46 protein-coding genes, 1 tRNA gene and 2 rRNA genes (1 of these 49 running past the window's edge) are annotated in these 57,671 nt (G+C 72.7%); 34 read left to right on the plus strand and 15 right to left on the minus strand.

The genetic code is table 11. The features are described 5' to 3' along the window. The 4 genes from IEY78_RS04300 to IEY78_RS04315 form a co-directional block, all read left to right on the plus strand. Positions 1–147, plus strand: a 23S ribosomal RNA gene (locus IEY78_RS04300); the annotation flags it as partial. Between the two features lie 74 nt (positions 148–221). Beyond that, positions 222–338 (plus strand): 5S ribosomal RNA (rrf, locus tag IEY78_RS04305). A gap of 115 nt (positions 339–453) precedes the next feature. Next, positions 454–1,131 carry a DegT/DnrJ/EryC1/StrS family aminotransferase gene (locus IEY78_RS04310; RefSeq protein WP_189096213.1) on the plus strand — a complete coding sequence of 226 codons (678 nt, stop codon included), beginning with the start codon at positions 454–456 and terminating at the stop codon, positions 1,129–1,131. 63 nt (positions 1,132–1,194) lie between these two features. Next, positions 1,195–1,267 (plus strand) — tRNA-Thr (locus IEY78_RS04315). A 174-nt stretch (positions 1,268–1,441) separates the two neighbouring features. Here IEY78_RS04315 and IEY78_RS04320 read toward each other — a convergent pair. Then, positions 1,442–4,114: a SpoIIE family protein phosphatase gene (locus IEY78_RS04320; RefSeq protein WP_373294058.1), complete on the minus strand. Its 2,673-nt coding sequence runs from the start codon at positions 4,112–4,114 to the stop codon at positions 1,442–1,444. Between the two features lie 260 nt (positions 4,115–4,374). Here IEY78_RS04320 and IEY78_RS04325 point away from each other — a divergent pair, with 260 nt between their 5' ends. The 10 genes from IEY78_RS04325 (at position 4,375) to IEY78_RS34170 (ending at position 19,192) form a co-directional block, all read left to right on the plus strand. Further along, complete coding sequence (locus tag IEY78_RS04325) at positions 4,375–9,897, plus strand: HAMP domain-containing protein (RefSeq protein WP_189096214.1); 5,523 nt, start codon at positions 4,375–4,377, stop codon at positions 9,895–9,897. Between the two features lie 255 nt (positions 9,898–10,152). Beyond that, on the plus strand, positions 10,153–10,812 hold the full coding sequence (locus IEY78_RS04330; RefSeq protein WP_189096215.1) for a response regulator: 660 nt from the start codon (positions 10,153–10,155) through the stop codon (positions 10,810–10,812). Positions 10,813–10,904: 92 nt separating this feature from the next. Continuing rightward, positions 10,905–13,682, plus strand: coding sequence for a DNA translocase FtsK (locus IEY78_RS04335; RefSeq protein ID WP_189096216.1), 2,778 nt, complete (start codon positions 10,905–10,907; stop codon positions 13,680–13,682). A gap of 224 nt (positions 13,683–13,906) precedes the next feature. Further along, positions 13,907–14,710 carry a helix-turn-helix domain-containing protein gene (locus tag IEY78_RS04340; RefSeq protein ID WP_189096217.1) on the plus strand — a complete coding sequence of 268 codons (804 nt, stop codon included), beginning with the start codon at positions 13,907–13,909 and terminating at the stop codon, positions 14,708–14,710. A gap of 103 nt (positions 14,711–14,813) precedes the next feature. Further along, positions 14,814–16,316 carry a 30S ribosomal protein S12 methylthiotransferase RimO gene (rimO, locus tag IEY78_RS04345; protein ID WP_189096218.1) on the plus strand — a complete coding sequence of 501 codons (1,503 nt, stop codon included), beginning with the start codon at positions 14,814–14,816 and terminating at the stop codon, positions 16,314–16,316. Continuing rightward, positions 16,313–16,963 (plus strand): CDP-diacylglycerol--glycerol-3-phosphate 3-phosphatidyltransferase, encoded by a 651-nt coding sequence (gene pgsA, locus IEY78_RS04350; protein WP_189096219.1) that lies wholly within the window; start codon positions 16,313–16,315, stop codon positions 16,961–16,963. Before rimO ends, pgsA begins: the two co-directional genes overlap by 4 nt. Next, positions 16,960–17,496, plus strand: a complete 537-nt coding sequence (locus tag IEY78_RS04355) for a CinA family protein (protein WP_189096220.1) — start codon at positions 16,960–16,962, stop codon at positions 17,494–17,496. The genes pgsA and IEY78_RS04355 overlap by 4 nt, the downstream gene beginning before the upstream one ends. A 94-nt stretch (positions 17,497–17,590) precedes the next feature. Further along, a complete protein-coding gene (locus IEY78_RS04360; protein WP_189096221.1) occupies positions 17,591–17,974 on the plus strand; it encodes a helix-turn-helix domain-containing protein in 384 nt (127 codons plus the stop codon). A gap of 184 nt (positions 17,975–18,158) precedes the next feature. Continuing rightward, on the plus strand, positions 18,159–18,629 hold the full coding sequence (locus IEY78_RS04365; RefSeq protein WP_189096222.1) for a Dps family protein: 471 nt from the start codon (positions 18,159–18,161) through the stop codon (positions 18,627–18,629). A gap of 158 nt (positions 18,630–18,787) precedes the next feature. Then, positions 18,788–19,192, plus strand: coding sequence for a hypothetical protein (locus tag IEY78_RS34170; protein ID WP_229699705.1), 405 nt, complete (start codon positions 18,788–18,790; stop codon positions 19,190–19,192). Positions 19,193–19,368: 176 nt separating this feature from the next. Here IEY78_RS34170 and IEY78_RS04375 read toward each other — a convergent pair whose 3' ends face one another. Then, on the minus strand, positions 19,369–20,175 hold the full coding sequence (locus IEY78_RS04375; RefSeq protein ID WP_189096223.1) for a DNA-formamidopyrimidine glycosylase family protein: 807 nt from the start codon (positions 20,173–20,175) through the stop codon (positions 19,369–19,371). A gap of 66 nt (positions 20,176–20,241) precedes the next feature. Then, entirely contained in the window at positions 20,242–25,014 is a 4,773-nt protein-coding gene (locus tag IEY78_RS04380) for an Lhr family helicase (RefSeq protein ID WP_189096224.1), read from the minus strand. Between the two features lie 121 nt (positions 25,015–25,135). On the opposite strand from IEY78_RS04380, the gene IEY78_RS04385 reads away from it, so the two are divergent. Genes IEY78_RS04385 through IEY78_RS04395 form a run of 3 tightly spaced genes read left to right on the plus strand, consistent with a single transcriptional unit; the run spans position 25,136 to position 27,256 of the window. Further along, complete coding sequence (locus tag IEY78_RS04385; protein WP_373294070.1) at positions 25,136–26,095, plus strand: AraC family transcriptional regulator; 960 nt, start codon at positions 25,136–25,138, stop codon at positions 26,093–26,095. A 10-nt stretch (positions 26,096–26,105) separates the two neighbouring features. Next, entirely contained in the window at positions 26,106–26,951 is an 846-nt protein-coding gene (locus tag IEY78_RS04390; RefSeq protein WP_189096226.1) for an AzlC family ABC transporter permease, read from the plus strand. Next, positions 26,948–27,256, plus strand: coding sequence for an AzlD domain-containing protein (locus IEY78_RS04395; protein ID WP_189096227.1), 309 nt, complete (start codon positions 26,948–26,950; stop codon positions 27,254–27,256). The genes IEY78_RS04390 and IEY78_RS04395 overlap by 4 nt, the downstream gene beginning before the upstream one ends. A 4-nt stretch (positions 27,257–27,260) precedes the next feature. On the opposite strand, the gene IEY78_RS04400 is transcribed toward IEY78_RS04395, so the two are convergent. Next, positions 27,261–28,184, minus strand: a complete 924-nt coding sequence (locus IEY78_RS04400; RefSeq protein ID WP_189096228.1) for a hypothetical protein — start codon at positions 28,182–28,184, stop codon at positions 27,261–27,263. Positions 28,185–28,523: 339 nt separating this feature from the next. Here IEY78_RS04400 and IEY78_RS04405 point away from each other — a divergent pair, with 339 nt between their 5' ends. From IEY78_RS04405 to recX, 4 genes are all read left to right on the plus strand, one after another. Continuing rightward, a complete protein-coding gene (locus IEY78_RS04405) occupies positions 28,524–28,718 on the plus strand; it encodes a DUF3046 domain-containing protein (RefSeq protein WP_189096229.1) in 195 nt (64 codons plus the stop codon). 99 nt (positions 28,719–28,817) lie between these two features. Continuing rightward, positions 28,818–30,095: an AI-2E family transporter gene (locus IEY78_RS04410; RefSeq protein WP_189096230.1), complete on the plus strand. Its 1,278-nt coding sequence runs from the start codon at positions 28,818–28,820 to the stop codon at positions 30,093–30,095. Positions 30,096–30,358: 263 nt separating this feature from the next. Then, the gene (gene recA, locus IEY78_RS04415) at positions 30,359–31,480 is read left to right on the plus strand and encodes a recombinase RecA (RefSeq protein WP_189096231.1); all 1,122 of its coding nucleotides are present in this window, start codon (positions 30,359–30,361) and stop codon (positions 31,478–31,480) included. A gap of 6 nt (positions 31,481–31,486) precedes the next feature. Further along, positions 31,487–32,146, plus strand: a complete 660-nt coding sequence (gene recX, locus IEY78_RS04420) for a recombination regulator RecX (protein WP_189096232.1) — start codon at positions 31,487–31,489, stop codon at positions 32,144–32,146. Between the two features lie 242 nt (positions 32,147–32,388). Here the strand turns inward: recX and IEY78_RS04425 are convergent, their stop codons facing one another. The 8 genes from IEY78_RS04425 to IEY78_RS04455 all read right to left on the minus strand — a co-directional run bounded on the left by IEY78_RS04425 (position 32,389) and on the right by IEY78_RS04455 (position 39,090). Continuing rightward, positions 32,389–32,772, minus strand: a complete 384-nt coding sequence (locus tag IEY78_RS04425; protein ID WP_189096233.1) for a rhodanese-like domain-containing protein — start codon at positions 32,770–32,772, stop codon at positions 32,389–32,391. After that, on the minus strand, positions 32,769–33,311 hold the full coding sequence (locus tag IEY78_RS04430; protein WP_189096234.1) for a cupin domain-containing protein: 543 nt from the start codon (positions 33,309–33,311) through the stop codon (positions 32,769–32,771). Before IEY78_RS04430 ends, IEY78_RS04425 begins: the two co-directional genes overlap by 4 nt. Positions 33,312–33,389: 78 nt before the next feature. Then, the gene (locus IEY78_RS35085) at positions 33,390–33,476 is read right to left on the minus strand and encodes a putative leader peptide (protein WP_311044721.1); all 87 of its coding nucleotides are present in this window, start codon (positions 33,474–33,476) and stop codon (positions 33,390–33,392) included. Further along, the gene (locus IEY78_RS04435; RefSeq protein ID WP_189096235.1) at positions 33,469–35,286 is read right to left on the minus strand and encodes an FAD-dependent monooxygenase; all 1,818 of its coding nucleotides are present in this window, start codon (positions 35,284–35,286) and stop codon (positions 33,469–33,471) included. The genes IEY78_RS35085 and IEY78_RS04435 overlap by 8 nt, the downstream gene beginning before the upstream one ends. 245 nt (positions 35,287–35,531) lie before the next feature. Next, entirely contained in the window at positions 35,532–36,467 is a 936-nt protein-coding gene (locus IEY78_RS04440) for an amino acid ABC transporter permease (RefSeq protein WP_189096236.1), read from the minus strand. Positions 36,468–36,546: 79 nt separating this feature from the next. After that, complete coding sequence (locus tag IEY78_RS04445) at positions 36,547–37,194, minus strand: amino acid ABC transporter permease (RefSeq protein ID WP_189096237.1); 648 nt, start codon at positions 37,192–37,194, stop codon at positions 36,547–36,549. Positions 37,195–37,336: 142 nt separating this feature from the next. Continuing rightward, positions 37,337–38,248 (minus strand): glutamate ABC transporter substrate-binding protein, encoded by a 912-nt coding sequence (locus IEY78_RS04450; RefSeq protein WP_229699706.1) that lies wholly within the window; start codon positions 38,246–38,248, stop codon positions 37,337–37,339. Between the two features lie 56 nt (positions 38,249–38,304). Further along, positions 38,305–39,090, minus strand: coding sequence for an amino acid ABC transporter ATP-binding protein (locus tag IEY78_RS04455; RefSeq protein ID WP_189096238.1), 786 nt, complete (start codon positions 39,088–39,090; stop codon positions 38,305–38,307). A 276-nt stretch (positions 39,091–39,366) separates the two neighbouring features. Between IEY78_RS04455 and IEY78_RS04460 the strand changes: the two genes are divergently transcribed. From IEY78_RS04460 to IEY78_RS04470, 3 genes are all read left to right on the plus strand, one after another. Then, positions 39,367–40,104: a response regulator transcription factor gene (locus IEY78_RS04460; RefSeq protein ID WP_189096239.1), complete on the plus strand. Its 738-nt coding sequence runs from the start codon at positions 39,367–39,369 to the stop codon at positions 40,102–40,104. Positions 40,105–40,120: 16 nt separating this feature from the next. Continuing rightward, positions 40,121–41,536 carry a sensor histidine kinase gene (locus IEY78_RS04465; protein WP_189096240.1) on the plus strand — a complete coding sequence of 472 codons (1,416 nt, stop codon included), beginning with the start codon at positions 40,121–40,123 and terminating at the stop codon, positions 41,534–41,536. 215 nt (positions 41,537–41,751) lie between these two features. Beyond that, complete coding sequence (locus tag IEY78_RS04470; protein WP_006602702.1) at positions 41,752–41,955, plus strand: cold-shock protein; 204 nt, start codon at positions 41,752–41,754, stop codon at positions 41,953–41,955. A 118-nt stretch (positions 41,956–42,073) separates the two neighbouring features. Here the strand turns inward: IEY78_RS04470 and IEY78_RS04475 are convergent, their stop codons facing one another. Next, positions 42,074–43,069 carry a TAXI family TRAP transporter solute-binding subunit gene (locus tag IEY78_RS04475; RefSeq protein ID WP_189096241.1) on the minus strand — a complete coding sequence of 332 codons (996 nt, stop codon included), beginning with the start codon at positions 43,067–43,069 and terminating at the stop codon, positions 42,074–42,076. A 291-nt stretch (positions 43,070–43,360) separates the two neighbouring features. Between IEY78_RS04475 and IEY78_RS04480 the strand changes: the two genes are divergently transcribed. From IEY78_RS04480 to IEY78_RS04490, 3 genes are all read left to right on the plus strand, one after another. Then, positions 43,361–43,903 (plus strand): DoxX family protein, encoded by a 543-nt coding sequence (locus tag IEY78_RS04480; protein WP_189096242.1) that lies wholly within the window; start codon positions 43,361–43,363, stop codon positions 43,901–43,903. A 107-nt stretch (positions 43,904–44,010) separates the two neighbouring features. Next, on the plus strand, positions 44,011–45,531 hold the full coding sequence (gene miaB, locus IEY78_RS04485; RefSeq protein WP_189096243.1) for a tRNA (N6-isopentenyl adenosine(37)-C2)-methylthiotransferase MiaB: 1,521 nt from the start codon (positions 44,011–44,013) through the stop codon (positions 45,529–45,531). A gap of 80 nt (positions 45,532–45,611) precedes the next feature. Further along, entirely contained in the window at positions 45,612–46,322 is a 711-nt protein-coding gene (locus tag IEY78_RS04490) for a class III extradiol ring-cleavage dioxygenase family protein (RefSeq protein WP_189096244.1), read from the plus strand. A gap of 106 nt (positions 46,323–46,428) precedes the next feature. Here the strand turns inward: IEY78_RS04490 and IEY78_RS04495 are convergent, their stop codons facing one another. Beyond that, positions 46,429–46,857, minus strand: coding sequence for a hypothetical protein (locus IEY78_RS04495; RefSeq protein ID WP_189096245.1), 429 nt, complete (start codon positions 46,855–46,857; stop codon positions 46,429–46,431). A gap of 219 nt (positions 46,858–47,076) precedes the next feature. On the opposite strand from IEY78_RS04495, the gene miaA reads away from it, so the two are divergent. The 6 genes from miaA (at position 47,077) to hflX (ending at position 55,577) form a co-directional block, all read left to right on the plus strand. Next, positions 47,077–48,015 (plus strand): tRNA (adenosine(37)-N6)-dimethylallyltransferase MiaA, encoded by a 939-nt coding sequence (gene miaA, locus IEY78_RS04500; protein WP_189096246.1) that lies wholly within the window; start codon positions 47,077–47,079, stop codon positions 48,013–48,015. Positions 48,016–48,123: 108 nt separating this feature from the next. After that, positions 48,124–48,651, plus strand: coding sequence for a hypothetical protein (locus IEY78_RS04505; RefSeq protein ID WP_189096247.1), 528 nt, complete (start codon positions 48,124–48,126; stop codon positions 48,649–48,651). Positions 48,652–48,740: 89 nt separating this feature from the next. Next, positions 48,741–49,616, plus strand: coding sequence for a diaminopimelate epimerase (gene dapF, locus IEY78_RS04510; protein ID WP_189096248.1), 876 nt, complete (start codon positions 48,741–48,743; stop codon positions 49,614–49,616). A 205-nt stretch (positions 49,617–49,821) separates the two neighbouring features. After that, on the plus strand, positions 49,822–52,014 hold the full coding sequence (locus IEY78_RS04515) for a RelA/SpoT family protein (RefSeq protein ID WP_189096249.1): 2,193 nt from the start codon (positions 49,822–49,824) through the stop codon (positions 52,012–52,014). Between the two features lie 145 nt (positions 52,015–52,159). Continuing rightward, positions 52,160–53,905, plus strand: a complete 1,746-nt coding sequence (locus IEY78_RS04520) for a M1 family metallopeptidase (RefSeq protein ID WP_189096250.1) — start codon at positions 52,160–52,162, stop codon at positions 53,903–53,905. A gap of 184 nt (positions 53,906–54,089) precedes the next feature. Further along, entirely contained in the window at positions 54,090–55,577 is a 1,488-nt protein-coding gene (gene hflX, locus IEY78_RS04525) for a GTPase HflX (RefSeq protein ID WP_189096251.1), read from the plus strand. A gap of 103 nt (positions 55,578–55,680) precedes the next feature. Here hflX and IEY78_RS04530 read toward each other — a convergent pair whose 3' ends face one another. Beyond that, complete coding sequence (locus tag IEY78_RS04530; RefSeq protein WP_189096252.1) at positions 55,681–56,871, minus strand: trypsin-like serine peptidase; 1,191 nt, start codon at positions 56,869–56,871, stop codon at positions 55,681–55,683. 281 nt (positions 56,872–57,152) lie between these two features. On the opposite strand from IEY78_RS04530, the gene IEY78_RS04535 reads away from it, so the two are divergent. Beyond that, positions 57,153–57,671, plus strand: the 5' portion of a protein-coding gene (locus tag IEY78_RS04535) for a diaminobutyrate--2-oxoglutarate transaminase family protein (RefSeq protein ID WP_189096253.1). The gene runs 876 nt beyond the window's last position; 519 of the gene's 1,395 nt are visible here — the first part of the coding sequence; the start codon lies at positions 57,153–57,155; its stop codon lies off the right edge, out of view.

Here is a 57,671-nt window from a genome sequence, read left to right on the forward strand (position 1 = left end):
CTAAGCGGGAAGCCTGCTTCGAGATGAGGACTCCCACCCCCTTTGAGGGGTTAAGGCTCCCAGTAGACGACTGGGTTGATAGGCCAGATATGGAAGCGCCGTAAGGTGTGGAGTTGACTGGTACTAATAGGCCGAGGGCTTGTCCTCAGTTGCTCGCGTCCACTGTGTAGGTTCTGAAGTAACGACCTGTGATTGTGCCGGGTTGGTCAACTTCATAGTGTTTCGGTGGTCATAGCGTTAGGGAAACGCCCGGTTACATTTCGAACCCGGAAGCTAAGCCTTTCAGCGCCGATGGTACTGCAGGGGGGACCCTGTGGGAGAGTAGGACGCCGCCGAACAATCATTCAGCTCCGGTCCCTGAACCTTCTGGTTCAGGGACCGGAGCTTTTTTGTTCTGATTTTCGGGTGGTGGGCGTAACTCGACGTTCATCTCAGCTGACCAGGATCCGTTTCATGCGGACAGTGGGAACGCTCAAGTCGGCCGGTGTACGTGCTGGTGACGAGGTCGTGGTGCCGGCCTACGGCAACGCCGAGGTGGCCCGGGCCGTGGTGGAGCTGGGCGCGGTACCGGTCTTCGCCGATCTCGATATCGACAGCTACTGCCTCGATCCCGCCGCGGTGGCGGACGTGGTCACCGGGCGGACCGTCGCCGTCGTGGCCGTCAACCGGTTCGGGCGGCAGGCGGACGCCGGCTGGATCCGTGAAGTGGGCCAGCGGCACGGTCTGTTGGTTCTGGTGAACGACGAGCCCGGGGCCCGCGCGGAGGGCGTGGAGCTGCGCCGGGAACAGGCGTCGTACCTGGACGGAAGGCTGCGCGGGGTCTGGACGCCGACGCCGGCCGCGGGGCACACCTACGAGCAGTACGTGGTGCGGGTGCCGGGGAACGGGCGGCCGGACCGCGATGCCTTCGCGCGGGCCCTGCGGGCCAAGGGAGTTGGCTGCAAGGTGCCCGTGCTGGCCCCGGTGTACCGGATGCCGGGGCTGCGGCGGGACGTGTTCCTGCCGCAGACGGAGCGGGCGGTGGACGAGACGCTGGCGCTGCCCGTGCACCCGGAGATGTCGCGGCGGGAGCTGCACAAGATGGTGAGCGCCTGCAATGCGCTGGGCGGATTGCAGCAGCCGGCCTTTTAGCCGCGGGGCGGGGGACGGTTCGAATCTGCCGCGGAGTTGGGGTAATATTCTTTCCGTTGCCGCGCCCCAATAGCTCAGTCGGCAGAGCGTCTCCATGGTAAGGAGAAGGTCTACGGTTCGATTCCGTATTGGGGCTCAGAGAACGAAGGCCCTCGCCATATGGCGAGGGCCTTCGTCGTATGCGGACGCGGGCGGTGGCGCGTCTCAGCCCGACGATTCCCTGCCGCGGGCCGGATATGACAAGTCGTAAGGAAAAGGGGGCCGGTGGCCGTCGGACATCGATGTCCGACGGCCACCGGCCCCCTGCGGATCAGCTCGCCTGGGGCTCGGGGACGCGCAGGGCGAGGATGGCCATGTCGTCGGAGGCCGGCTCGGCGGCGAAGCGCTCCACGGCGCGCAGCACGCGGGTGGCGACGGCGCCGGCCGTCAGGCCCGTGCAGGTGGTCAGGACGTCGGTGAGGCCGTCGTCGCCGAGCATGCGGGTGCCCTCGCGGCGTTCGGTGACGCCGTCGGTGACGCACAGCAGGACGTCGCCGGGGTCGAGGGTGACGGTCTGTTCGTAGAGTTCGAGGTCGTCCATGACGCCCAGCAGGGGCTGGGGTTCGGCGGCCGGCTCCACCGAGCCGTCCTGGCGCAGCCGGAGCGGCAGGGGATGGCCGGCACAGACGACCTTGAGCAGGGCGCTGCCGTCGTCCTGCGGCCACAGCTCGCCGTAAAGGAGCGTCAGGAAGCGGCTGCGGGCGCCCTCGTCGAGGATGGCGGCGTTGAGCCGCTCCAGGACGGCGGGGCCGCCGAGGCCCTCGCGGGCGAGGAGGCGGAGGGCGTGCCGGGCGAGGCCGGTGACGGCTGCCGCCTCCGGGCCCGTGCCGCAGACGTCGCCGATGGCGAAGCCGTAGGCGCCGTCGTGGATCGGGAAGAGGTCGTAGAAGTCGCCGCCGACCTCGTTGCCCTCGCCGGCCGCGCGGTAGATGACCTCGACCTCGACGCCGGGCACGGCGGGCAGCGGCTCCGGGGGCAGCAGGCTGCGCTGGAGGGACTGGCTGATGGCCGTGCGCTCGGAGTAGAGGCGGGCGTTGTCCAGGGCGAGGGCGGCGCGGCGGGAGAGGTCCTCGGCGAGTTCGAGGATCTCCTGGCGGAAGTGCTCCTCGGTGGGCTTGCCGAGGGTGAGCATGCCGATGACGCGGTTGCGGGCGACCAGCGGCAGCACGACGGTCTCCCCGCCGACCGCGGAGGCGGTGGCGAGGGTGGTGCCGGGGCCCGTGGAGGGGCGGGCCGAGTTGCCCAGGCCCAGGCTGCGCATCGAGGTCCGCAGGGCGGCGTCGTGCGCGGCGTCGCTGGGGGCGGTCCACACGCGCGCCCCGGGGGTGGGCACGGGCTCGGGCGGGTCGACCTTCATCAGCAGGGTCTTGAGCCCGTCGATGCGGTCCTCGTCCTCGTGCAGGACATAGGACAGCTCGGGCTCGGAGGCCTGGTCGGCGACGGTGTAGACCGCGCACCAGGTGGCGAGGGTGGGGACCGTCATCTGGGCCATCAGGGCCAGCGTCTGGTCCCGGTCGAGGGTGCCGGCCAGCAGGTCGGAGGCCTCGACGAGGAAGGAGAGCGAGCCGCGGCGCAGCTTCTCCAGCTCGGTCAGGCGGGCGCGCTCGACGGCGAGCGCGATGCGGTCGGCGGCGAACTGGAGGCGGAGCGCCTCCTCGTTGGTGTACCGGCCGGCGCTCTCCGCGGCGACGCCCAGGGAGCCGGTGAGCCGCCCCTCGACCTTCAGCGGGACGGTGACGACCGAGCGCATGCCCGTGCCGCTGAGGAGCGGAACGGCGCCCGGGACGGCCGTGAGGTCCTCGTGGACGGCGGGCATCCGGGCGGAGCCGTAGCGCCCGGATCCGGCCTCCACGGGGACGCGGGCGAACCGCTGGCGGGCGGAGGGCAGGCCCGTGGAGGCACGCACCTCCAGCTCGGTCTCGTCGTCGGTGGCCAGGAGGAGGTAGGCGGCGTCGCCGTCGAGCATGTCGCGGGCGCGCTCGACGGTGCGCTGGAGCAGGCCGTCGAGGTCGTCGGGCGCCGGGGAGCCGATGAAGACCTCGAACGGGTCGGAGGGGCGGCCCTCCGCCTGTGCGGCCTGGCTGGCGGAGTCCGGCGCGGGGGTGCGCGGGGGGCTCTGCAGGATCGCCCGCTCGTGGTCGCGCACCAGGAGGCAGACCGTGGAGGCCTCGCCGTCGGCGTCGCGGACGCGCAGGTGGGAGGCGTAGACGGGGACGACCCGGCCGTCGGCGCCCCTTATGCCGTAGGAGCCCTCCCAGCGGGAGAGCTGGAGCGCCTCGGCGATGCCGGTGCCGGTGCCGGGGGTGTGCGGCCAGGCGGCGAAGTCGGTGAGCGGTTTGCCGATGACCTGCTCGGGGTCGTAGGCGAAGAGGTCCTGGGCGTCCTCGTTCCAGAAGCTGATGCAGCCGCCGCGGTCGATCTGGATCACGGCGACGCGTACCCGGGTGTCGGCGACCGGGAGGGCGTCGACGGGCAGGGCCGGGCCGGCGGAGCGGGTGCCGGCCGGGCGCTCGGGGAGGTCGAGCTGGAACCACACGTGTTTTTGTGCGGCGGTGTACTCGACGCCCCAGCGGGCGGCCAGCGCGCCGCACAGCAGCAGGCCGCGGCCGCCCTCGCGGTCCGGGTGGACGACGACCTGGCCGGCGTTCTGGAGCGGGATCTCGCGCTCGGGGTAGCGGTCGGCGACGGAGATCCGTACCCCTGCGTCATTGCGCAGACACAGCACGTCGGCGGCGGTGCCGGCGTGCACCACGGCGTTGGTGACCAGCTCGCTGGTCAGGACGACGGCGTCGTCGACGATGTCGGCGCAGCCCCAGCCCTGGAGGGTGTCGCGGACGAATGCACGGGCAGTGGCGACCGAGCGCCCGACCGGCTCGAATGTTGCGGCGGCCCGCGCGGTGATCACTGGTCTCCTCATGCGTGTGTCGGTGATCTGCTCCCCCATGGTCGCGGCGCCCCTCCGAATACCTGTTGTGCGTGCCACCGCCCGTGCTCGGGGGACGGGCCGGGTGGACAGCCGTATGCCAGGTTACTTACCTTCGCCGCACCCGAGGATGCCGGTCACGTGTGTTTCCGTCCCAATCGTGCCCCGGGACGGTGTGCGATGCTGCCGAACTGTTATGGCCTGGTTGAGCCATGGTGAAACACTGGGCAAGTATCAAGAGAAAGCCCGGGTAGAACGGTCGACCCTGCGGGAGGGACACGGTGGAGTCTGGCGCAGCGGCGCGGGGCGCAAGCACACGCGCGAAAGGCGGACGATCCCGGAACAACGGGACGACCGAGGTGGATACGGCTGCGCTCAATCGGCTGCTGGTCGCTTTGGTGGCCATGCGGGACGGGAACTTCCGCAAGCGGCTCACGGTTTCCGGCGAAGGCGTCATGTCGGAGATCGCCGCGGTCTTCAACGAGGTCGCGGACCGCAATCTGCATCTCACGGGCGAGCTGGCGCGGGTGCGCCGGGTCGTGGGCCGCGAGGGCAAGCTGACGGAGCGGCTGGAGGTCGGCGCCGCGGAGGGCTCCTGGGCCGCGGCCATCGACGCCTCGAACGCCCTGGTGGACGACCTCGTACGGCCCGTCTCCGAGGTGGGGCGGGTGCTGTCGGCGGTGTCCGAGGGCGACCTGGAACAGCGGATGGATCTGCGGTCGCGCAGTTCGGACAGCTCTTCGGAGCACCCCCTGCGGGGTGAATTCCTGAAGGTCGGCCGGACCGTCAACGGGCTGGTGGACCAGCTCTCCGCGTTCACCGACGAGGTCACCAGGGTGGCCAGCGAGGTCGGCACGGAGGGCAAGCTCGGCGGGCAGGCCCGGGTGCGCGGAATGTCGGGTTCCTGGAAGGATCTGACGGAATCCGTCAACACCATGGCGTCCCGGCTGACGGCCCAGGTACGTGACATTGCTCTCGTCACCACCGCGGTGGCCAAGGGCGATCTGTCGCGCAAGGTGACCGTGCATGTCGCCGGCGAGATGCTGGAGCTGAAGAACACCGTCAACACGATGGTCGACCAGCTCTCCTCGTTCGCCTCCGAGGTGACGCGCGTCGCCCGCGAGGTGGGCACCGAGGGCGAACTCGGCGGTCAGGCGCAGGTCCCCGGCGTGGCCGGCGTGTGGAAGGACCTGACGGATTCGGTCAATCTCATGGCCGGCAACCTCACCGCGCAGGTGCGCGGGATCGCCCAGGTCACCACGGCCGTCGCGAACGGCGACCTGTCGCAGAAGGTCACGGTCAGCGCACGCGGCGAGGTCGCGCAGCTGGCCGACACCATCAACACCATGACCGAGACGCTGCGGACGTTCGCCGACGAGGTCACGCGGGTGGCGAACGAGGTCGGCGCCGAGGGCCAGCTCGGCGGTCAGGCGCAGGTGCCGGGCGCGGCGGGGACGTGGAAGGACCTGACGGACTCCGTCAACACGGCCTTCCGCAACCTCACCGCGCAGGTCCGGGACATCGCGCAGGTGACGACGGCGGTCGCCAACGGCGATCTGTCCCAGACGGTCACCGTCGATGTGGCCGGTGAAATGCTGGAGTTGAAGAACACCGTCAACACGATGGTGGGCCAGCTCTCCTCGTTCGGTGCCGAAGTGACGCGCGTGGCGCGGGAGATCGGCGTCGAGGGTGAGCTGGGCGGCCAGGCGGCGGTCCCGGGCGCGGCCGGGACGTGGAAGGACCTGACGGACTCCGTCAACACCGCCTTCCGCAACCTCACCGGGCAGGTGCGCAACATCGCCCAGGTGACGACCGCGGTGGCCAACGGCGACCTGTCGCAGAAGGTCACCGTCGACGTCTCCGGCGAGATGCTCCAGCTGAAGAACACCGTGAACACCATGGTCGACCAGCTGTCCTCGTTCGCCGACCAGGTCACGCGGATGGCCAGGGACGTGGGCACGGAGGGCCGGCTGGGCGGTCAGGCCCGGGTGGACGGCGTCAGCGGCACCTGGAAGGAACTGACCGACTCCGTCAACTTCATGGCGGGCAACCTGACGTCGCAGGTGCGGCAGATCGCGCAGGTGACGACGGCGGTCGCCCGTGGTGACCTGTCGCAGAAGATCGACGTGGACGCGCGCGGCGAGATCCTGGAGCTGAAGAACACCATCAACACGATGGTCGACCAGCTCTCCGCCTTCGCCGAGCAGGTCACCCGGGTCGCCCGGGAGGTCGGTACGGACGGCCGGCTGGGCGGTCAGGCGCAGGTGCCGGGCGTCGCGGGCGTCTGGCGCGATCTGACCGACTCGGTGAACGGCATGGCCGGCAACCTGACGGCCCAGGTCCGCAACATCGCGCAGGTCGCCACGGCGGTCGCGCGCGGTGACCTGTCGCAGAAGATCGACGTGGACGCCCGGGGCGAGATCCTGGAGCTGAAGAACACCCTGAACACCATGGTCGACCAGCTCTCCTCGTTCGCGGAGCAGGTCACCCGGGTCGCCCGCGAGGTGGGCACCGAGGGCATCCTGGGCGGCCAGGCGGAGGTGCAGGGCGTCAGCGGGACGTGGAAGGACCTGACCCAGTCCGTCAACTTCATGGCGAACAACCTGACCTCGCAGGTGCGCAACATCGCCGAGGTGACGACCGCGGTGGCCCGCGGTGACCTGTCCAAGAAGATCACCGTCGACGCCAAGGGCGAGATCCTCGAACTGGTCACGACCGTCAACACGATGGTCGACCAGCTGTCGTCGTTCGCCGAGCAGGTGACCCGGGTGGCCCGTGAGGTGGGCACCGAGGGCCAGTTGGGCGGTCAGGCGCGGGTGCCGGGCGCCACCGGTATCTGGCTGGACCTCAGCGACAACGTCAACCTGATGGCCAACAACCTGACCATCCAGGTGCGCAACATCTCCCAGGTCTCGGCGGCGGTCGCCAACGGGGACCTGACCAAGAAGGTCACGGTCGAGGCGCGCGGCGAGGTCGCGCAGCTCGCCGACACGGTCAACACCATGGTGACCACGCTGTCGTCGTTCGCCGACGAGGTCACCCGGGTGGCCCGTGAGGTGGGCACCGACGGCATCCTGGGCGGCCAGGCCCGCGTTCCCGGCGTCGCCGGTACGTGGAAGGACCTCACCGAGTCCGTGAACTCGATGGCCAACAACCTCACCGGCCAGGTCCGCAACATCGCCATGGTCACCACCGCCATCGCCAAGGGCGACCTGACCAAGAAGATCGACATCGACGCGCGGGGCGAGATCCTCGCGCTGAAGACCACCATCAACACGATGGTCGACCAGCTCTCGTCCTTCGCCGAGCAGGTCACCAGAGTGGCCCGCGAGGTGGGCACGGAAGGCCAGCTGGGCGGTCAGGCGCAGGTGCGCGGCGTGGCCGGCACCTGGCGGGACCTGACCGAGTCGGTGAACGAGATGGCCGGCAACCTGACCCGTCAGGTGCGTGCCATCGCTGCGGTCGCCGCGGCGGTCACCCTCGGGGACCACAACGTCCGCATCGACGTGGACGCGGCCGGCGAGATCCTGGAGCTCCAGGACAACGTCAACACCATGATCTCCACGCTCCGGGAGACCACCCTCGCCAACGAGGAACAGGACTGGCTCAAGGGCAACCTGGCCCGGATCTCGGGTCTGATGCAGGGCCGGCGCGACCTCAAGGACGTCGCCACGCTCATCATGAGCGAGCTGTCGCCCGCGGTCTCCGCCCAGCACGGCGCGTTCTTCCTCGCCGCGCAGCCCGACAGCCGGGAGATCGGGGCCGACGGCGCCGAGGCGGGCGCGTACGAGCTGCGGCTGATGGGCTCGTACGGCTACGCGATGGGCGGCATGCCGACGACCTTCAAACCCGGCGAGACGCTGATCGGCACGGCCGCGGAGGAGGGGCGCACCATCCTGGTGGAGAACGTCCCGTCCGGCTATCTCAAGATCGCCTCCGGACTGGGCGAGGCGCCGCCGGCGAATGTGATCGTGCTGCCGGTGCTGTTCGAGGACAAGGTGCTCGGCGTGATCGAGCTGGCGTCCTTCCAGCCGTTCACCCAGATCCAGAAGGACTTCCTCAGCCAGATCGCCGAGATGATCGCGACCAGCGTCAACACCATCTCGGTCAACACCAAGACCGAGGTGCTGCTCAAGCAGTCGCAGGAGCTGACCGAGCAGCTCAAGGAGCGGTCGGGCGAGCTGGAGAGCCGGCAGAAGGCGCTGGAGCTGTCCAACACCGAGCTGGAGGAGAAGGCCGAGCAGCTGCGCGCGCAGAACCGCGACATCGAGGTGAAGAACACCGAGATCGAGGAGGCGCGCCAGGTCCTGGAGGAGCGCGCCGAACAACTCGCGGTCTCCATGCGCTACAAGTCGGAGTTCCTGGCGAACATGTCGCACGAGCTGCGCACGCCGCTGAACTCCCTGCTGATTCTGGCCAAATTGCTGGCCGACAACGCCGAGGGGAACCTCTCGCCCAAGCAGGTCGAATTCGCCGAGACCATCCACGGCGCCGGCAGCGACCTGCTCCAGCTGATCAACGACATCCTGGACCTGTCCAAGGTCGAGGCGGGCAAGATGGACGTCAGCCCGACCCGGATCGCGCTGGTCCAGCTCGTCGACTACGTGGAGGCCACGTTCCGGCCGCTGACCGCCGAGAAGGGGCTCGACTTCTCCGTACGGGTCTCCCCGGAGCTGCCGGCCACCCTGCACACCGACGAGCAGCGACTGCTCCAGGTGCTGCGCAATCTGCTGTCCAACGCGGTGAAGTTCACCGACAGCGGCGCCGTCGAGCTGGTGATCCGGCCGGCCGGGGCGGACGTCCCGGTGCCCATCAGGGAGCAGCTGCTGGAGCACGGCTCGCTGCGCGACCCGGACGCGGACATGATCGCCTTCTCGGTCACCGACACCGGTATCGGCATCGCCTCCAGCAAGATGCGGGTCATCTTCGAGGCGTTCAAACAGGCCGACGGCACGACCAGCCGCAAATACGGCGGTACGGGCCTGGGCCTGTCCATCAGCCGGGAGATCGCCCGGCTGCTGGGCGGCGAGATCCACGCCGCGAGCGAGCCCAACCGCGGCTCCACCTTCACGCTCTACCTGCCGCACAATCCGGGCGGGCTGCCGCCGCAGGGCTACCCGCAGCTGGTGGCCGGCGGGCTCGCGATGGACGCGGAGGCGCGCGAGACCGAGGTCGGACGGGAAGAGGCCCAGGAGCAGCAGGAGTTCGAGCAGGGCTCCGGCGGCAGTCTCAACCGGCGCCGCCGACGGGCCGTTTCGGGCTCCCCGCGGCGCTTCGAGTTGCCCGGCCGCCCGGCGGACCAGGCTCCGCCGCAGGAGGCGCCACAGGCGCCGCAGACGCCGCCTCGGCCCGCAGCCCCGCAGCCCGCTGAGGAGCCCTGGCTCGGCAACGGCCAGGACCTGGTGGACCCGGTCTTCCAGGGTGGCTTCCACGGCGAGAAGGTGCTGATCGTCGACGACGACATCCGCAACGTCTTCGCGCTCACCAGCGTCCTGGAGCAGCACGGCCTGTCCGTGCTGTACGCGGAGAACGGGCGTGAGGGCATCGAGGTGCTGGAGCAGCACGACGACATCGTGCTGGTCCTGATGGACATCATGATGCCGGAGATGGACGGCTACGCGACGACGGCGGCGATCCGCCGGATGCCGCAGTTCGCCGGGCTTCCCATCATCGCGCTGACCGCGAAGGCGATGAAGGGCGACCGCGAGAAGAGCATCGATTCCGGCGCCTCCGACTACGTGACCAAGCCGGTGGATACCGATCATCTGTTGTCGGTCATGGAGCAATGGATGCGCGCGGAGTGACGGAGCGTCCAGTATGGAGGCGAAAGAGGATCATCGCGTGCTGACTCAGTGTGGCCGTGGACGTGTGGAAGCCTGGTATTCGGGGAACCTTCTGGTCCCTGTCTGCGTTTCTGCTACGTGCACAGTGACATCGCGGTGACAGGGTGTGGCGACAGACGGGGTGCAGCTACCATGACCGGCACAAGGACGGGCGGCGTGACGGAGTCGTCCCCTGGGGCGGCGTCCGGTGCCATGCCGGGGCGAGGAGGACGGGCCATGGTGCAGAAGGCCAAGATCCTCCTGGTCGATGACCGGCCGGAGAATCTGCTGGCGCTGGAGGCGATCCTCTCTGCGCTCGATCAGACACTGGTGCGGGCATCGTCCGGGGAGGAAGCGCTCAAAGCACTGCTCACGGACGATTTCGCGGTGATTCTGCTCGATGTGCAGATGCCGGGGATGGACGGATTCGAGACCGCGGCGCACATCAAGCGCCGGGAGCGTACCCGCGACATCCCGATCATCTTCCTCACGGCCATCAACCACGGCCCGCACCACACGTTCCGCGGTTACGCGGCCGGTGCGGTGGACTACATCTCCAAGCCGTTCGACCCGTGGGTGCTGCGGGCCAAGGTCTCGGTGTTCGTCGAGCTCTACATGAAGAACTGCCAACTGCGCGAGCAGGCCTCCCTGCTGAGGCTGCAGCTGGAGGGCGGCCGGCCCAGCGCCGACGAGGCGAAGGAGTCGGCGGGGCTGCTCGCGGAGCTCTCCGCGCGACTGGCCGCGGTCGAGGAGCAGGCCGAGGCGCTGTCCAAGCAGCTGGACGAGACGGCGGACGCGGCGGCGGTGGCCACCGCCGCCCATCTGGAGCGCAAACTGACCGGCCTGCGCAGGGCGCTGGATGCCCTGGAGCCGGGGTCGGGCAGCGCCGCCGGGTGACTGACGCCCTTTCATGAGACGGGCGCGCGACACGTTCGGGTGAAGCGCCGTGCGCTCGTATCACGGCCGCGTTCGCCTGTAATCTCGACGCCATGGCCTCACGTACGTCCGGCAAGGGAACCCAGAGCTCGGCGGGACCCTCGAAGCAGCGCGCCGGACGGACCGCGGGCGCCGCCAAGAAGACCGCAGCGAAGAAGGCGCCCGCGAGGCCGCCGGCGAAGAAGACCGCCGCGAAGAAGGCACCGGCCAAGAGGGCGCCCGCGAAGAAGGCGGCCGCCCGGCCGGCGCCGTCGCCCACCGGTGGCGTCTACCGCCTGGCCCGCGCCTGCTGGCTGGGCGTCGCGCACACCATCGGGGCGATGTTCCGCGGGATGGGCCGCGGCGCGAAGAACCTCGACCCGGCGCACCGCAAGGACGGGCTGGCGCTGCTGCTGCTCGGCCTGGCGCTGGTCATCGCGGGCGGGACCTGGTCCAACCTCAGCGGCCCGGTCGGCGACCTCGTCGAACTCCTGGTGACCGGCGCGTTCGGCCGGCTCGACCTGGTCGTGCCGATACTGCTCGCCGGCATCGCCATCCGCCTCATCCGCCACCCCGAGCGGCCGGAGGCCAACGGCCGGATCGTCATCGGGCTGTCGGCGCTGGTGGTCGGCGTGCTGGGGCAGGTCGCGATGGCCTGCGGATCGCCGGGCCGGGACGACGGGCTGTCCGCCATACAGGACGCCGGCGGCTATCTGGGGTGGGTGGCGTCCAAACCGCTGATCTTCACCGTCGGACAGACCCTGGCCGTGGCGCTGCTGGTGCTGCTGACCGTCTTCGGGCTGCTGGTGGTCACCGCGACGCCGGTCAACGCCATCCCGCAGCGGCTGCGCGCGCTCGGCGTCCGGCTGGGCGTGGTGCACCCGGCGGACGCCGCGGCGGACGGCTACGGGGCCGCGGCGTACGAGGACTACGACGACGAGTGGCGTGAGCAGCCCGTGCGCGGGCAGCGCCGCGGCGCCGCCGCGAGCACCGCCGCCGACCCCGACGCGATAGAGGAAGCGGCCCTGGCCAAGCGGCGCCGTCCGCGCCGGGCCTCCGACCGGCCCGCCGACGACCGGCCGATGGACGCGGTGGATGTCGCCGCCGCGGCCGCCGCCGCGCTGGACGGCGCGGTGCTGCACGGCGTCCAGCCCTCCCCGCTCGTCGCCGGCCTCAGCAGCAGCGTCTCCGGTGAGATCCGCGGCCGGGACGGCGAGGACACCGCGGGGGAGAGCGGCACGGTGCCGCCGGCCCGCGGAGCCGGCCGGCCGGCCGGCGCGAGCGAGCAGACCCCGGCGGTCCCGGACTTCACCAAGGCCCCGCCCGAGCCGTCCGGCGATCTGCCGCCGCGCGCCGAGCAGCTCCAGCTGGCCGGGGACATCACCTACTCGCTGCCCTCGCTGGACCTGCTCGCGCGAGGCGGCCCCGGCAAGACCCGCAGCGCCGCGAACGACGCCATAGTGGCCTCGCTGACCACCGTCTTCCAGGAGTTCAAGGTCGACGCCGCGGTCACCGGCTTCACCCGCGGTCCGACGGTCACCCGCTACGAGGTCGAGCTGGGTCCGGCCGTCAAGGTCGAGAAGATCACCGCGCTGGCCAAGAACATCGCCTACGCCGTGGCCAGCCCCGACGTCCGCATCATCAGCCCGATCCCCGGCAAGTCCGCGGTCGGCATCGAGATCCCCAACACCGACCGCGAGATGGTCAACCTCGGCGATGTGCTGCGGCTGGCCGACGCCGCGGGCGACGAGCACCCGATGCTGGTGGCGCTCGGCAAGGACGTCGAGGGCGGCTACGTCATGGCCAACATGACGAAGATGCCGCACGTCCTGGTGGCCGGCGCCACCGGCTCCGGCAAGTCCTCCTGCATCAACTGCCTGATCACCTCCGTGATGGTGCGGGCCACCCCGGAGGACGTCCGGATGGTCCTCGTCGACCCCAAGCGCGTCGAGCTGACCGCCTACGAGGGCATCCCGCACCTGATCACCCCGATCATCACCAACCCCAAGCGCGCCGCCGAGGCGCTCCAGTGGGTGGTCCGCGAGATGGACCTGCGCTACGACGACCTCGCCGCCTACGGCTTCCGGCACATCGACGACTTCAACGAGGCGGTCCGGGCCGGCAAGGTCAGCTCGCCCGAGGGCAGCGAGCGCGAGCTGGCGCCGTACCCGTATCTGCTGGTCATCGTGGACGAGCTGGCGGACCTGATGATGGTGGCCCCGCGCGATGTGGAGGACTCCATCGTCCGCATCACCCAGCTCGCCCGTGCCGCCGGCATCCATCTGGTGCTCGCCACCCAGCGCCCGTCCGTCGATGTCGTCACCGGCCTGATCAAGGCCAATGTGCCCTCCCGGCTCGCGTTCGCCACCTCCTCGCTCGCCGACAGCCGGGTCATCCTCGACCAGCCGGGCGCCGAGAAGCTGATCGGCAAGGGCGACGGGCTGTTCCTGCCGATGGGGGCGAACAAGCCGGTCCGCATGCAGGGCGCGTTCGTGACCGAGGAGGAGGTCGCGGCCGTCGTCCAGCACTGCAAGGACCAGATGGCGCCCGTCTTCCGCGACGACGTCACCGTCGGCACGGCGAAGAAGAAGGAGATCGACGAGGACATCGGCGACGACCTGGATCTGCTGTGCCAGGCCGCTGAGCTGGTGGTTTCCACCCAATTCGGGTCGACGTCGATGCTCCAGCGCAAGCTGCGGGTGGGGTTCGCCAAGGCCGGGCGGCTGATGGACCTGATGGAGTCGCGGAACGTCGTCGGGCCCAGCGAGGGGTCCAAGGCGCGCGACGTCCTGGTGAAGCCGGACGAATTGGACGGAGTGCTGGCGGTGATCCGTGGGGAGGCTACCGAGTAGCACAGATATCCGGGCCGCGCGCGCGGGAGCAGAAGGCAACCGTTTCTCCTGCCAAGACGTCAAGTTGAGGGAGATGAGCGAACGATGCTCCACCACCGAACCCCACGGCACCGCCGATGGCGTTCCGATGGCGTACAAACTCCGCTCTCCCGCTTGCCCCACCCTTTCGCCCCACCCCTAGACTGAACTTCCAGCAGGTGGCTACACGCTCGAAAGGCGCCCCCGTGTCCATCGGCAACTCCCCCGAAGCAGACCGGCCTTCCGTCGGTGCTGCCCTCCAGCAGGCCCGTATCGGAGCGGGACTGACCGTCGAAGAGGTCAGTGCGACGACACGGGTGCGCATCCCCCTCGTGCAGGCCATCGAGCAGGACGACTTCTCCCGCTGCGGCGGCGACGTCTACGCCCGCGGGCACATCCGGGCGCTCGCCCACGCCGTGTCCCTCGACGCCCGCCCGCTGATCGACCGGTTCGACGCCGAGCACGGCGGCCGGCCCGCGCCGACCCCGGCCGCACCGCTCTACGAGGCCGAGCGGATCCGTTCCGAGCCGCGCCGCCCCAACTGGACCGCGGCGATGGTCGCGGCGATCGTCGCCGTCGTCGGGTTCGCGGGCTTCACGCTCTTCACGGGCGGCGACAAGAGCAGCGGCGGCCCGATCGCGGCCGGTGACAACGCCAAGCAGGCACCCGCGCCCACCCGCCATCCGTCGACGATCAAGCCGCCGCTCTCGCCCGAGCCCTCCGACAGCGCCGTCGCCGGACTGCCGAAGGACAAGGTCACGATCAAGGTCACCGCCCGCGACGGCCAGAGCTGGATCTCCGCCAAGGACGCCAGCGGCAAGCTCCTGGAGGACGGCCTGCTCAAGAAGGGCGAGTCCAAGACCATCACCGACAAGGAGCGGATCGACCTGGTCCTCGGCAACGCCGGAGCCGTACAGCTGTACGTCAACGGCAAGGAGGTCAAGGAGATCGGCCACAAGGGCACCGTGGAGCGGCTGAGCTACACGCCGGGGGATCCCCAGGCGGGCTGAGCGCGCCTCCCGGGAGGCGTTCGCCGCCGGTCCCGGGCCCCCGGGAGCGGCGGCGGAGACCTGCGCGCCGAGGGGGCACCCGGGACGAAGTAGGCTGAGCCCCATGCCCGAACGCCGTACCGTCGCCCTTGTCACCCTTGGCTGCGCCCGTAACGAGGTGGACTCGGAGGAGCTCGCAGGCCGCCTGGCAGCGGACGGCTGGGAGCTCGTCGAGGAAGCCGCCGATGCCGATGTCGCCGTCGTCAACACCTGTGGATTCGTCGAGGCCGCCAAGAAGGACTCCGTCGATGCCCTGCTGGAAGCCAACGATCTGAAGGATCAGGGCAGAACCCAGGCCGTCGTGGCCGTCGGCTGCATGGCCGAGCGCTACGGCAAGGAACTCGCCGAGGCGCTGCCCGAAGCCGACGGCGTGCTCGGCTTCGACGACTACACCGACATCTCCGGCCGCCTCCAGACCATCCTGAGCGGCGGCATCCACGCCTCACACACCCCGCGCGACCGCCGCAAGCTGCTGCCGATCAGCCCGGCCGAGCGCCAGGACTCAGCCGGGGTCGCCCTGCCCGGCCACGCCCAGAGCGGCTCCGACGAACCGGCGGCCGCGCCCGAGGACCTGCCGGAGGGTGTCGCGCCGGCCTCCGGGCCGCGGGCCCCGCTGCGCCGCCGGCTCGGCAGCAACCCGGTCGCCTCGGTGAAGCTGGCCTCCGGCTGCGACCGGCGCTGCTCGTTCTGCGCCATCCCGTCCTTCCGCGGCTCGTTCATCTCCCGCCGTCCCTCCGACGTGCTCGGGGAGACCCGCTGGCTGGCCGGCCAGGGCGTGAAGGAGGTCATGCTGGTCTCCGAGAACAACACCTCCTACGGCAAGGACCTCGGCGACATCCGGCTGCTGGAGACGCTGCTGCCGGAGCTGGCGGCCGTCGACGGCGTCGAGCGGATCCGGGTCAGCTACCTCCAGCCGGCCGAGATGCGCCCCGGCCTGATCGACGTCCTGACCGGCACCGACAAGGTCGCGCCCTACTTCGATCTCTCCTTCCAGCACTCGGCGCCCGGTGTGCTGCGCACGATGCGCCGCTTCGGCGGCACCGACAGCTTCCTGGAGCTGCTGGAGACCATCCGCGGCAAGGCGCCGCAGGCCGGTGCCCGCTCCAACTTCATCGTCGGCTTCCCCGGGGAGAGCGAGAGCGACCTCGCGGAGCTGGAGCGCTTCCTGACCGAGGCCCGGCTCGACGCCATCGGCGTCTTCGGCTACTCCGACGAGGACGGCACCGAGGCCGCGTCGTACGAGGGCAAGGTCGACCCGGACGTGGTCGCCGAGCGGCTGGCGCGGGTGTCGCGGCTGGCCGAGGAGCTGACCGCACAGCGTGCCGAGGAGCGGATCGGCGAGACGGTGCGGGTGCTGGTCGACCGGAACGACGACGAGGACGGTCTCGTCGGGCGGGCCGCGCACCAGGCGCCGGAGACCGACGGCGTCACCCTGCTGTCGACCGACCTGGAGCTGGCGCCCGGTCGTATGGTCGAAGCAAAGGTAGTGGCGAGCGAGGGCGTCGATCTCGTCGCGGAGGTGCTGTCGGTGGAGGGCACAGGGTGTACCGAGGAGGCGACCAGATGAGCGGAATCCCGGCTTCCGCGGCGGGTGGCCCGCGCCCGGCGCCGGCCGTCCGGCAGGCCGGGCTGTGGAACATCGCCAACGTGCTGACGATGCTGCGGCTGGTGCTGGTCCCGGCCTTCGTGGTGCTGCTGATGCACGACAACGGCACCGATCCCGTCTGGCGGGTCTTCGCCTGGGCCGCCTTCGCCGTCGCCATGATCACCGACGTCTTCGACGGGCATCTGGCCCGCGCGTACAACCTGGTCACCGACTTCGGCAAGATCGCCGACCCGATCGCCGACAAGGCGATCATGGGCGCCGCGCTCATCTGCCTGTCGGTGCTGGGCGATCTTCCCTGGTGGGTGACCGGGGTGATCCTCTTCCGTGAGCTCGGGATCACGCTGATGCGGTTCTGGGTGATCAAGCACGGTGTCATTCCGGCCAGCCGGGGCGGCAAGATCAAGACATTGGCACAGGGCACCGCGGTCGGGATGTACGTCCTGGTGCTGACCGGACCGCTGGCGACCTTCCGCTGGTGGGTGATGGCGGTGGCCGTGCTGCTGACCGTCGCCACCGGACTCGACTACGTCCGGCAGGCCGTGGTGCTGCGCCGGGCCGGGCTGGCCCGGGAGCGGGCCGGGAGCCCCGAGCAGGACGCGGTTCGGTGAACGGGCCGGGTTCTGCCGCGGCCCGGGCGCTGGAGCTGCTCGCCGCCCGGGGGCAGAGCCTGGCGGTGGCCGAATCGCTGACCGGCGGCCTGGTGGCGGGCGCGCTGACCGCCGTCCCCGGGGCCTCACGGGTCCTGCGGGGCTCGGTCACGGCGTACGCCACCGATCTCAAGCGGGAGCTGCTGGGCGTGGACGGCGCCCTGCTGGCCGCGCAGGGGGCCGTGGACGGCGAGGTCGCGCGGCAGATGGCGGTCGGCGTGCGGCGGGTGCTGGGCGCCGACTGGGGCATCGCCACCACGGGCGTCGCCGGGCCCGATCCGCAGGACGGGCATCCGGTGGGCACCGTTTTCGTGGCGGTGCGGGGACCGCAGGGCGCCGGGGAGGTGCGCCGGCTCACGCTGGAGGGCGACCGCGACCGGATCCGACAGAACACCATCGGGGCCGTGCTCGCGCTGTTGTTGTGCGAACTTGCAGAAAATGCGCGGGCACAGGATACGGAACAACACGGGGGGAATGGATGTTTGCAGCCCTGAGTGAACACGTACTTGCGCCCGGCACGCGTACGGCCCGAGGCGGTACGGTGGGGCGAGAAGGATCCGGATCCGAGGTCCGAGGAGGGAGCCAGCGATGATTCTGCTTCGTCGCCTGCTGGGTGACGTGCTGCGCCGACAGCGTCAGCGCCAGGGCCGAACCCTGCGCGAGGTCTCTTCCTCCGCCCGGGTATCGCTCGGCTATTTGTCCGAGGTCGAGAGGGGGCAGAAGGAGGCGTCCTCCGAGCTGCTCTCGTCGATCTGTGACGCGCTGGACGTGCGCATGTCCGAGCTCATGCGGGAAGTCAGCGACGAGCTCGCGCTCGCCGAGCTGGCAGCGTCCGCGGCCGCGAGCGACCCGGTGCCCGCACCGGTACGGCCGAAGCTCAACGCGGTGTCCGTCACGTCCCTGGCCGGTGTGCCCGAGGACCGCGTGACCATCAAGTCCCCGGCCGACGTCGTGGATGTCGTCGCGGCCTGACACCCCTGTTCGTACGCATCGAAGCCCCGGCGGGCAGCACCCCGCCGGGGCTTCGTGCTGCCCACCGGGGCGCGGGTGTGCGGCGCAGCGGGGGCGTCCTGCCGGGCCTCCTCGGCCGCTCCTCCCGGGCGATTCATTTGTACGATGACAAAATCGGAAGAATCGCCCAAAAAGGAGTATCTGGATGTCTGTGGTCAAGAGCACACTCTCCGACGAGGGCCGCGGCATCGTCGGGCGTGCCCTCCAGGGGGCCCTGGTGGACCTGGTGGATCTCTCCCTCGTCGCCAAGCAGGTGCACTGGAACGTGGTCGGTCCGCGCTTCCGCTCGGTGCACCTCCAGCTCGACGACGTGGTCGCCAGCGCGCGGACGCACGCCGACACGGTGGCCGAGCGGGCGTCCGCGATCGGGGTGCCGCCCGACGGGCGGGCCGCCACCGTCGCCAAGACCAGCGGCATCAGCGAGATCGGGGACGGCTGGATCAAGGACGTCGAGGTGGTGCGGGCGATGGTGGAGGCACTGTCCGCGGTCATCGGCCGGATGCGGGAGCGGATCCAGGCGACCGCGGATCCGGACCCGGTCAGCCAGGACCTCCTCATCGGCCTGACCGCCGACCTGGAGAAGCACCACTGGATGTTCCAGGCCGAGGCCCACTGACGGACCGCCTCGCCCGCCGCCGGGCCGTCCGGGCCCGGTCCGTCCCGCTCGCGGCGGCTCCTCGCGGGCGTGCGAGACCGTCCACGCGCCGGGAACGCCCCGGTGCGCCCTCCCGCCGGGCGGCGGGTCCCGTCTAGCGTCGGCCGGAGGAGGCAGCCATGGGGTGGCGTGACGTCACGGCCCGCGGGCGGGCCGGCCGGCAGCCGCGGGCCGTACCGGGGCGCTGGATATCCGCGGCCGTCGTCGGGGGGCTGTGGTGGTGGGCCGCGGTCCGGCTGGTGCTGTGGCCGCAGTCGGCGGGGGTGGTCGAAGGGGCCGTCGTCCTGGGCGGCTGGGGGCTCAGCCTGCTGCCGGTGCACTGCGTTCCGTGGACGGACCGGGGGAGCGGCAGATTCCGCCGGGTGCTGGCGCGCGTGGGGCTGGGGGGCAGGGGGCGAGGGGGTTCCTGGGGGTCGGTGAGTGCCGGGGGGTTCGAGGTCGGGCCGCGGGGCGGTGGCGACGGGGAGGGCGATGTCGGCGGGCGGGTGGGGGATCCGGGGAGTCCTGGGGAGCGTGAGGGGTGAGGCAGGGGTGGCTGGGTGAGGCAAGGGTGGTCGGGTGCGGCACGGGGTGCGGCGTCGAACGGCTCTCGGGTCCCGGCGCAGTGGTGACGGCAGGCTCCTCGTTCCGAGCCTGACCCTGCCTGGTCTCCTTCGTTGACGGGAAGGCGTCGGTCGGCATCGGAGCGGGGCGTTGCGGGTCAGTCGGCGGCGGCGCCCGGAGGGTCGGGCTGGCAGGTGGGGCACCAATAGGTGACACGTTCCTCGGCGGTGGGGTCCCGGTCGGCGCTCCGGACCGCCGTTCCGCAGCGCCGGCAGGGGCGGCCGGCCCGGCCGTAGACCCAGAGCCGGCGATCGGGGCGGGCGCTGGGTGTGGTGACGCGGGCGGGGCGCCGCTTGTTGGCCTCCAGCAGCTTCTTGGCGAGGGCGGGCACGCGCTCGGGGCGGGGCAGCCGGCCGACCGGCAGCCAGGGGGAGGCGCGCAGCACGAAGCACAGCTCGCACTTGTAGACGTTGCCGATCCCGGCGAGATTGCGCTGGTCGAGCAGGGCCTCGCCGAGCGGCCGTGCCGGGTCCGAGGACAGACGGCGCAGGGCCTCGGCGGGGTCCCAGTCGGGGCCGAGGAGATCGGGTCCCAGATGGCCGACGACCTGTGACTCCTCGGCGGTGCGCAGCAGGTCGAGGACGGGCAGGCGGTAGCCGACGGCGGTGTGTCCGGCGGTGCCGAGGATCGCCCGGATCTGGTGGGCGGGGCCGCCGCGCCAGCGCTCGGCCGGGGCGTAGATCTTCCATGCACCGTCCATCCGCAGATGGGAGTGGAGCGTGAGGCCGCCCTCGAAACGGGTGAGGAGATGCTTCCCGCGCGGGACCACCTCCAGCACCCGGCGACCGGTCAGATCCACCGTGGCGAGCCGCGGCACGCGCAGGTCGCAGCGGGTCAGCGGGTGGCCGGCCAGCGCCTCGTGCAGCCGCTGGGCCAGGCGCCAGACGGTGTCGCCTTCGGGCATGCCCCCATCATGCCGGGAGGCGGCGTGCGCGGGCCGGGCGCGGACCGTATCGCGGCGCCGCGGACCTCACCCCCGCAGCCGCAGGCCCCGCGGGGTGGGGTGGAAGCCGGCGGACTCCAGGGTGGCCGCGAAGGGGGAGGTGAGGGCGGAGCCGCCATTGATGCGTTCGGTGGTGACGGTGCCCAGGGCGCCGGCCCGGGCGGCGCCGGTGAGGGCCTCGACGGCGAGCAGGACGCGCGGGTCGGAGGCGGCGACCGCTGGATCGTGCCCCAGGGGCCACAGGAGCAGGGTCTTGCCGCCGCGCTCCATGTAGAGCGTCAGCTCGCCGTCGACCAGGACGACCAGGGAGCCCGCCTTGCGGCCGGGCTTGTGGGTCGATCCCTCGGGCGGCTCGGGCCAGGGCAGGGCGGCGCCGTAGGCGTTGGCGGGGTCGGCGGCGGCCAGCAGGACGGCGCGCTGCGGGCCACCGCGCCGGGCCGGCGGGGGGCCGCCGTCCGGCAGCGCCTCGTCGGCGGTGCGCTCCCGCTGGGTGCTGACCGCGCGCAGCCGGTCCACCGCGCCGTCCATCGCGAACTGGGCGGCGCCCAGCCCCTCCACCACATAGCCGCGGCGGGCCTGCCCGGACTCCTCGAAGGCGGCCAGGACGCGATAGGCGGCGGAGAAGCCGCCCTCGACGCCCTCGGCGGCGACCGCGCCGCGGGTGACGATGCCGTGCCGGTCCAGGAGCGCACGGGCCAGGGCGTGGGCGCGGTGGGTGGGGTCCGGCTCGGCGGCGGGCAGCAGCGACCAGCGGCCGCCGACGGTCGGCGGCCCGGACCGGGAGGCGGTGGGGCGCAGGCCGCGGCCCGCGCCACCGGAGTGCCCCCAGCGGCCCCGGGGGGTGGCGCGGCGGGCGCGATGGGCGGTGGAGCCGGCGGTCCGGCCCGAGCCGAGGAGGGCGCGCAGCGGGGCCAGGGTGTCGTTGGTCAGCCGGCCCGACCAGGCCAGCTCCCACAGCGCGTCGGCCAGTTGCGGGTCGGTGGCCTCGGGGTGGGTGGTGGCGCGGACCTGGTCGGCGAGCTGGCGGAAGAACAGGCCGTACCCGGGGGCGAGGGCGGTCAGCAACGACTCGTGCAGCGCGGAGAGTTCCAGCGGGAGCGGCGGCGGGAGCAGCAGCGGCGCGGTGTCGGCGAGATGGAGGGAGAGCCAGCCGTCCTTCCCGGGGAGCGCACCCGCGCCGGCCCACACCACCTCGCCGGTGGCGGTGAGTTCGTCCAACAGCGCGGGGGTGTAGCCGCCGACGCGGGACGGGAGCACCAGCTTCTCCAGGGCGGAGGCCGGAACCGGTGCGCCCTGGAGCTGCTCGACGGCGCGCGCCAGGCCGTCGATGCCGCGCAGTGCGTGCGACGGGCCGCCGGAGGCCGCCGGGGCGCCGCCCGCCGCGGCCGGGCGCGGGGCGCCGACGTGCTGCCACTGGGGGAGGAAGGCGGCGAGCGCGGCGGGCGGTACCGGCTCCAGCTCCTCGCGCAGGGCGGCCAGCGAGCGGCGGCGCAGCCGGCGCAGCACCTGGACGTCGCACCACTCCTGGCCGATGCCCGCGGGGTGGAACTCCCCCTGGACGACCCGGCCGGCGGCGGCGAGGCGGTGCAGCGCGCCGTCCGTGACGGCCGTGCCGAGACCGAAGCGGGCGGCGGCCTGCTCGGAGGTGAACGGGCCGTGGGTGCGGCCGTAGCGGGACAGCAGATCGCCGAGCGGGTCCTTGACCGGTTCGGTGAACGACTCCGGGACGCCGACCGGCAGCGCCGTGCCCAGGGCGTCGCGGAGCCGGCCGGCGTCCTCGACGGCGGCCCAGCGGTCGGCGCCGGCGATCCGCACCCGGATGGCGCGGCGGGCGGCGGACAGCTCACCGGCCCACGCCGGATCCGCGCCCCGCCCGGTCAGCTCCTCGTCGGTCAGCGGGCCCAGCACCCGCAGTACATCGGCCACCCCCTCGACGTCCTTGACCCGCCGGTCCTCCGTCAGCCACTGCAGCTCGCGCTCCAGCTCGGCCAGCACCTCGGCGTCCAGCAGCTCGCGCAGCTCGGCCTGGCCCAGCAGTTCGGCCAGCAGCCGGGAGTCCAGGGAAAGGGCGGCGGCGCGGCGCTCGGCGAGGGGGGAGTCGCCCTCGTACAGGAACTGGGCGACATAGCCGAACAGCAGCGAGCGGGCGAACGGGGACGGCTCGGGGGTGGTGACCTCCACCAGGCGGACCCGGCGGGCCTCGATGTCGCCCATCAGTTCCGTCAGGCCCGGTACGTCGAAGACGTCCTGGAGGCATTCGCGGACGGCTTCCAGCACGATCGGGAACGACCCGAACTCGCTCGCCACCTGGAGGAGCTGGGCGGCCCGCTGCCGCTGCTGCCACAGCGGGGTGCGCTTGCCGGGGCTGCGCCGCGGCAGCAGCAGGGCCCGGGCGGCGCACTCGCGGAACCGGGAGGCGAACAGCGCGGACCCGCCGACCTGGTCGGTGACGAGCTGATCGACCTCGCCGTGGTCGAAGGCGACATCGGCGGCACCCACCGGGGACTGCTCCGGGTCGTACTCCGTGCCGCGGCCGTGCAGGCCCGGGTCGGCGGCCGGGTCGAACCCGGTGTCGCCGTCGAGGAGGTCGAGGCCCATCAGGTCGGCGTCGGGCAGCCGCAGCACGATGCCGTCGTCGGCGTGCATCACCTGGGCGTCCATGCCGTAGCGCTCGGCGAGGCGGGCCCCCAGCGCCAGCGCCCAGGGGGCGTGCACCTGCGCGCCGAACGGGGAGTGGATGACCACCCGCCAGTCGCCCAGCTCGTCGCGGAAGCGCTCCACGACGATCGTGCGGTCGTCGGGGACGTGGCCGCAGGCCTGCTTCTGCTCGGCGAGATAGCTCAGCACATTGGACACCGCCCAGTCGTCCAGCCCGGCGGCGGACAGCCGGTCGTGGGCCTGATCGGGGCCGAGCGAGCCGACCTCCCGGAGGAACGCGCCGAGCGCACGGCCCAGTTCGAGGGGGCGGCCGAGCTGGTCGCCCTTCCAGAACGGCAGCCGGCCCGGCACCCCGGGGGCGGGGGTGACCAGCACCCGGTCGCGGGTGATGTCCTCGATGCGCCAGGACGTCGTGCCGAGCGTGAAGACATCGCCGACGCGGGACTCGTAGACCATCTCCTCGTCCAGCTCCCCCACCCGTCGCCCACCCCCCTTGCCGGAGTCGCTGCCCGCCAGGAACACCCCGAAGAGGCCGCGGTCGGGGATCGTGCCGCCGGAGGTGACGGCCAGCCGCTGGGCTCCGGGACGGCCCGTGACGGTCCGTGCGACGCGGTCCCACACCAGGCGCGGCCGCAGTTCGGCGAAGGCGTCGGAGGGGTAGCGGCCGGCGAGCATGTCCAATACGGCGGTGAACGCCGACTCGGGGAGCGCGGCGAAGGGCGCCGCCCGCCGGACGACGGCCAGCAGCTCCTCGACGTCCCAGGTCTCCATCGCGGTCATGGCGACGAGCTGCTGGGCGAGCACGTCCAGGGGATTGGCCGGCACCCGCAGCGCCTCGATCGCCCCCGACCGCATCCGCTCGGTGACCACCGCGGCCTGCACCAGGTCACCGCGGTACTTCGGGAAGACGATGCCCGTCGAGACCGCGCCGACCTGGTGCCCGGCCCGGCCGACGCGCTGGAGCCCGGACGCCACCGACGGCGGGGACTCCACCTGGACGACCAGATCGACCGCGCCCATGTCGATGCCCAGCTCCAGGCTGGACGTGGCGACCACGGCGGGCAGCCGGCCGGCCTTCAAGTCCTCCTCCACCTGGGCGCGCTGCTCCTTGGACACCGACCCGTGGTGGGCGCGGGCCAGCACCGGCGGCGCACCCTTGGCGGCGCCGGCCTCCGCCATCAGCTCGGCGGGGGAGTGGTGCTCGGGCAGGGCCTCTCCCGTCGCCCGCTCGTAGGCGATCTCGTTGAGGCGGTTGCACAGGCGCTCGGCCAGGCGGCGGGAGTTGGCGAAGACGATCGTGGAGCGGTGGGCCTGGACGAGATCGGCGATCCTCTCCTCGACCTGCGGCCAGATGGACGGCTTCTCGCCGGTCTCGCCCTCCTGGACCGGCGAGCCGCCCAGTTCGCCCATGTCCTCCACCGGGACGACCACCGACAGGTCGAACCGCTTCCCGGACTCCGGCTGGACGATCTCCACCCGGCGCTGCGGCGAGAGATAGCGGGCCACCTCCTCCACGGGCCGCACCGTCGCCGACAGCCCGATGCGCCGCGCCGGGCGGTCCAGCTGCTCGTCCAGCCGCTCCAGGGACAGCGCGAGGTGCGCGCCGCGCTTGGTGCCGGCCACCGCGTGCACCTCGTCGACGATCACCGTCTCGACGCCCGCCAGCGCCTCCCGGGCCGAGGAGGTCAGCATCAGGAACAGCGACTCGGGGGTGGTGATGAGGATGTCCGGCGGGCGGTTGGCGAGCGAACGGCGCTCGGCGGGCGGGGTGTCCCCGGAGCGGATGCCGACCGTGAGGTCCGGCTCCGGCAGCCCTAGACGGACCGACTCCTGGCGGATGCCCGTAAGGGGACTGCGCAGATTGCGCTCCACATCGACCGCCAGCGCCTTGAGCGGCGACACGTACAGCACCCGGCAGCGCTTCTTCGCCTCGGCGGGCGGGGGAGTGCTGGCCAGCGCGTCCAGGGAGGCGAGGAAGGCGGCGAGCGTCTTGCCGGATCCCGTCGGCGCCACCACCAGGACGTCCGAGCCCGCGCCGATCGCCCGCCAGGCACCTTCCTGCGCGGCGGTGGGCGCACTGAACGCCCCGGCGAACCAACCGCGGGTCGCGGGCGAGAACGAATCGAGCGCTGCGTCGGCCATGTTCCCCATCGTGCACCGGACCACTGACAACGAGGCCCCGCCCGCGCGCCCGCCCGGCCGCTCACATCGCGGACAGGCGGGACCGGCGGCCCAGGTCCGGACGCAGAATGGCCGCATGGTCATGGCCGGTGGGGACGGTGCGGCCGGCGGCGAACCCGGCCTGGGCGTCACGCCGCGGGCGCGCGAGGAGTGGGCGCGGCACTGGCGCCACGCCGGGCTGCCCGGACTCGATCTGCTGCGCGCCCGCTACGTCCGGCACTCCTTCCCCCGCCACGCCCACGAGGGGTATGTCGTCTGCGCGGTCACCTCCGGGGTCGAGGAGGTGGGGCTCCGGCAGGGCACCGTCCGGGGCGGCCGCGGCGGCATCATCATGATCAACCCGGAGGTCGCGCACTCCGCGCGGGCCGGCGCCCCCGAGGGCTGGACCTACGCCACGCTCTACCCCTCCTCCGGGCTCGTCGCCGGCATCGCCGAGGAGATCACGGGGCTGCGCGGCACCCCGGGATTCGACCGGACGGTCGCCGAGGACCCGCACCTGGGCCACCTGATCACCGAGGTCCACCGGGCCGCCGAGGCCGGCGACGCGCTCGCCGCCGACAGCCTGCTGCGGCTCCTCGTGGCCCGGCTGCTGCGCCGCTACGGAGGCCCGCTCCCGTCGCGCACGCCCCGCAGCGCCGGCGCCCGCACCGCCGCCCGCGCCCGGACCGTCCTGGAGGAGCGGATGGCCGCCCCACCCTCCCTGGAGCGGCTGGCCGAGGAGCTCGGTACCGGCCCGTTCGCGCTGCTGCGGGCCTTCCGGGACGCCTACGGGATGCCGCCGCACACCTGGCTCACCGACGCCCGGGTGCGCCGGGCCCGCCGCCTCCTCGAAGCCGGCAGCGCCCCCGCCGACGCGGCCGTCGCCGTCGGCTTCACCGACCAGCCCCACCTCAACCGCCACTTCACCCGCATCGTCGGCGTGCCCCCGGGCGCCTACCGCAGGGAGCGCGCGGCACAGCCGGGCGGCACACAGGCCGCCGACGACGGGCGGCTCACCCCGGGCGCAAGAACGTACAAGACGGCCGAGGGCACCGGCTCCTAATGTCCGGGGCGTGCCAGAACAGACAGAGATACGCACCCCGGGGCGGGCAGCGCAGCCGCCGGGCGCGCCCGTGAAACCCGACTCCGCCGTCATCCGGGACGCGCTCGGCGTCGGCGTCGCCGTCGGCCTCTCCGGATTCGCCTTCGGCGTGACCTCGGCCGGCGCCGGGCTCGACCTGCTGCAGACCTGCGCGCTCAGCCTGCTGGTGTTCACCGGGGCGTCGCAGTTCGCCCTGGTCGGCGCGCTCGCGGCGGGCGGCAACCCGCTCACCGCCGCGGCCGGCGCCTTCTTCCTGGGCGCGCGCAACGCCTTCTACGGGCTGCGGCTGTCCGCCGTCCTGGGCTACCGGACCGCGGTCAAACCCTTCGCCGCCCACTGGGTCATCGACGAGACCACCGCCGTCACCCTGGCCCAGCCCGACCGGCGCACCGCCCGGCTGGGCTTCACGGTCACCGGGCTGACGCTGTACGTCCTGTGGAACCTCACCACCCTCCTCGGCGCCCTCGGGGCCGGAGCACTCGGCGACACCGACGCCTGGGGACTGGACGCGGCCGGCCCCGCGGTCTTCCTGGCACTGCTCGCGCCGAAGCTCACGACCGCCGTCGAGCGGAGCACGGCGGGCCTCGCCGTGGTGCTGGTCATGGTGACGCTCCCGCTGCTGCCCACCGGCGTCCCGGTGCTCCTCTCCGCGCTCGCCGCACCCGCCGTCCTCCTGGGGCAGGGGTGGCGCGGGCGCACGAGGGAGGCGGACGGGACGGAGCGCCCCGCTACCGGCCCGGACGGCACCGGGACGCCACCGCCCCTCCAGGACGGGGCCACGCCGACCGACCGCACCACCGGGGAGGACCGGGCATGAACGTCTGGATCGCGATCGCCGCCACCGCCGTCGGCTGCTACCTGGTCAAGTACCTCGGCCTGGCGGCGCCGGCCGGCGTACTGGAGCGCCCGCTCGTCAAACGGCTGGCCGCGCTGCTGCCGGTGGCCCTGCTGGCCGCGCTCACCGCCCAGCAGACCCTCAGCGACGGCCGGTATCCGGTGCTCGACGCCAGGGCCGCGGGGGTGGCCGCCGCGGCCCTGGCACTCGTCCTGCGGGCGCCGTTCCTCCTGGTCGTCGCGGGCGCCGTGGTGGTCACCGCCGGTGTGCGGGCCCTGGGAGGCTGAGCGCTCAGCCCACGGGGCGGCCGTACGCCCGGAGGGTCAGCAGCGCCCTGAGCGTCACCATCGGGCGGCTCTCCAGCGCCGTCCCGGGGGCCCACACCCGCCAGTTGACCGGCCAGCCGCCGTCCTCCTCCTGGAGCGCGGCGAGGTGGTCCAGCGCCCGGTCCATCTCCTCGTCGGTGAACCAGCCCCGGGCCAGCGAACCGGGGGCGGCGGCGAAGTCGTACGCCAGGTGGTGCTCCCCGGGGGCGTACCCCGGGGACACCGGGACCTCGGCGGCCCGCGCCGGGTCGAGCAGGACCAGCTCCTGGTCCCGCACGAGCCGGCCGAGGCGCCGCGCCGCGGCGGCCGCGCGCGGCCGGTCGGGGGCGCCGTCCAGGAAGGCCAGCGCCGCCTCGACCTCGTACGGATGGGTCTCCTCCAGCGACTCCACGGCCGCCCAGCAGTAGTCCGTGGCCCGGAACAGCCAGGCGTGCCACACCTCGTTGCGGTGCAGCACCCCCACCACGGGGCCGGTGGCCAGCAGCGCGCTCGGCGGATCGTCGACCACCGGGATCCAGGGCGCGGCCGGATAGCCGCGCTGCGAGGGGTCCAGCGCCGGCAGCGCGCCCTCGGGGGTGGAGATCTTCGTCAGATAGCGGCAGATCCGCTCGACCTGGCGGCCGTCGCAGCGGCCGATCAGATCGAGCACCTTCAGGGCGTGCGCGGTGTGCAGCGGCTGGCTGACCGGACCGCGGAGATCGGGCTCCAGGGCGTGACCGAATCCGTCGTCGTCGTTGCGGTACGCGGCGAGCGCGGTCTCGACCGAGTCGGGCCCGCCGCCGAGGAAGTGGTACTCGAAGAGCCGTTGCTCGAGCACCCGGGCGGTCAGCCAGATGAAGTGTTCGGCGCGCGCCAGAGGCGTCGAAGGGGGGCTTGCGTTGTCGGCCATGGCCCGACCGTAAGGCGGAAAGCCCCTGTGGGTACCTGGTCGCGCACGGGTGCCCTCCCAGGGCGGACCCGGAAGGCATGCGGTTGACGTCCTTTGATGCCCTTCGCCGTCTCCGGGGGAGCGGCGGACGCCCAGGGGCGGGTCGGCCACGGTCCGGTCCCGGGAGCGGGCTCCCGAGCGGGCGGATACCGGGACGTCCCGCCCACCGATGACGCCCGGGGCCGCGCCGCCAGGGATGCTGGGTGCAGGCAGACGCGCGGCTCGCGCGGGGACCGGTACGCCCGCGCGGGGTGCGAGGGGATGGAAGATGCAGGTCAGAGCGGGTACGGAGCAGAATTCATGCGGTTGACGATCTTCTGGGAGCGGATGGCGGAGCACTTCGGTGCCGGCTACGCCGACTCCTTCGCACGTGATCATGTGATGTCCGGGCTCGGCGGCCGGACCGTGCACGAGGCGCTGGACGCGGGGTGGAGCGCCAAGGAGGTGTGGCGGGTGGTCTGCTCCGTGATGGACGTGCCGCCCGAGAGGCGCTGAGCGGCGCCGCCGGCCAGCCGATTCCAGGGCCCTGACCTGGGAGGAAAGCGGACCGGCGGGCGGTTTTCGACGGCCGGATCACATGGGTCGGGGCGGGGGATGTCCCCGCGGTGCGCAACACTGGGCTCCGTGCCCGAGCCAGATGAGATCAGCAACGACGTCCCCCGCCCCGAGGGCCGGCCCGATACGCGGATGCCGCCCTGGCTGCCGCGCGCCATGGTGCTCGCGCTCGCCCTGGTGGCCTGCTTCCAGCTCGCCACCTGGGGGTTCCACCAGCTGATCACCCTGCTGCTGAACGTGCTGATCGCGTTCTTCCTCGCGCTGGCCGTCGAACCGGCCGTCGACTGGATGGCGGCCCGGGGCATGCGGCGCGGGCTGGCCACCGGCCTGGTCTTCCTGAGCATCCTCGTGGCCGCCGCCGGATTCTTCGCGCTCCTGGGCTCGATGCTCGCCGGGCAGATCACCACCATGGTGGAGGAGTTCCCGCAGTACCTGGACTCCCTCATCAGCTGGACCAACAACACCCTGCACACCCATCTGTCCCGGGTCGAGGTGCAGAACAACCTGCTCAAGTCCGACTGGCTGCAGAAGTACGTCCAGGACAGCGCCAACAACGTCCTCGCGGTCTCCGCGACGGTGCTGGGCAGCCTGTTCAACCTGCTGACCGTGGCCCTGTTCTCCTTCTACTTCGCAGCCGACGGCCCCCGGCTGCGCCGTGCGCTGTGCTCCGTGCTGCCGCCGCACCGCCAGGCGGAGGTACTGCGCGCCTGGGAGATCGCGGTCGCCAAGACCGGTGGCTACCTCTACTCCCGCGGGCTGATGGCGCTGATCTCCGGCGTCGCGCACTACGTCCTGCTGGAGGTCCTCGGTGTGCCGTACGCCCCGGCGCTGGCGATCTGGGTGGGGCTGGTCTCCCAGTTCATACCGACTATCGGCACCTACCTCGCGGGCGCCCTGCCCATCCTGATCGCGTTCACCGTCAACCCCTGGTACGCGGTGTGGGTCTTCGGTTTCGTCGTGATCTACCAGCAGTTCGAGAACTACCTCCTGCAGCCGCGGATCACCGCCAGGACGGTGGACATCCATCCCGCCGTCGCCTTCGGATCGGTCGTCGCCGGTACGGCCCTGATGGGGGCGGTGGGCGCGCTGATCGCCATCCCGGCGACGGCGACGCTGCAGGCCTTCCTCGGCGCCTACGTCAAGCGCTACGAGGTCACCGACGACCTGCGGGTCCTCGGCAGGCGCGGACGCGGCGCCAGGGCCCTGGCCCGGGTCCGGCGGACCCTGCGCGCCGACCAGCCGTCGTCCCCGTTGGAGGACCGGGAGGCGGACGGGGACCCGGCGGCGCAGGGAGAGGGGCAGGGCGCCGTCCGCTGACGGCTCCGCCGCGCTCCGGTCCCCCGCACGCTCGGTGACCCGGCTCGGCCTTCGGTATCACGGGTCGGCGGTGCCGACGGCCGGGTGCGGGGTGTCGCTTGACACCAAAATCGAACATCCATTCTCATTGGAGGTCAGGCCTGTGTCCTCGGGTGTTCCGCGGAGTTATCCACAGGCCGGAGCCGGGTCCGGGCGCATTGTCAGTGGCAGGCGTTAGCGTCATGGACGTGAAGCGATCGACTCAAGCAAATCGGGTGGAACCCATGGCAGGCACCGACCGCGAGAAGGCGCTGGACGCCGCACTCGCACAGATTGAACGGCAATTCGGCAAGGGCGCCGTGATGCGCATGGGGGAGCGGCCGAACGAACCCATCGAGGTCATCCCCACCGGCTCCACCGCCCTTGATGTCGCGCTCGGCGTCGGCGGCCTTCCCCGCGGCCGCGTCATCGAGGTCTACGGACCGGAGTCCTCCGGTAAGACGACCCTGACGCTGCACGCCGTCGCGAACGCCCAGAAGGCCGGCGGCTCCGTCGCGTTCATCGACGCCGAGCACGCCCTCGACCCCGAGTACGCCAAGAAGCTCGGCGTGGACACCGACTCCCTGATCCTGTCCCAGCCGGACAACGGCGAGCAGGCCCTGGAGATCACGGACATGCTGGTCCGCTCCGGCGCGCTCGACCTCATCGTGATCGACTCCGTCGCCGCCCTGGTGCCGCGGGCCGAGATCGAGGGCGAGATGGGCGACTCCCACGTCGGCCTCCAGGCCCGGCTGATGAGCCAGGCGCTGCGGAAGATCACCAGCGCGCTCAACCAGTCCAAGACCACCGCGATCTTCATCAACCAGCTCCGCGAGAAGATCGGCGTGATGTTCGGCTCGCCGGAGACCACGACCGGTGGCCGCGCGCTGAAGTTCTACGCCTCGGTGCGCCTCGACATCCGCCGCATCGAGACCCTCAAGGACGGCACGGACGCGGTCGGCAACCGCACCCGCGTCAAGGTCGTCAAGAACAAGGTCTCCCCGCCGTTCAAGCAGGCCGAGTTCGACATCCTCTACGGCCAGGGCATCAGCCGCGAGGGCGGCCTGATCGACATGGGTGTGGAGCACGGCTTCATCCGCAAGTCCGGCGCCTGGTACACCTACGAGGGCGACCAGCTCGGCCAGGGCAAGGAAAACGCCCGCAACTTCCTCAAGGACAACCCGGATCTCGCCAACGAGATCGAGAAGAAGATCAAGGAAAAGCTCGGCATCGGCGTGAAGCCGCAGGAGCTGGCGGCGGACCCGGGTGCGGACGCCACGGTGGCGGCGGGCGAGCCGGCCGCCGCAGCTCCGGCGCCGGCGGTCAAGGCCGCCAAGGGCTCCAAGGCCGCCGCGGCCAAGAGCTAGCCCGCCATGACACGGCGAACGGAATGGCCGGACAGCGGGGATCCCCCCGGTGGAGCTGCCGGCGACGCCGAGACCCGTAGCGGCCGAAGGGGCCGTCGTGGCCGTGAGGACAGCGGTGGTCCCTCCTCGTCGAGGGCCGAGTCGGGACCACCGCGTACGCCCGAGGAGCAGGCACGGGCCATCTGCCTGCGCCTGCTCACCGGAAGCCCGCGGACCCGCAAGCAGCTCGGGGACGCCCTGCACCAGCGGGGCATCCCCGAGGACGTCGCGGAAGAGGTGCTGTCCCGGTTCGAGGACGTCGGCCTGATCGACGACGCGGCCTTCGCCGATGCCTGGGTGGACTCCCGCCACCACGGGCGGGGCCTGGCCCGCCGCGCCCTGGCCCGCGAACTCCGCACCAAGGGGGTGGACTCCACCGTCATCGAGGAGGCCGTCGGCCGCCTCGACTCCGAGCAGGAGGAGTCCACCGCTCGGGAGTTGGTCGACCGCAAGCTGCGGGCCACCAGGGGCCTGGACCGTGAGAAACGGATGCGCCGACTGGCCGGAATGCTGGCCCGCAAGGGCTATGGGGAGGGCCTCGCCTTCCGCGTCGTCAAGCAGGCCCTGGAAGAGGAAGGCGAGGACCCGGACCTCCTGGAGGAGCACGGCCTGCGCGCCAAGAGGTGATGGTGCGCGCCACGAGGTGACGGCGCGCACGACGAGGTGACGGTGTGCACCACGGGGTGCCGGTGCGCGCACCACGAAAGGGGGAGGAGGGGCGGGGAGGGGGGAGGGGGAGGCCCCCACCGGACATCAGCCCCGCCTAACCTCGACTAACCCCACCGCACCCCGACTAACCCCATCCAACTCACCCTCACCCCACCCTCACCCCACCCTCACCCCACCCTCACCCCACCCTCACCCCACCCTCAGCCCCCCTTCACCGCCAACCCCGCCGCGCGCCAGGCCTGGAAGCCGCCGGTGAGGTCGGTTGCGTGGGGGAGGCCCAGGTGGCGCAGGGAGAGGGCGGCGAGGCTGGAGGCGTAGCCCTCGTTGCAGATGACCACGACCGGCAGCTCGTGATGGATGGCCTCGGGGGCGCGGTGGGCGCCCGTCGGGTCGAGCCGCCATTCCAGTTCGTTGCGCTCGACGATCAGCGCGCCGGGAATGGTGCCGTCGCGCTCCCGCAGCTCGGCGTAGCGGATGTCCACCAGCAGTCCGCCGGCCTCCTGGATCGCGGCCGCCTCCCGGGGCCCGACCCGGTGGCCGAGTTCCCGCCGGGCCTGCGCCAGCAGCTCGTCGACCGCGCTCATGTCCACTCCTCGGGCTGCTCGACCGCCTCGACCCGCAGTACCGCCCCGGTGCGGCTGTAGCGGCGCATCAGCGGCAGCGGCGGGTAGTAGGCGTGCACCGACACCGCATGGGTGTCGGGGGAGATGTTGAGCACCTGGTGCACATGGTGCGGGCCGAACGCCCGGCCGTCGCCGTCGCCCAGCCTGCGCTCCCGGTCCACGTCGTCGGCCAGCTCCAGCGTCTTCCAGCCCGCGGTGGGCAGCTCCGCGGCCAGCGACTGCTCCGTCAGCTCGCCGGAGGCGGCGGCGAAGGCGCCGTGCGAGCCGCCGTGGTCGTGCCAGCCGGTGCCGGTGCCGGGCGGCCAGCCGATCAGCCAGGCCTCGCTGCCGCCCGGCCCGTTCAGCCGGATCCAGGTACGGCCTTCGGGGTCGAGGGGGAGTGCGGCGATGAGGTCCGGGTCCGCGGCGCTGCGGCGGACGAAGTCGAGGAGTTCGGCCGCGCTGGGCCCGCCGTCATGACCGGGGGCGTGCGGGCGTGCGGGGGTACGTACGTCGGGCACGGAAACCGTCCTGAGTGATCGCGAAGAGGCGCGGCCGCCGGAGGGGTGCGGGCGGTCGCGCGGGGGAGAAGAAGCGGATCAACAGGAGGGGCGACACATGCAGCCCGCGTAGCGGACCAGGTCGAGATGGACCCTCCGCCAGAATCGCGAGCTGTGGTCAGTCATTCTCGGAGTGAAGCACGGAGGATCCCACAGGGTCAACCGCGGAATCCTCGCCCTGCCCGGCCCCGCTGTCGCCGGAGGCCGGGGTCTCCCCGGTGTCGTCGGACCGCCGGGAGCGGTCCGCCGCGGCCGCCCGGCCGTGCGCGCCGCCCCGTACCGCGTCCGCGCAGGCGGCCATGTCGGCCGGGCGGACACCGGACAGCGCGGTGACCAGATGGCCGTCCGGCCGGACCAGCAGCACGGTGTGCGCGGCCGCCCCCGGATAGGCCTCGGTGACCAGGATCTCGGCGTCCATCGGCAGCGCCTCGACCGCCTCGGCCAACCGGGGCATCAGGCCCGCCGACTGCCAGTGCCGTCGGTCCCACACGCCGGTGCCGGGCGCCACCAGCAGCACCAGCAGCCCGCGGCCGAGCCGCTCGCGCAGCCGCACCACCGAGCCGTCGGACGCGGTCACCGTCACCTCGGCGACCGGTGCGCCGGGCAGCGTCTCGACGGGCGGGCCGGCGGTGTGCTCGGCGGGCGGTGCCAGCGGGGTGCGGGCGTAGACCGGCGGTGCGCCCAGCGGTCCGCGGCCCAGGTGGCCGTCGGTCAGCAGGGTGCTGCGGCCGCGCACCGCGCCGGGCAGGACCGTGCGCCAGCGGGCGGCGCCGCCGTCCCGGAGCAGCGGCAGCGCCTGGTCGGCGGCGCGCAGCCGGGCCGCGACCGCGCCCCGGCGCTCGGCCTGGTAGCTGTCGAGCAGCAGCTCGGAGGCGCCGTGGTGCCAGGCCAGGCCCAGCTTCCAGGCGAGGTTCTCGGCATCCCGCAGGCCTTCGTCGAGGCCCTGGGTGCCGAGCGCGCCCAGCAGATGTGCGGCGTCCCCGGCGAGGAAGGCGCGGCCCTCCCGCCAGCTCCGGGCCAGCCGGTGGTGGACGGTGTGCACCCCGGTGTCGAGGAGTTCGTAGGGCGGCACCTGCCGGGCGTGGCCGCGGCCGCGTGCGGAGGGTCCGCCGTTCGCCTCGCCGGTCTCGTCGTCGGCGTCCGCCGGGGCGTCGGCGGTCCAGCCGGCCAGGGAGTCGCGGATCCGGGCGACCAGGGCGTCCGGGGTGACCAGTTCCCGCCCCGGGGGCAGCAGCCAGTCCAGCCGCCAGAGGTGGCCGGCCAGCGGACGGGCGGAGACCTCGCTGCCCGGTCCGCCGCCGTGCCGGGGCGGGGAGCGGTGCAGCAGGGCCTCGCCGGGCCAGGGGAGTTCGCAGCGCAGCGCGGCCACCGCATGCCGTTCGACGGCCGTCCGGCCCGGGAAGCGGATGCCGAGCAGCTTGCGGACGGTCGAGCGGGGGCCGTCGCAGCCGATCAGGTAACTGCCGCGCCACCAGGTGCCGTTGGGGCCGCGGGTCTGCGCGCTGACGCCGTGCTCGTCCTGTTCGAGGGCGGCGAGCCGGCTGCCGGTGACGACCTCGGCGAGCTTCTCGTGGGCGAGGGCCGCGCGCAGTGCGCGGGTGAGGGCGTGCTGGGGGAGGTGCAGCGGGGAGGCGGTGGCGGGGCCTTCCGGGGCGTCCGGGGCCGGCGGGGCGAAGGCGACGCGCTCCAGCAGCCGGCGGCGGCGCATGGTGCGCCAGGCGGTCCAGTGGGTGCCGTCGGTCTCCAGGGCGCCGGCGCAGCCGAGCCGTGCGACGAACGCGGCGGTGTCCGGGCGGAGCACGGCGGTGCGGGCGGGCCGGGTCTCCTCCTGGCCGGTGGTCTCGTCGAGGACGACGCAGGGGACGCCGAGCCGGGTGAGCGCGAGCGCGACGGAGAGGCCGACCGGGCCGGCCCCGACGACGATCACCGGGTCCACGGCGCAGCTCCCCGCGGCCGCTGGTACGTACGGGACAGGCGGGAACTGGCAGTTGGAGCCCGGTGCACGATCACACAGCGTATGCAACCCACTGCGGCCGCTCGCGTCAAGTGACGGAGGCGGTGGCGCCGCCGCCACCGCCTCCGAAGGGACCCGTCCCGGCCGCGGCACTCCGCCGCGTCGTCGGGGCCGCCCCCCTGCTCCCGGTCGTGCCCTCGGGGGCCGGCCGGGAGCCGCGGACGGACTCAGTCCTGCTTGGCCGCCGGCCCGCCGGGGACCGCCTCGGCCACCTCCATCGCGTCGGCGGCCGTCACCGGCTCCCCGGCCGAGGCCACCGCGATACCGGTCCGGGTGCGGCGGCCGCGCCGCTCGATCCAGTTGGCGAGGGAGGACAGTGCCAGGCACATCCCGACATAGATGCTGCCGGTGACGATGATGACCGGAACGTAGGTGTCGTTGCCGTTGACGATGATGTTGGTGCTCATCTGCCGGGCGGTGAAGAGCAGTTCCTCGAAGGTGATGATGTAGCCGAGGGAGGTGTCCTTCAGGGTCACCACGAGCTGGCTGATGATCGTCGGCAGCATCGCCCGGACGGCCTGCGGGATCAGCACCGTCACCATGACCTGCGTCTTGCTCATGCCCAGCGCGTAGGCGGCCTCGCGCTGCCCCGTCGGCACGGCGTTGATGCCGGCCCGCAGCACCTCGGCCTGCACCGCACCGTTGTAGACGGTCAGCCCGATGACCAGCGCCCAGAACTGCGGCCCGCTGCCGCCGAGCCCGAGGCTGTCGCGGTTGGCGAGCAGGGTCACCCACACCGCGTAGATCGTGATCAGCAGCGGGACGGCGCGGAACAGCTCGATGAAGGAGGTCGCCAGCCAGCTGACCGGCTTGTGCACCGAGAGCCGGGCCACCGCGAGCAGCGCGCCCAGCGCCAGCGACAGCACCGCCGCCACCGCGAAGACCTGGAGGGTCGTCAGGACGCCGTCGCGGATGCCGGTGCGCACACCGGCGTTGTTGAAGATGTTCCACACCTCGGGGTCGAGCTGCCCCCGGCTGTTCAGCCGCAGGAAGGCGAACGCGAGCAGCCCGAGCAGCGCGAGGGAGCCGAGGACGGTGTAGACGCGGTTGCGCGCCTTCGCCTTCCGCCCGGGGACGTCGTAGAGAACGCTGGCGCCGCTCATGCCGATACCTCGCTTCGTTCCGCGCCGCCGCCGTGCGGCGCCCGCGTCGTGCCGTGCCCTGTGCTGCCGCGCGCGCCGCTCATCGGGCGACTCCCATCCGGCGCTCCAGCAGCCGGAAGAGGCCGCTGATGGAGAAGGTGATGACGAGGTAGCCGAGCGCGGTCCACAGGAAGATCCAGGCGACCGTGTAGCCCTTGTCGTTGAGCAGCTTGGAGACGCTGAACAGCTCCGCGAAGCTGAACGCCCCGGCGATCGCGGAGTTCTTCGTCAGCGCGATCAGGATGCTGCTCAGCGGGGCGAGCACGGTGCGGGTGGCCTGCGGGAGCACGATCAGGCGCAGCGTCTGGGTGAAGGTCATGCCGATGCTGCGGGCGGCCTCCGCCTGGCCCAGCGGCACGGTGTTGATGCCGGAGCGCACCGCCTCGCACACGAAGGAGGAGGTGTAGAAGCCCAGTGCCAGCGTGGCCAGCACGAAGGGGCTGGCGCCCTGGAAGAGGATCTGGGGCACGACGAAGAACGCGACGAGGAACAGCAGCGTCAGCGGGGTGTTGCGCAGGACCGTCACCCAGCCCGTGCCGAAGGCGCGCAGCGGCGGAATCGGCGAGACCCGGAAGCCGGCTATGAGCACGCCGAGCACCAGGGCGAGCAGCCCGCTGGACGCGGTGATCGCCAGGGTGCCCAGGAATCCGTCGCGGAACTCGGGCAGATAATCGAGGAGTACGTTCATGGGGTCTCCGCGGTTGCGGTCATCGGGTCGGCGGCGGGGGGCGGCCCACGGGCCGGGAAGCGGGTGACGAGCGCGCGCCCCGTGCACCCGCCGCGGCGGGCGTACGGGGCGGCGCGGTCGTCAGGGGAGGTTCCGGGGTGCCTCAGTAGCGGGGCAGCGGGGTCTCCGGGGCGACGTACTTGGAGCCCGACTTGCCGAGGGTGCCCTCGTAGGCCTTCTTGTAGTCGCCGTTCTTGATGTGGTCCTCCAGGGCCTTGGTGATCGCGTCACGCAGGGCCTTGTCGTCCTTCTTCATGCCGATGCCGTAGGGCTCCTTGGTGAAGGGCTTGCCGACGACCCGCAGCTTCTCGGGGCGCTGCGCGGCGTAGCCCTTGAGGATCGCGTCGTCGGTGGTGACCGCGTCGACGCCGCCGTCCAGCAGGACCTTCACGCAGTCCGAGTACTTGCCCAGCTCGGTGGTCTTGGCGCCGTACTTCGGCTTCTTGATCTCCTGGAGCGGGGTGGAGCCGGTGATGGAGCAGACCTTCTTGCCCTTGAGGGCGTCCGGCCCGGTGATGCTCTTGTCGTCCTTGCGCACCAGGAGGTCAGCGCCGGCCGTGTAGTACGGGCCCGCGAAGCCGACCTGCTTCTTGCGCTCGTCGTTGATGGTGTAGGTACCGACGTAGTAGTCGACGTCGCCGTTGGAGATGGTGGTCTCGCGGACGTTGGAGTCGATCGTCTTGAACTGGATCTGCTTCGTGGAGAAGCCCAGGTCGGCGGCGACCATCTTGGCGATCTCGATGTCGAAGCCGGAGTACTTGTCGGTGCCGGGGTCCTTGAAACCGAGGAACGGCTGGTCGGCCTTGACCCCGATGACGAGCTTCTTGGCCGCCTGGGCCTTCTTCAGCACCGGAGAGTCGATCTTCGGGGTGGCGGCGACCTTGTAGTCCTTGCTGAACACGTCGCCGCCGGCCGGCTTGTCGCCCGCCGTGCCCGACTCGCCGCCGCAGGCGGTCGCCGTCGCCGCCAGCGCGAGCACCATGGCGCCGGCCGCAGCAGTCTTACGAATCCTCATGGTGAACATCCTTTGGTTCAGCAAGTGATGGCAAGGGAGAGGGCCCAACCGCGGCCTCAGTGATGCAGGATCTTCGACAGGAAGTCCTTGGCGCGTTCGCTGCGCGGGTTGTTGAAGAACTGGTTCGGCTCGGCCTCTTCGACGATGCGGCCGTCCGCCATGAAGACGACCCGGTTCGCCGCGGAGCGCGCGAACCCCATCTCATGGGTGACCACGACCATCGTCATGCCGTCCCGGGCGAGCTGCTGCATCACGTCCAGCACCTCGTTGATCATCTCCGGGTCCAGCGCGGAGGTCGGCTCGTCGAACAGCATCACCTTCGGGTCCATCGCCAGCGCGCGGGCGATCGCCACGCGCTGCTGCTGACCGCCGGAGAGCTGCGCCGGGTACTTGTCCGCCTGGGTGCCGACGCCGACCCGGTCGAGCAGCGCGCGGGCCTTCTCCGCGGCCTTCGCCTTGTCGGTCCGGCGCACCTTGGTCTGGCCCAGCATCACGTTCTCGAGCACCGTCTTGTGCGCGAAGAGGTTGAACGACTGGAAGACCATGCCCACGTCGGCGCGCAGCCGGGCCAGTTCGCGGCCCTCCTGGGGCAGGGGCTTCCCGTCGATCGTGATGCTGCCGGAGTCGATGGTCTCCAGGCGGTTGATCGTGCGGCACAGCGTCGACTTGCCGGAGCCCGAGGGCCCGATCACGACGACGACCTCACCGCGGTTGATCGTCAGGTCGATGTCCTGGAGCACGTGCAGCGCGCCGAAGTGCTTGTTCACGTGGTCCAGCACGACCAGCCGGTCCGCCGCGGGTGCGGGACCCCCGGCGTTCTCGGTCACCGATACTTCGCTCATCGGCGGTTCGCTCCGTCCTCCTCGATTGGGGAGGACAGTAGGCATGCGCCGCGACCAGCGTCATTACTTCTGAGGGGAACTTGAGCATAACGATCCGGCCGCGGGCGGACACCGTGCGTGATCCGCACGCCGGGTGGCGGCACGGTGACGATATGCGGCGGGAGTACCGGCTGGGTAACGGATGGCGGCGCGGAGGTGGCCGCCTCTTGACGCGCGCACCCCGCATCGCCGTAGATGCCCTGTGGCCTGTACGCACGCACCCGGGAGGAGGCCCGCATGAGACTGCTGCTCGTCGAGGACGACGATCATGTCGCCGCGGCGCTGTCCGCGGTGCTCGCCAAGCACGGGGTGGCCGTCGTGCACGCACGCAACGGCGAGGAGGCGCTCAAGGCCCTGCTGCCCGACCGCGGGGAGCCCTTCGCGGTGGTGCTGCTCGACCTCGGGCTGCCCGACCAGGACGGATTCGAGGTGTGCGGCCGGATCCGCAAGATCTGCAGCCTCCCCGTCATCATGGTCACCGCGCGGGCCGATGTGCGCTCGCGCATCCACGGCCTCAACCTCGGCGCGGACGACTACGTCGTCAAGCCGTACGACACCGGTGAGCTGCTGGCCCGCATCCACGCGGTGAGCCGGCGCACCGCGCCCGGCGGCGCCGAGCAGCCGGCCGACGAGAGCGCGGACGGCGAGGCCCTGCGGCTGGGCGCGGTCACCGTCGAACTCCCCACCCGCCAGGTGTCCGTGGACGGCGCCGCGGTCCCGCTCACCCGCAAGGAGTTCGACCTGCTGGCCCTGCTCGCGCAGCGTCCCGGGGTGGTCTTCCGCCGGGAGCAGATCATCAGCGAGGTGTGGCGCACGAGCTGGGAGGGCACCGGCCGGACCCTGGAGGTCCATATCGCCTCGCTGCGCGCCAAGCTGCGGATGCCCGCGCTGATCGAGACGGTGCGCGGCGTCGGCTACCGCCTGGTGGTTCCGGCCGCGGGGCCGCTGCGGCCGCCCGCCTCCCCGGCCTCCTGACGGCCGCGGCGAGCACGTGCGCACCCGACTCCTGCCGCTGCTGATCGTCCTGATGGCCGCCGTGCTGCTCGCGCTCGGCTTCCCGCTCGGCGCCAGCACCGCCGGGGTGGAGCAGCAGCGGGTGGTCGTCGACCGGATCGACGACGCCGCCCGCTTCGCCTCCCTCGCCCAGTTCGTCACCGCCCGCCCCGCCGCGGACGACCGGAACAAGACCCCCGAGGAGGACGAGCGGCGCGCCACCCTCCGCACCGAACTCGCCCGCTACTACAGCCTCTACGGCATCCGTGCCGGCGTCTTCTACCGCGATCACACCACGATGGCCGCCGCCCCCGCCGGGCTGTCGGTACCGCACGACGGTGAGGCCGCCCAGGCGTTCAGCGAGGCGCTGGCCGGCCGCCGCAGCCACGACCCGCACCAGATCTGGCCCTGGGACGACGCCGGCCGCATCCCGGTCGCCTCCCCGGTGATCCGCGACGGCGATGTCGTCGCCGTCGTCGTCACCGACTCGCCCACCGGGCAGATGCGCGCCCGGATCCTGCGCAGCTGGCTGCTGATCGCGGCCGGCGAGTGCGCGGCCATGCTCGTCGCGGTCGGCGCGGCCTTCCGCCTCACCGGCTGGGTGCTGCGGCCGGTGCGGATCCTGGACACCGCCAGCCACGACATCGCCACCGGGCGGATGAACGCCCGCGTCGCCGCCACCGCCGGACCGCCCGAACTGCGCCGCCTGGCCCGCTCGTTCAACGAGATGGCCGACCATGTCGAGGACGTCCTGGAACAGCAGCGCGCCTTCGTCGCCGACGCCTCCCACCAGCTGCGCAACCCGCTGTCCGCGCTGCTTTTGCGGATCGAGCTGCTGGCCCTCGAACTCCCCGACGGCAACGCGGAGATCGCCGCGGTCCGCACCGAGGGCCGGCGGCTGGCCCGCGTCCTGGACGATCTGCTCGGCCTGGCGCTCGCCGAGCACACCGACGCCGACCTCCAGCTCACCGATGTCGCGGCGCTGGCCGCCGAACGCGTCGACTCCTGGCGCCCGCTGGCCGACGCCAAGGGCGTCCGCCTCGACTACGAGGGGCCGGCCGCCGTCACCGGCTGGGCCGACCCCATCGCCCTGTCCAGCGCCCTGGACGCCGTCGTCGACAACGCCCTGAAGTTCACCCCTGAGGACCGGCCGGTCACCGTCGGCGTCGCACCGGACGGCGACCGCGTCGAGATCACCGTCGCCGACCGCGGCCCCGGCCTGAGCGAGGACGAGCTGGACCGGATCGGCGACCGCTTCTGGCGCAGCGGCCGCCACCAGAACGTCTCCGGCTCCGGGCTCGGCCTGTCGATCACCCGCGCCCTGCTGACCGCCGGCGGCGCCACCATCGCCTACGCCCCGCACGAGCCGCACGGCCTGAAGGTCACCGTCACGGTGCCGCGCGGCGCCCCCTGACCGGCACCGCGCCCGGCGCGGGGCGCCCCCTCGCGCGTGTGCTAGCGTGGGACGCGTTGCAGTTGTGGTACCCATGATGAACTTTGTGCGCGCCCGGAAGCTGATAGCTCCGGGCGTTCCTTGTTTTCCGGACCTGTTCCGGGTGGGGCAATCATCTCGGCGACAAGGAGGCCGCGCAGTGCGGTCTCCGGTTTGCCCCATGAACGGAGAAAAACATGGCTTCCGGCACCGTCAAGTGGTTCAACTCGGAAAAGGGCTTCGGCTTCATCGAGCAGGACGGCGGCGGCCCCGACGTCTTCGCCCACTACTCGAACATCGCCGCGCAGGGCTTCCGTGAGCTCCTCGAGGGCCAGAAGGTCACCTTCGACGTGACCCAGGGCCCGAAGGGCCCGCAGGCGGAGAACATCGTCGCCGCCTGACGCACCGCGCGTCCCGCGACCGGGGCCCGCACCGGATCACCGGTGCGGGCCCCGGCGTGCGTGCTGGGGGCGCCCGTCGCGCCTCGCCGGGCTGGGTTCAGCGCCCAGGGGCCGGGGCTCAGGGCTTCTGCGAGACGTAGTAGCGCCGCGCGCCCTCGTGCAGCTCCAGCGGATCGGTGAAGACCGCCGTCCGCAGGTCCACCTTCTGCGCGGCGTGCACCTGCCGGCCGATCCAGTCCCGGCTGTCGATGACGGTACGGGTGAACCCCTCGGTCAGTGCGGCGTCCTCGCGGTCCGTGGTCACCAGCAGGTTCGCCACCGCGATCGTCTTCACCGCCGCCCCGTCCTGGGCCTTCGGATAGGCATCGGAGGGCATCACGGCCGCACGGTAGTAGCGGGTCCGTTCGCCCTGGCGGTGCAGCGCCTGGCTCAGATCGCCGAGCTGGACCAGCCGCACCGGGAAGCGCTGCACCAGATGCTGCACGGCGGTCGTCGGCAGCCCGCCGGACCAGAAGAAGGCGTCCAGCTCGCCCTTCTCCAGCAGCTCGGGCATCCGGTCGATGCCGACCCGGACCGGCACGATGTCCCGGTCGAAGTCCAGCCCCGCCGCCTCCAGCAGCCGCCGGGTGATCAACTGCACGCCGGAGCTGTCGGTGCCGACCCCCACCCGCAGCCGCCGCAGGTCCTTCGTCGAGCGCACCGGCGACTTCTTCGGCACCACCAGCTGCATGTAGTCGTCGTAGAGCCGGGCGCAGGCCCGCAGCCGGTCCGCGCCCGGCTCCCCCTCGGCCCGGTACGCGGCGACCGCGTCGGCCGTCGCGATGGTGAAACCTGCCCGCCCGGCGACCAGCTGCCGCAGATTGTCGATCGAGCCCTCGCTGCGGACCAGCCGCAGATCCACGTCCGGCAGGTCGTGCGCCAGATCCTGCTTCAGCAGCTCGCCGTAGCGCGCGTACACCCCGGTCGGCACGCCCGTCGCCAGCGTCACCCGCCCACCGGGGGAGGGGGCGCCGCCCATCGGCAGCAGCCACCACAGCAGCAGCCCGAGGGCGACCAGTGCCGCGAGCGCCGCCCGGCGGGACCGGCGGCCGATGCGGGGGAGTGCGGTGACCATGGGCGGGATCCTGCCAGCACTCGGCCCGGAAGGGGAGGGGTGGGGGAACTCCCCACTTGCAGATGTCCCCGTGCGTAGCAGGATCGGCTGTAGAGCTGCGGGGTGGACGGCAGCTCCGCTCCCGTCGCACCGTTCCGCGGTTCGCTCGCTCCACGCAGCGGGGATCCGGCACGTCCCCACCGCGCGCCCCGCGCGGCGCGCAGTCCATGACCTCCCCCCACCATGAGCGCACCGGCGCCGGTGTCCGACACCGCGGCCCCTTGGCGCGCCGGTGCGGGAAGCGACACCCTCATGAAACCGCTCACCGAGCTGCGGCCGGACATCCGGGCCCGGCCCGACCTCCACCGCCCACCCCCGCTCGGCGCCGACCTCGGCCTGCTCGCCCTCCGTCTCACGGTCGGACTGATCATGGCCGGCCACGGCGCCCAGAAGCTCTTCGGCCTCTTCGGCGGCAACGGGATCTCCGGCACCGGCAAGGCCTTCGCGGCACTCGGCTTCCACCCCGGCGACTTCTACGCCGGCCTCGCCGGTGTCTCGGAGTTCGCCGGAGGCCTCGGCTTCGCGCTCGGGCTGCTCACGCCGCTGGCGGCCGCCGCCCTCATCGGGGTCATGATCAACGCCATGGTCATCGGCGCCCCCCAGGGGCTCTGGGCGATCAGCGGCGGCATCGAGTACCCGATCACCATCGCCGTGGTCGCGCTGGCCGTCGCGGCGACCGGACCCGGGCGCTTCGCGCTCGACCGCCCCTTCCGCTGGCGGGGCGGCGGACTGCGCAGCGCGGCCTTCGCGCTGGGCGCCGGCGGCATCGGCGCCGCCATCGTGCTGGCCCTGTGAGGCGCCCACGGCCCCGACCGGCGGCCGCCCGCCGCCACGGGGCGCCGTTGCGTGCGCCCGGCCCTCCGGCGTCCGGAGCAAGGCCGGGCACCGCCTACCCTTGAGGCATGACCAGCAGCGACCGGAGCCAGGCAGTGGGCGTCAACAAGAGCTACGAGATCCGCACCTACGGATGCCAGATGAACGTCCACGACTCCGAGCGGCTGTCCGGCCTGCTGGAGGAGGCCGGTTACGTGCCCGCCGCCAAGGACGGCGAGGGCGCCGACGTCGTGGTCTTCAACACCTGCGCGGTGCGCGAGAACGCCGACAACCGGCTCTACGGCAACCTCGGCCAGCTCGCCCCGAAGAAGGCCGCCCGCCCCGGGATGCAGATCGCCGTCGGCGGCTGCCTCGCGCAGAAGGACCGGGACACCATCGTCAAGAAGGCCCCCTGGGTCGACGTGGTCTTCGGCACGCACAACATCGGCAAGCTGCCCGTCCTGCTGGAGCGCGCCCGCGTCCAGGAGGAGGCGCAGGTCGAGATCGCCGAGTCGCTGGAGGCGTTCCCCTCGACGCTGCCCACCCGGCGCGAGAGCGCGTACGCGGCCTGGGTCTCCATCTCCGTGGGCTGCAACAACACCTGTACGTTCTGCATCGTGCCCGCGCTGCGCGGCAAGGAGAAGGACCGCAGGACCGGCGACATCCTCGCCGAGATCGAGGCGCTGGTCGCCGAGGGCGTCAGTGAGGTCACCCTGCTCGGCCAGAACGTCAACGCCTACGGTTCCGACATCGGCGACCGCGAGGCCTTCAGCAAGCTGCTGCGTGCCTGCGGCACGATCGAGGGCCTGGAGCGGGTCCGCTTCACCTCCCCGCACCCCCGCGACTTCACCGACGACGTCATCGCCGCCATGGCCGAGACCCCGAACGTCATGCCGCAGCTCCACATGCCGCTGCAGTCCGGCTCCGACCGCGTCCTGAAGGCGATGCGCCGCTCGTACCGCCAGGAGCGCTTCCTCGGCATCATCGAGAAGGTGCGCGCCGCGATGCCGGACGCCGCGATCTCCACCGACATCATCGTCGGCTTCCCGGGCGAGACCGAGGAGGACTTCGCGCAGACCCTGCACACGGTCCGCGAGTCCCGCTTCGCCCAGGCCTTCACCTTCCAGTACTCCAAGCGCCCCGGCACCCCCGCGGCCGACATGGAGGGCCAGATCCCCAAGGCCGTCGTCCAGGAGCGCTACGAGCGGCTGGTCGCCCTCCAGGAGGAGATCTCCTGGGCCGAGAACAAGAAGCAGGTCGGCCGGGTGCTGGAGGTGCTGGTCGCCGAGGGCGAGGGCCGCAAGGACGACGCCACCCGGCGGCTGTCCGGCCGCGCCCCCGACAACCGCCTGGTGCACTTCACCCGTCCCCAGGAGCCGGTCCGGCCCGGCGACATGGTGACGGTCGAGGTCACCTACGCCGCCCCGCACCACCTCCTGGCGGAGGGCGAGGCCCGGGCGGTGCGCCGCACCCGCGCCGGTGACGCCTGGGAGAAGCGCAACGCCGCCCCGGCGGAGAAGCCCCAGGGCGTGCTGCTGGGCCTGCCCACCATCGGCGCCCCGGCACCGGCACCGGCCCCGGCGCCCACCGCCGGCTGCGGCTGCGACTGACCCGGAGCCGGCCACCGCGCACAACGCCCCCGGGCGGGGCACCGGAAACGGTGCCGCACCGGGGGCGTTACGCTGCGTACATGCTCGTAGCCGCCGCCTTCTGCCCCTGTCCGCCGCTGCTCGTCCCGGAGGTGGCCGCCGGCGCCGCGGGTGAACTGGACGCGCTGCGCGCCGCCTGCGTGGACGCGGTCGGTGTGCTCGCCGCGGCCCGCCCCGACCGGCTGGTCGTCCTGGGCCCCGCCGACGAGGCCGGGCAGGGCCACCACCCCGAGGGCGCCCTCGGCTCGTTCCGCGGCTTCGGGGCGGACGTCGAGGTGTCCCTGGGCGCCGCCGAGAGCGTGCCGGGACGGGGGCTGCCGCCGTCGCTGTCCGTCGGCGCCTGGCTGCTGTCCCGTACGGACTGGGCGGACGCCCCGGTGGAGGCACGGGGAGTGGACCGGTCGACGCCGCCCGAGCGGTGTGCACAGGCGGGCCGGGAGATCGCGGCCGCCGCGCCCCGGGTGGCGCTGCTGGTCATGGGTGACGGCAGCGCCTGCCGGACGGTGAAGGCGCCCGGCTACTTCGACGAGCGGGCCGAGGGCTTCGACGCGGGGGCGGCCGCCGCCCTGGGCACCGCCGATCTCGCCGCGCTGGCCGCCCTCGGCGAGGAGCCGGCCGCCGGCCTCCAGGCGTCCGGACGGGCCGTCTGGCAGCTCGCGGTGGGCGCGGCCGAGGGCGCGGACCTGCGCGGCCGCCTGCTGCGCGAGGAAGCCCCGTACGGCGTGGGCTACTTCGTGGCGACCTGGTCGTAGCGCGGCACCCGGGACCCGGGAGACACGGCGACGGCCGCGGGGCGCTCTCGCCGCGCGGCCGTCGTGCCGTGTCCGCGGATCCGGCAGGGTCCGCGCGAGCCCGGTCTCAGTGCCGGGCGCTCTCGCCGGACTCGCTGTCCGCCGCGGCCTGGGCCGACTGCTGCCGGGGAATGCCGGCGGTCTCGGCTGCCTTCTCAGCCTTCTCAGCCTTCTCAGCCTTCTCAGCCTTCTCCGCGTTCTCCTCGCGCGGCTCCTCGGCGGCCGCCGGCTCCTTTGCCGGGTCCCCGGCCGCCTCCGGAGCCGGAACCGCCTCGTCCGCCGGGGCCGCGGCCTCGGCTGCCGGCCCGTCCTCGTCCCCGGCCCGCGCGGCGTCACCGGGCTTCGTCGCGTCCCCGGCCCGCGCGGCCTCCCCGGGCTGCACAGGCTCCGCGGCCTCCGCGGCGTCCCGGGTCTCCTCGGGGTCCGCCGCGGCGGCCTGCGCCGCCGGCTCCGGTGCCCCGGCCGGCACGGACGTGGCGGCACTCTCCTCCGTCAACGCTGCGGACTTACGGCGGCGAAACCGCGAAAACACGCCCATAACTGCTCCTACGCTCTTCATGTGGCGAGGCCCCGTCCGCCCGGGGCGGACCGTTGCGCCGCCCGCGGGCGCCGGTGCGCACCGGCGCCCGGGACCTCGCAACAGGCAACGAACCCGTTGGTTGCCCGTCACGTCGCTCGTTCGAGAGGGGGGCCTGATGTTTGCGAGACTGACGGGGTGAACACCGCCGTCCCCGCTCCGCGGGTCATCGCCGTCGTCGGCCCCACCGCGGCCGGAAAGTCCGATCTGGGCGTCGCGCTCGCCCACCATCTGGGCGGCGAGGTCATCAACGCCGACTCCATGCAGCTCTACCGCGGCATGGACATCGGCACCGCCAAGCTCACCCCCGAGGAGCGCCAGGGCGTCCCGCACCGCCTCCTGGACATCTGGGACGTGACCCGCGCCGCCAGCGTCGCCGAGTACCAGCGGCTGGCCCGCGCCGAGATCGACCGGCTGCTCGCCGAGGGCCGCACCCCGGTCCTGGTCGGCGGCTCCGGCCTGTACGTACGCGGCGCCATCGACGCCCTGGAGTTCCCCGGCACCGACCCGGAGGTGCGCGCCCGCCTGGAGGCCGAACTGGCCGCCCACGGCAGCGGCCCCCTGCACGCCCGGCTGGCCGCCGCCGACCCCGAGGCGGGCCGCGCGATCCTGGCGAGCAACGGCCGCCGCATCGTGCGCGCCCTGGAGGTCATCGAGATCACCGGCCGCCCGTTCACCGCCAACCTCCCCGGCCACGAGGCCTTCTACGACACCCTCCAGATCGGCGTCGACGTCGAGCGCCCCGAACTCGACGAGCGGATCGCGCTCCGGGTCGACCGCATGTGGGAGGCCGGCCTGGTCGACGAGGTGCGCCGGCTGGCGGACGAGGGGCTGCGCGAGGGGCGCACGGCGTCCCGGGCACTGGGCTACCAACAGGTGCTCGCCCAGCTCGCGGGGGAGTGCACCGAGCAGGAGGCGCGCGACGAGACCGTGCGCGCCACCAAACGCTTCGCGCGACGCCAGGACTCGTGGTTCCGCCGGGACCCGCGGGTCCACTGGCTCAGCGGTGCCGCCGACCGCCGTGCGGAACTTCCCGAGCAGGCCGTGGCGTTGCTCGAACGACCGGTCACAGCCTGATCACGTCATGGCATCGGGACGCTCCGGCCGTCATCCGGGCCCCTGAGGGCGTGTCATCATCGACCTTCGATCGAGGCGTGCAGTCGGCAGTGGGGAGGGCGCGTGGCAATGGAGGCCGGCCCTCGCAACAGAGCGCAGCAACCGGACAACGGTGCGGAACCGGCGCCGCTGACCGACGACGGTCCCGACGCCCGTGACGACCTGACCGGTCCCGCCGGCGACCCGCTCGCCGACCCCGTGGCGCTCGACGACCCCGAGGACTTCGGCCCCGGGGGCACGCGGCCCGGCGAGGGCGGCGAGTCCTTCCGGGAGCTGCGTCCGCCGAGCCGGCTGCGGCTGTGGCAGCTGGCACCGATCGTGGCCCTCGCCGCCCTCGGCTCGCTGATGTTCGCCTTCCCCCTCGCCTTCGAGTTCGGCGGCGACGGCGGCGCGGTGATCGCGATGCTCGGCCTGCTGCTGTGCTGCTGCGCCGCCGGCTGGGGCATGATGGCCGCCCGCCGCGTCGGCTACACCTGGCCCGGCCTCCCGGCGCCCGGCTCCGGCCGCCGTGCCGCCTGGCGCGTGGTGCTGGTCTACGCCCTCGTGGTGGCCGTCCCGGCGGCGCTGGCGATCTGGCGCGTGGCGCGGCTGCGCTGAGCCGGCGCCCCTGCCGGTGCACGCCGCCGCGTCGCCCCCCCGCAACCCCTGCACCGCCGTTCCGCCGGCCCTCCCCGTACGATGCGAGGGTGACCAGTACGCAGCGCCTGGCTTTCCTCAAGGGCCACGGCACCGAGAACGACTTCGTGATCCTCCCCGACCCGGAGGGTCTGCTCGACCTGCCCGCGGCCGCCGTCGCCAGGATCTGCGACCGGCGGGCCGGCATCGGCGGCGACGGCGTGCTGCGCGTCGTCCGTTCCGCCGCGCACCCCGAGGCGCGTGACCAGGCCGCCGAGGCCGAATGGTTCATGGACTACCGCAACGGCGACGGCTCGATCGCCGAGATGTGCGGCAACGGCGTCCGCGTCTTCGCGCGCTATCTGCTGCACGCCGGCCTGGTCGAGGCCGGCGACCTCGCCATCGCCACCCGCGCCGGCGTCCGCCGCGTCCACCTCGCCAAGAGCGGCGAGGTCACGGTCTCCATGGGCCGCGCCGGGCTCCCGGAGGAGGGCGTCACCGTCACGCTCGGCGGCCGCAGCTGGCCGGCCCGCAACGTGAACATGGGCAACCCGCACGCCGTCGCCTTCGTCGAGGACCTGGCCCACGCCGGCGACCTGCGGGACGTACCGCCGTTCAGCCCAGCGGCGGTTTATCCCGAGGGCGTGAACATCGAGTTCGTCGCCGACCGCGGCCCGCGCCATGTCGCGATGCGGGTGCACGAGCGCGGCTCGGGCGAGACCCGCTCCTGCGGCACCGGCGCCTGCGCGGTCGCCGTCGCGGCCGCCCGCAGGGACGGCCTGGACCCGGCCCGCACCGGATCCCCCGTCACGTACACCGTCGACGTGCTCGGCGGCAGCCTCACGATCACCGAGCTGCCCGACGGCACGGTGGAGATGACCGGACCCGCCGAGATCGTCGCCGAGGGCACCTTCGACCCCGCCTGGCTCTCCGCCGCGCTCGCCTGACGCACCCCGCGGCGCCCCGGGCCCCTGTCCTCCACCGCCCTCTGCCAGGGGGTGGTTCCGGCCATTACTTTCGCTCGAACGGGTGATCCGAATCACTCTGAGCAAGAGGCGGACAGCGCTGCGTGATGGGCTCGATAGCATCAAGCACCGGCCCGGACGTCGGAACGACGCACCCCACCGCCGGTCGACGCTGCCGGAGGTGCCCATGAGCGCAGAGGCCACTGACCCTGGTAACCATGGAGCGGCGGCCCGCAAGCGCGGCCGCCGGCGACTGGAGCTCAGAGGACTGCGCCGGATCGGCCGCGCCGCACTCCTCGGCCCGGCCCCGCGCGACGGCCGCCCGCACGCCCTCGAACACGTCGCCAAGGTGCACCGCCGCCACCACCCGGATGCGGACCTGGGAACCCTCACCCGGGCCTATCTGCTCGCCGAGTCCTCGCACCGCGGGCAGCTGCGCAAGAGCGGCGAGCCGTACATCACCCACCCCCTCGCGGTGACCCTCATCCTCGCCGAACTCGGCGCGGAGACGACGACCTTGACCGCCTCCCTGCTCCACGACACCGTCGAGGACACGGAGGTGACGCTGGACCAGGTCCGCGAGCTGTTCGGGGACGAGGTCTGCTATCTCGTCGACGGCGTCACCAAGCTGGAGAAGGTCGGCTACGGCGCGGCCGCCGAGCCGGAGACCTTCCGCAAGATGCTGGTGGCGACGGGCAACGACGTCCGGGTGATGTCCATCAAGCTCGCCGACCGGTTGCACAACATGCGCACCCTGGGGGTGATGCGCCCCGAGAAGCAGGCCCGGATCGCCAAGGTGACCCGCGATGTGCTGATCCCGCTCGCCGAGCGGCTCGGCGTCCAGGCGCTGAAGGCCGAACTGGAGGACCTGGTCTTCGCGATCCTCCACCCGGAGGAGTACGCCACCACCCGGGCCCTGGTCACCACCTTCGCCACCCGGCCCGATCCGCTCGCCGTCCTCGCCGGGCGGATCCGCGCGGTCCTGGCCGAGGCCGGGATCGACGCCGAAGTGCAGGTCCGCCCGCGGCACTTCGTCTCCGTGCACCGCGTACGCCTCGCGCGCCGCGAGCTGACCGGCGCGGATCTGGGGCGGCTGCTGGTGCTGGTGGCCGAGGACGCCGACTGCTACGCGGTCCTCGGTGAGCTGCACACCTGCTTCACCCCGGTCGTCTCCGAGTTCAAGGACTTCATCGCGGCCCCCAAGTTCAACCTCTACCAGTCGCTGCACACCGCGGTCACCGGCCCCTCGGGGGAGATCGCCGAGACCCTGATCCGCACGCATCAGATGCACCGGGTCGCCGAGGCCGGCGTGATCGCGCTGGGCAATCCCTACGCGCCCACCGACGGCGCGGACGCCCCCGAGGGCGAGCGGGCCGACCCGACCCGACCCGGCTGGCTCTCCCGGCTGCTGGAGTGGCAGCGCGACACCCCCGACCCGGACACCTTCTGGACCTCGCTGCGCGACGACCTCGCCCAGGACCGGGAGATCACGGTCTTCTGCGCCGACGCCCGGTCCGGCGGCTCGGCCGGCCCCGCGGGCGCCACCATCGGCCTGCCCGCCGGGGCCAGTTGCGTCGACGCCGCCTACGAGCGGCACGGCGAGGCCGCGCACTGCTGTATCGGCGCGCGGGTCAACGGCCGGCTCGCCACCCTCTCCACCGTCCTGCACGACGGCGACAGCCTGCAGCTGCTGATGGCCCCGGACTCCGCGGCCGGCCCGCTGCCCGAGTGGCTCGAACAGGCCCGCACGCCGGCCGCCCGGCTCGCCATCGCCCGGTGGCTGGCCGGCCGGCAGGAGCCCGGCGCCCGCCCGGCGGGGCACGGCGAGACGAGCGATGCGGTGCCCGCCGCCGACCGCCGCTCCGCGGGCCAGGACCGGCCCGGAGCGGACCCCGCCCCCGCCTCGCTGCTCGCGGTCGCCGACCTGCCGGGCGCGGCGGTCCGGCTGGCCGGCTGCTGCACCCCGGTGCCGCCGGACACCGTCACCGGCTTCGCCGTCCGGGGCGGCACGGTCACCGTGCACCGCGCCCTGTGCCCCGTCGTGGCGCGGATGGCCGCCACCGGCCGGCAGCCGGTCGGTGTGCGCTGGCGCGGCGCCGGGCACGGCGGCCACGGCTGCCGGGTCACCCTCCTGGCCGAGGCCTTCAGCCGGCCGCAGCTCCTGGCCGACCTCACCGAAGCCATCGCCTCCCAGGGCGCCGCCGTGGTGTCGGCCGCCGTCGAACCGCCGCACGAACAGCGCGTCCGGCACACCTACACGCTGCATCTGCCGAACGCCGCCGGACTGCCGTCCCTGATGCGGGCCATGCGCCAAGTTCCGGGCGTGTTCGACGTGTTGCGCGCCGGGCGCGCCCGGCAGGCGGCCGTACTGGGCCCCTGAACACCCCCGGGGGCCCGAAAAAGTGACGGACCGTCGGAAACCTCTCCGCCTGGCGGCGTAAGGCGGGCGCCCGATCCGCCGCCCGTTCGGGTGCCGTTTGCCGCCTCACCCGCGCCGGAGGGGGCCGCGTTGGTAGCCGTAGTGCATGTCCCTTCCCCTGCGCCGCCCGCCCGGCGACCCCGCTCGCGCCGTCCCCGCCCGCGCTCCCCGTGCCCCGCGCGGCCGGCTCCGGTGGGCCGCCCGCCGGGCCGCCGTCCTCGGGTTGGCCGCCGCCTGCCTCGGCCTGACCGTGCCGCCGTCGCCCGGCGGGGCGCAGGGCCTCGGCGACCGGCTCTTCCCCACCCTCGGCAACACCGGCTACGACGTCACGTCCTACGACGTCTCCCTGGACTACTCCGGCCACAACGACCGGCCGATGAACGTCACCACCGTGATCACCGCCGAGGCCACCGCCGAGCTGGACCACCTCAACCTCGACTTCGCCCGCGGCACCGTACGCTCCGTGACGATCGGCGGCCGCCCCGCCGGGCACGAGCAGCACGGTGAGGACCTCGTGCTCACCCCGGCCTTCCACGTCTCCCGGGGCCAGGAACTGAAGATCTCCGTCCAGCACACCACCGACCCGCGCGGCAAGGGCGACGGCGGCTGGATCCGGACCGCCGACGGGCTGGCGATGGCCAACCAGGCCGACGCCGCGCACCGGGTCTTCCCCTGCAACGACCACCCCTCCGACAAGGCCCTTTTCACCTTCCGCATCACCGCGCCCCAGCAGCTGACCGCCGTCGCCAACGGGCTGCCGCAGGGCACCGCCACCCGCGCGGCGCGCCGCACCTGGACCTACCGCACCAGCCACCCCATGGCGACCGAACTCGCCCAGGTCTCCATCGGGAAGTCCAGCGTGCTGCTGCGCAACGGCCCGCACGGGCTGCCGATCCGCGATGTCGTGCCGACCGCGGACCGCCCCGCCCTCGCGCGCTGGCTGGCCAGGACCCCCGACCACCTGGCCTGGATGGAGCGCAAGGTCGGCCCCTACCCCTTCGAGGCCTACGGGGTGCTGATCGCCGACGCCCGGACCGGCTTCGAGCTGGAGACCCAGACCCTCTCGCTCTTCGAGAAGCCGCTGTTCAGCGGCAACCAGCTGCCCGACTGGTACGTCGAGTCGGTGATGGTGCACGAGCTGGCCCACCAGTGGTTCGGCGACAGCGTCAGCCCGCGCCGCTGGTCCGACGTCTGGCTCAACGAGGCCCACGCCACCTGGTACGAAGCCCTCTACGCCCAGGAGCGGGGCGACAAGCGGGCCTCCCTGGAGACGCGGATGCAGCGCGCCTACCAGCAGTCCAACGGCTGGCGCGCCGAGGGCGGGCCGCCCGCCGCACCCAAGGTCCCCAGCCCGGGGCAGAAGATCAGCATCTTCCGCCCGGTCGTCTACGACGGCAGTGCGCTGGTCCTGTACGCCCTGCGGCAGAAGATCGGCCCCGCGGCCTTCGAACGCCTGGAGCGTGAGTGGGTGGCCCGGCACCGCGACGGCGTGGCCGACACCGCCGACTTCGTCAAGCTGGCCTCCGAGGTCGCCGGGCAGAACCTCGACGACTTCTTCCAGGGCTGGCTCTACAGCACCCGGACCCCGCCGATGCCGGGCCACCCGGACTGGCGCCCCGCGGGCGCGACGACCGCCCCCGTGCCGAAGGGCACAGCCGAGGCCCCGGCACCCAAGCCCGCGGCCCCCGCGCACAAGCCCGTGGCGCCCGTGCACAAGACGGTGGCCCCTGTGCGCAAGACCGCCGCTCCCGCTCCCGCGCCCAAGGGCACTGCCGGGACTCCTGTGGCCAAGGGGACCGGCGCGGCGTCCGGAGCCGGGGGAGCGGCCGCGAGGCCGGGAAAACCCGCGTGACGCCCCTTCGCGGTCGTGGGACCATCATGGGGTCGGCTCCGGCCGGACCGGGGAATCTCCGGGACGGCTCGGACGTTGACACCTTCGACGGCCGCGGGCTCGTGGCGGCGGTCGTGGCACCACCGACAGTCCCGGTGGGGGCAGCAGTTCCCCGCCAGGGCTCACCGACGACGCAAAGGATCAAATGACCTCCTCTTCTTCCCTTCCGCAGGACCGGCAGCGCCTCCCCGAGAGCCTTCGGGCCAACGCCCTGATGGAAGAGGACGTCGCCTGGAGCCACGAGATCGACGGGGAGCGTGACGGCGACCAGTACGACCGTTCCGCGCGTGCCGCGCTGCGCCGCGTGGCGGGCCTGTCCACCGAGCTGGAGGACGTCACCGAGGTCGAGTACCGGCAGCTCCGCCTGGAGCGCGTGGTGCTCGTCGGCGTCTGGACCACCGGCACGGTCCAGGAGGCGGACAACTCGCTCGCCGAGCTGGCCGCCCTGGCCGAGACCGCCGGCGCCATGGTGCTCGACGGCGTCATCCAGCGCCGCGACAAGCCCGACCCGGCCACCTACATCGGCTCGGGCAAGGCCCTGGAGCTGCGCGACATCGTGCTCGAGTCCGGGGCGGACACCGTGGTCTGCGACGGTGAGCTGTCCCCGGGCCAGCTGATCCACCTCGAGGACGTCGTCAAGGTCAAGGTCGTCGACCGCACGGCCCTGATCCTCGACATCTTCGCCCAGCACGCCAAGTCCCGGGAGGGCAAGGCGCAGGTCTCGCTGGCGCAGATGCAGTACATGCTCCCCAGGCTCCGCGGCTGGGGCCAGTCGCTGTCCCGGCAGATGGGTGGCGGTGGCTCCGGTTCGTCCGGCGGCGGCATGGCCACCCGTGGTCCCGGTGAGACCAAGATCGAGACGGACCGCCGGCGGATCCGCGAGAAGATGGCGAAGATGCGCCGGGAGATCGCGGAGATGAAGACCGGCCGGGACATCAAGCGCCAGGAGCGCCGGCGCCACAAGGTCCCCTCGGTCGCCATCGCCGGATACACCAACGCCGGCAAGTCCTCGCTGCTCAACCGCCTCACCGGCGCCGGTGTCCTGGTGGAGAACGCCCTGTTCGCCACCCTGGACCCGACCGTCCGGCGGGCCGAGACGCCCAGCGGACGGCTCTACACCCTCGCCGACACCGTCGGCTTCGTCCGGCATCTGCCGCACCACCTCGTCGAGGCGTTCCGCTCCACGATGGAGGAGGTCGGCGAGTCCGATCTCATCCTGCATGTGGTCGACGGCTCGCATCCGGTCCCCGAGGAGCAGCTCGCGGCCGTGCGCGAGGTGATCCGGGACGTGGGCGCGACGGACGTGCCCGAGATCGTGGTCGTCAACAAGGCCGACGCGGCCGATCCGCTGGTGCTCCAGCGCCTGCTGCGCCAGGAGAAGCACGCCATCGCCGTCTCGGCCCGCACGGGCCAGGGCATGGCGGAACTGCTGGAGCTGCTCGACGAGGAACTTCCCCGGCCGCAGGTCGAGATCGAGGTGCTGGTGCCCTACACCCAGGGCGCCCTGGTCTCGCGGGCGCACGCCGAGGGCGAGGTCATCTCCGAGGAGCACACCGCCGACGGCACGGTCCTCAAGGCACGGGTCCACGCGGAACTCGCGGCCGAGTTCGAGCCGTTCGTGGCGGCGGCGTAACCGCGACCGCGCAGACGAAAGGCCCGCCCCCGGGAGACCGGGAGCGGGCCTTCGTCGTGTCCGTGGACGAGCGGGGCGGCGCGCGGACGCCCTGCTCACCGCGCTACTGCTTGTTCGCCCACTTCTTGCTCATCCGGTCGAACATCGCCTTGGCCTCGGGACCCAGGTGCGGGCCGGCCGACCAGCGGGCCGGGCGCGGCCCCATCGACATGTTGGAGACCAGCACCGGCTTGCCGTCGGTGCCCTTGGCGAACCAGGGGCCGCCGGAGGAACCGCCGGTCATGGTGCAGCCGATCCGGTACATGGTCGGCTTGTTGGCGTCCATCGACAGCCGGGTCGGCTTGTCGGTGCACTGCTGCTGCGCCGCACCGTCGAACGGCGGCTCGGCCGGGTAGCCCTGGGCCGTCAGGCTCGGGATCTTGGCCATCGCGGGTGCGTTGAAGTCGACTTGGTAGGCGCCGCCGGCGATCTCCTCCAGCGACTTGCCGCCGGTGTTCTCCTCCGGCTTCACGTGCATCAGCGCGAAGTCGTACGGGGCCATCGGCACACCGGGAACGGCGCCGCCGGCCTTGATCCACTCGTTGGACGTCGCCATGTCGTCGGCCCACCACTTGCCCGCGGGGACGCGGTCCTCGTAGGGGGCGGTCTTCAACTTGTCGGCGGATCCGCCGTTCTTGTTGAAGTTCGGCACGAACATCATGTTGCGGTACCAGCCGCCGTTCTTGCCGGCGTGCACGCAGTGCGCCGCGGTCCACACCAGGTTGGACTTCCCGGGGTGCGCCGGGTCCTTGACGACCGTGGCGGAGCAGCGCGAGCCGCCCTCGGGGGTGCTGAACAGCAGCAGACCCACGCCGGGGGCGGTGGAGGTGTACGGGGTCCTGACGGCCCGGGCCGCGACGGGCGCGGGCTCAGGGTCGGTCTTGCCCTGGTCCTCGGAGATGTCCTCGGGCTTGCTGGGGTCCTGCGGCGGCTTGACCTTGTCGATCTTGTCCTTGTTCCAGAAGTCCTTGATGATCGGGTTGATGAACTCCCCGGCCTCCCGGAGCCACTTGTCCCGGTCCCAGTTCTTCCACTCGCCGTTCTTCCACTTGTCCAGGTCGACGCCGTGTTCCTTGAGCTTGTCCTGGATGTCCTGAGGGATCTTGAACTCGCCCCCGCCCGTGGTGTCCTGGGCCGCGGACTGACTGGGCTTGGCGTCCGCGTTGTCGCCCTCGGGGCCGCAGCCGGTGGCGGTCAGTGCCACGACGGCGGTGAGGGCGGCGGCGGCCAGGACAGGCCGACGTATGGATCGCATGGGTGAGTTCCCCCTGGTGATTCGGGCTGAGCCGGTGTGACGTGTGCGGTGCCGCGCCGGTCGGTTCTTGTCATGAACCCCAAGATTCCGGCGCAACACCCCACTATGCCGGTGACGATGGGGACGGCGGAACTCGGGTCCCCGGTTTCACGCCCGCAAGGATCTTGTCCTCAACCGTGATCCCGGGTCCCCGCCGTCGTTGGTACGTACGGGGGACGGCCGGGCTGCCCGCAGGGCCCGCGCGGCTTTCAGCCGCTCAGCAGCAGGAGGACACAACTGCCGTGGCGTTGACCGAATCCGTGCCGACGGCCGCGCCGCCGGCCCATGAAGGGATCCTGCGCCGGCAGTCCCTGCGCGAGTCCGCTGCCCGCACCTACGCCCGCTCGCTGCCCATCGTCCCGGTGCGCGCCCGGGGGCTGACCATCGAGGGCGCCGACGGCAGGCGCTATCTCGACTGCCTCTCCGGCGCCGGCACGCTGGCGCTCGGCCACAACCACCCCGTGGTGCTCGAGGCGATCCGCACCGTCCTCGACTCCGGGGCGCCGCTGCACATCCTCGACCTGGCCACGCCCGTCAAGGACGCCTTCATCACCGAGCTCTTCGCCACGCTCCCCAAGGAGTTGGCCGAAAAGGGGCGCATCCAGTTCTGCGGCCCGGCCGGCACGGACGCCGTCGAGGCCGCCTTCACCCTCGTCCGCACCGCGACCGGCCGGGAGGGGCTGATGGCCTTCTCCGGCGCGTACCACGGCATGACCGCCCAGGCGCTCGCCGCCTCCGGGGGAGCGCGGCACACCGGTGTG

The organism is Streptomyces kronopolitis, assembly GCF_014646275.1.
Classification (GTDB): Bacteria; Actinomycetota; Actinomycetes; order Streptomycetales; family Streptomycetaceae; genus Streptomyces; species Streptomyces kronopolitis.

Excerpts from the sequence above, each read along its gene's own strand:
- IEY78_RS04410 (WP_189096230.1), top strand. The coding sequence starts at position 28,818 with ATGTCCCCGCGGTGCGCAACACTGGGCTCCGTGCCCGAGCCAGATGAG.
- IEY78_RS04460 (WP_189096239.1), top strand. The coding sequence starts at position 39,367 with ATGAGACTGCTGCTCGTCGAGGACGACGATCATGTCGCCGCGGCGCTG.
- IEY78_RS04330 (WP_189096215.1), top strand. The coding sequence starts at position 10,153 with ATGGTGCAGAAGGCCAAGATCCTCCTGGTCGATGACCGGCCGGAGAAT.
- IEY78_RS04475 (WP_189096241.1), bottom strand. The coding sequence starts at position 43,069 with ATGGTCACCGCACTCCCCCGCATCGGCCGCCGGTCCCGCCGGGCGGCG.
- IEY78_RS04320 (WP_373294058.1), bottom strand. The coding sequence starts at position 4,114 with ATGGGGGAGCAGATCACCGACACACGCATGAGGAGACCAGTGATCACC.
- recX (WP_189096232.1), top strand. The coding sequence starts at position 31,487 with ATGACACGGCGAACGGAATGGCCGGACAGCGGGGATCCCCCCGGTGGA.
- IEY78_RS35085 (WP_311044721.1), bottom strand. The coding sequence starts at position 33,476 with ATGACTGACCACAGCTCGCGATTCTGGCGGAGGGTCCATCTCGACCTG.
- IEY78_RS04470 (WP_006602702.1), top strand. The coding sequence starts at position 41,752 with ATGGCTTCCGGCACCGTCAAGTGGTTCAACTCGGAAAAGGGCTTCGGC.
- IEY78_RS04310 (WP_189096213.1), top strand. The coding sequence starts at position 454 with ATGCGGACAGTGGGAACGCTCAAGTCGGCCGGTGTACGTGCTGGTGAC.
- IEY78_RS04515 (WP_189096249.1), top strand. The coding sequence starts at position 49,822 with ATGAGCGCAGAGGCCACTGACCCTGGTAACCATGGAGCGGCGGCCCGC.
- IEY78_RS04440 (WP_189096236.1), bottom strand. The coding sequence starts at position 36,467 with ATGAGCGGCGCCAGCGTTCTCTACGACGTCCCCGGGCGGAAGGCGAAG.
- IEY78_RS04365 (WP_189096222.1), top strand. The coding sequence starts at position 18,159 with ATGTCTGTGGTCAAGAGCACACTCTCCGACGAGGGCCGCGGCATCGTC.
- pgsA (WP_189096219.1), top strand. The coding sequence starts at position 16,313 with ATGAGCGGAATCCCGGCTTCCGCGGCGGGTGGCCCGCGCCCGGCGCCG.
- IEY78_RS04395 (WP_189096227.1), top strand. The coding sequence starts at position 26,948 with ATGAACGTCTGGATCGCGATCGCCGCCACCGCCGTCGGCTGCTACCTG.
- IEY78_RS04360 (WP_189096221.1), top strand. The coding sequence starts at position 17,591 with ATGATTCTGCTTCGTCGCCTGCTGGGTGACGTGCTGCGCCGACAGCGT.
- hflX (WP_189096251.1), top strand. The coding sequence starts at position 54,090 with ATGACCTCCTCTTCTTCCCTTCCGCAGGACCGGCAGCGCCTCCCCGAG.
- IEY78_RS04490 (WP_189096244.1), top strand. The coding sequence starts at position 45,612 with ATGCTCGTAGCCGCCGCCTTCTGCCCCTGTCCGCCGCTGCTCGTCCCG.
- IEY78_RS04505 (WP_189096247.1), top strand. The coding sequence starts at position 48,124 with ATGGAGGCCGGCCCTCGCAACAGAGCGCAGCAACCGGACAACGGTGCG.
- IEY78_RS04480 (WP_189096242.1), top strand. The coding sequence starts at position 43,361 with ATGAAACCGCTCACCGAGCTGCGGCCGGACATCCGGGCCCGGCCCGAC.
- IEY78_RS04400 (WP_189096228.1), bottom strand. The coding sequence starts at position 28,184 with ATGGCCGACAACGCAAGCCCCCCTTCGACGCCTCTGGCGCGCGCCGAA.
- rimO (WP_189096218.1), top strand. The coding sequence starts at position 14,814 with ATGCCCGAACGCCGTACCGTCGCCCTTGTCACCCTTGGCTGCGCCCGT.
- IEY78_RS04450 (WP_229699706.1), bottom strand. The coding sequence starts at position 38,248 with ATGAGGATTCGTAAGACTGCTGCGGCCGGCGCCATGGTGCTCGCGCTG.
- IEY78_RS04405 (WP_189096229.1), top strand. The coding sequence starts at position 28,524 with ATGCGGTTGACGATCTTCTGGGAGCGGATGGCGGAGCACTTCGGTGCC.
- IEY78_RS04445 (WP_189096237.1), bottom strand. The coding sequence starts at position 37,194 with ATGAACGTACTCCTCGATTATCTGCCCGAGTTCCGCGACGGATTCCTG.
- recA (WP_189096231.1), top strand. The coding sequence starts at position 30,359 with ATGGCAGGCACCGACCGCGAGAAGGCGCTGGACGCCGCACTCGCACAG.
- IEY78_RS34170 (WP_229699705.1), top strand. The coding sequence starts at position 18,788 with ATGGGGTGGCGTGACGTCACGGCCCGCGGGCGGGCCGGCCGGCAGCCG.
- IEY78_RS04530 (WP_189096252.1), bottom strand. The coding sequence starts at position 56,871 with ATGCGATCCATACGTCGGCCTGTCCTGGCCGCCGCCGCCCTCACCGCC.
- miaB (WP_189096243.1), top strand. The coding sequence starts at position 44,011 with ATGACCAGCAGCGACCGGAGCCAGGCAGTGGGCGTCAACAAGAGCTAC.
- IEY78_RS04520 (WP_189096250.1), top strand. The coding sequence starts at position 52,160 with ATGTCCCTTCCCCTGCGCCGCCCGCCCGGCGACCCCGCTCGCGCCGTC.
- IEY78_RS04385 (WP_373294070.1), top strand. The coding sequence starts at position 25,136 with ATGGCCGGTGGGGACGGTGCGGCCGGCGGCGAACCCGGCCTGGGCGTC.
- IEY78_RS04335 (WP_189096216.1), top strand. The coding sequence starts at position 10,905 with ATGGCCTCACGTACGTCCGGCAAGGGAACCCAGAGCTCGGCGGGACCC.
- IEY78_RS04380 (WP_189096224.1), bottom strand. The coding sequence starts at position 25,014 with ATGGCCGACGCAGCGCTCGATTCGTTCTCGCCCGCGACCCGCGGTTGG.
- IEY78_RS04375 (WP_189096223.1), bottom strand. The coding sequence starts at position 20,175 with ATGCCCGAAGGCGACACCGTCTGGCGCCTGGCCCAGCGGCTGCACGAG.
- IEY78_RS04455 (WP_189096238.1), bottom strand. The coding sequence starts at position 39,090 with ATGAGCGAAGTATCGGTGACCGAGAACGCCGGGGGTCCCGCACCCGCG.
- IEY78_RS04425 (WP_189096233.1), bottom strand. The coding sequence starts at position 32,772 with ATGAGCGCGGTCGACGAGCTGCTGGCGCAGGCCCGGCGGGAACTCGGC.